General features: G+C 55.9%; 27 protein-coding genes. 20 read left to right on the plus strand and 7 right to left on the minus strand.

The genetic code is table 11. From position 1 onward, the window contains the following. Positions 1-63: 63 nt before the first annotated feature. Together GHO41_RS15485 and GHO41_RS15490 are read right to left on the minus strand one after the other, a co-directional pair. Positions 64-2,784 carry a neuraminidase-like domain-containing protein gene (locus GHO41_RS15485; RefSeq protein ID WP_153434056.1) on the minus strand — a complete coding sequence of 907 codons (2,721 nt, stop codon included), beginning with the start codon at positions 2,782-2,784 and terminating at the stop codon, positions 64-66. Positions 2,785-2,816: 32 nt separating this feature from the next. Beyond that, a complete protein-coding gene (locus tag GHO41_RS15490) occupies positions 2,817-5,717 on the minus strand; it encodes a Tc toxin subunit A (protein WP_153434057.1) in 2,901 nt (966 codons plus the stop codon). A 307-nt stretch (positions 5,718-6,024) separates the two neighbouring features. Here GHO41_RS15490 and GHO41_RS15495 point away from each other — a divergent pair, with 307 nt between their 5' ends. Together GHO41_RS15495 and mtlD are read left to right on the plus strand one after the other, a co-directional pair. Further along, a complete protein-coding gene (locus GHO41_RS15495) occupies positions 6,025-7,023 on the plus strand; it encodes an alpha/beta fold hydrolase (RefSeq protein WP_256678783.1) in 999 nt (332 codons plus the stop codon). Between the two features lie 566 nt (positions 7,024-7,589). After that, entirely contained in the window at positions 7,590-9,716 is a 2,127-nt protein-coding gene (mtlD, locus tag GHO41_RS15500; RefSeq protein ID WP_153434059.1) for a bifunctional mannitol-1-phosphate dehydrogenase/phosphatase, read from the plus strand. A gap of 132 nt (positions 9,717-9,848) precedes the next feature. Here mtlD and GHO41_RS15505 read toward each other — a convergent pair whose 3' ends face one another. Together GHO41_RS15505 and GHO41_RS15510 are read right to left on the minus strand one after the other, a co-directional pair. Further along, positions 9,849-11,237 (minus strand): ATP-binding protein, encoded by a 1,389-nt coding sequence (locus GHO41_RS15505; RefSeq protein WP_153434060.1) that lies wholly within the window; start codon positions 11,235-11,237, stop codon positions 9,849-9,851. Continuing rightward, entirely contained in the window at positions 11,234-11,944 is a 711-nt protein-coding gene (locus tag GHO41_RS15510; protein ID WP_123749294.1) for a response regulator, read from the minus strand. The genes GHO41_RS15505 and GHO41_RS15510 overlap by 4 nt, the downstream gene beginning before the upstream one ends. 189 nt (positions 11,945-12,133) lie before the next feature. Here GHO41_RS15510 and GHO41_RS15515 point away from each other — a divergent pair, with 189 nt between their 5' ends. The 5 genes from GHO41_RS15515 to GHO41_RS15535 all read left to right on the plus strand — a co-directional run bounded on the left by GHO41_RS15515 (position 12,134) and on the right by GHO41_RS15535 (position 18,184). Beyond that, a complete protein-coding gene (locus GHO41_RS15515; RefSeq protein ID WP_153434061.1) occupies positions 12,134-14,512 on the plus strand; it encodes a TonB-dependent siderophore receptor in 2,379 nt (792 codons plus the stop codon). 24 nt (positions 14,513-14,536) lie between these two features. Continuing rightward, on the plus strand, positions 14,537-15,217 hold the full coding sequence (locus GHO41_RS15520; RefSeq protein ID WP_153434062.1) for a Fe2+-dependent dioxygenase: 681 nt from the start codon (positions 14,537-14,539) through the stop codon (positions 15,215-15,217). Between the two features lie 89 nt (positions 15,218-15,306). Further along, positions 15,307-16,359, plus strand: a complete 1,053-nt coding sequence (locus GHO41_RS15525) for an ABC transporter substrate-binding protein (protein ID WP_228393559.1) — start codon at positions 15,307-15,309, stop codon at positions 16,357-16,359. Next, a complete protein-coding gene (locus tag GHO41_RS15530) occupies positions 16,356-17,417 on the plus strand; it encodes an iron ABC transporter permease (RefSeq protein ID WP_153428053.1) in 1,062 nt (353 codons plus the stop codon). The genes GHO41_RS15525 and GHO41_RS15530 overlap by 4 nt, the downstream gene beginning before the upstream one ends. Next, positions 17,414-18,184 (plus strand): ABC transporter ATP-binding protein, encoded by a 771-nt coding sequence (locus GHO41_RS15535; RefSeq protein WP_153389686.1) that lies wholly within the window; start codon positions 17,414-17,416, stop codon positions 18,182-18,184. The genes GHO41_RS15530 and GHO41_RS15535 overlap by 4 nt, the downstream gene beginning before the upstream one ends. Before the next feature lie 108 nt (positions 18,185-18,292). On the opposite strand, the gene GHO41_RS15540 is transcribed toward GHO41_RS15535, so the two are convergent. Both GHO41_RS15540 and GHO41_RS15545 read right to left on the minus strand, forming a co-directional pair. Further along, a complete protein-coding gene (locus GHO41_RS15540; protein ID WP_153389685.1) occupies positions 18,293-19,450 on the minus strand; it encodes an MFS transporter in 1,158 nt (385 codons plus the stop codon). After that, a complete protein-coding gene (locus GHO41_RS15545; protein WP_153428052.1) occupies positions 19,447-20,010 on the minus strand; it encodes a serine hydrolase domain-containing protein in 564 nt (187 codons plus the stop codon). Before GHO41_RS15545 ends, GHO41_RS15540 begins: the two co-directional genes overlap by 4 nt. A gap of 121 nt (positions 20,011-20,131) precedes the next feature. On the opposite strand from GHO41_RS15545, the gene GHO41_RS15550 reads away from it, so the two are divergent. Continuing rightward, positions 20,132-21,013, plus strand: coding sequence for a LysR family transcriptional regulator (locus tag GHO41_RS15550; protein WP_153389683.1), 882 nt, complete (start codon positions 20,132-20,134; stop codon positions 21,011-21,013). A gap of 248 nt (positions 21,014-21,261) precedes the next feature. Here GHO41_RS15550 and GHO41_RS15555 read toward each other — a convergent pair whose 3' ends face one another. Beyond that, positions 21,262-22,038 (minus strand): DeoR/GlpR family DNA-binding transcription regulator, encoded by a 777-nt coding sequence (locus GHO41_RS15555; RefSeq protein ID WP_241486421.1) that lies wholly within the window; start codon positions 22,036-22,038, stop codon positions 21,262-21,264. Positions 22,039-22,157: 119 nt separating this feature from the next. On the opposite strand from GHO41_RS15555, the gene GHO41_RS15560 reads away from it, so the two are divergent. From GHO41_RS15560 to GHO41_RS15615, 12 genes are all read left to right on the plus strand, one after another. Further along, positions 22,158-23,177, plus strand: a complete 1,020-nt coding sequence (locus GHO41_RS15560) for a glycoside hydrolase family 3 N-terminal domain-containing protein (RefSeq protein WP_153434063.1) — start codon at positions 22,158-22,160, stop codon at positions 23,175-23,177. 139 nt (positions 23,178-23,316) lie between these two features. Continuing rightward, a complete protein-coding gene (locus tag GHO41_RS15565; protein ID WP_153434064.1) occupies positions 23,317-28,683 on the plus strand; it encodes a dermonecrotic toxin domain-containing protein in 5,367 nt (1,788 codons plus the stop codon). A gap of 283 nt (positions 28,684-28,966) precedes the next feature. After that, the gene (locus GHO41_RS15570) at positions 28,967-29,476 is read left to right on the plus strand and encodes a sigma-70 family RNA polymerase sigma factor (protein WP_123749284.1); all 510 of its coding nucleotides are present in this window, start codon (positions 28,967-28,969) and stop codon (positions 29,474-29,476) included. 1 nt (position 29,477) lies between these two features. After that, positions 29,478-30,437 (plus strand): FecR domain-containing protein, encoded by a 960-nt coding sequence (locus tag GHO41_RS15575; RefSeq protein ID WP_153389680.1) that lies wholly within the window; start codon positions 29,478-29,480, stop codon positions 30,435-30,437. A 114-nt stretch (positions 30,438-30,551) separates the two neighbouring features. Continuing rightward, a complete protein-coding gene (locus GHO41_RS15580; protein WP_153389679.1) occupies positions 30,552-33,194 on the plus strand; it encodes a TonB-dependent receptor in 2,643 nt (880 codons plus the stop codon). Positions 33,195-33,512: 318 nt separating this feature from the next. Further along, a complete protein-coding gene (locus GHO41_RS15585) occupies positions 33,513-34,811 on the plus strand; it encodes an NAD(P)/FAD-dependent oxidoreductase (RefSeq protein WP_371928945.1) in 1,299 nt (432 codons plus the stop codon). A gap of 137 nt (positions 34,812-34,948) precedes the next feature. Then, positions 34,949-35,980: an ABC transporter substrate-binding protein gene (locus tag GHO41_RS15590; RefSeq protein WP_123749281.1), complete on the plus strand. Its 1,032-nt coding sequence runs from the start codon at positions 34,949-34,951 to the stop codon at positions 35,978-35,980. Positions 35,981-35,993: 13 nt separating this feature from the next. Further along, positions 35,994-37,028, plus strand: a complete 1,035-nt coding sequence (locus tag GHO41_RS15595) for a polyamine ABC transporter substrate-binding protein (RefSeq protein WP_256678784.1) — start codon at positions 35,994-35,996, stop codon at positions 37,026-37,028. Between the two features lie 76 nt (positions 37,029-37,104). Continuing rightward, positions 37,105-38,187: an ABC transporter ATP-binding protein gene (locus GHO41_RS15600; protein WP_178126521.1), complete on the plus strand. Its 1,083-nt coding sequence runs from the start codon at positions 37,105-37,107 to the stop codon at positions 38,185-38,187. After that, positions 38,184-39,065, plus strand: a complete 882-nt coding sequence (locus GHO41_RS15605) for an ABC transporter permease (RefSeq protein ID WP_048371981.1) — start codon at positions 38,184-38,186, stop codon at positions 39,063-39,065. The genes GHO41_RS15600 and GHO41_RS15605 overlap by 4 nt, the downstream gene beginning before the upstream one ends. Before the next feature lie 4 nt (positions 39,066-39,069). After that, positions 39,070-39,885, plus strand: coding sequence for an ABC transporter permease (locus tag GHO41_RS15610; RefSeq protein ID WP_153434066.1), 816 nt, complete (start codon positions 39,070-39,072; stop codon positions 39,883-39,885). Further along, the coding region (locus GHO41_RS15615; RefSeq protein WP_178126522.1) for a (2Fe-2S)-binding protein at positions 39,882-40,381 on the plus strand (500 nt) is incomplete at its 3' end. The genes GHO41_RS15610 and GHO41_RS15615, both read left to right, overlap by 4 nt.

Raw genomic sequence — 40,381 nt, forward strand, 5'->3', positions numbered from 1 at the left:
GTGAGAGCCTGGATTCTACCGGTGGCTGGCTCTCTGCCTCTCGTTTCAAGCGTTGCGCTTATTCTATGAATTCAGGCTGGATTTTTTATCCTTAGGGTCAGTTTTGCTACCCGGGTTAAAAAGATAATGCAGCCATTCTTGAGCCTCGGCATAGCGTTGTTCCATATTCAAGCGATACGCAACTAGCCAAGGCAGGTACAAAAAAAGCTCCCAGTAGTACTTGCCATAAGCACCATGAAAGTTCAGTAACATGTCATTGTCATATACTGTCAGCGGCGCTTCGCGCCATGCGTGGGAGGGGAGTGAAAAGAGAGTTTCTAGGCTGATGCTGGCCGCTTCTGTAAGCGTTTTGGCAAAACCTGTGTTCATTCGAATAGGCTGGCGGTGTACGCCTCTGTGTGGAGGATCACTGTATTTAATGTTTGAGCCGCTAAAGTCTATGAATTCGGTAGGGCTATTGTTGTTTGACGTAATGCGAGTGAGTCTCGGAGCCAGCGGGATAATGAGTTTAGTTTCTTTATTTGGCGTTGTTGTCAGCGCCTTTAGTGCATAACCCAGTATATAAGGTTCGGAGTCTCTGAGTTTGACCTCAAGGATAATGACACCATGCAGAAGGGTAAATCCGTTCTGCTCGGGCTGTGTCAATATTTGTTCGTCGTTCTCATTGTTGGGGCGTGGTGATGGAGCGTTGGGTTGCACTTGAGCGCTAATCGAGTGTCCAGACTTTAGCTCCAGTGAAGTGCCTTTCAGGTAGTGGCGTGAATGACGATGGTTTTCACCCAAAATTAGCGTAGTTTCACGAGTTATTTTTGGTGGAGTAGGCACCTCTGTGTCCAATAGCCTCATGATGATGTGTTTGTAGGTACGATAGAATGAATTGAGTTTTCCGCTTTCCAAGTTAAAATGTTTTGTGGTTTTTTCTTCGTTCTGGAATTGAACCTCAATACTGATCGAATACGAATCGTTAATGGAAATAAATAATTGTTTGAATATGTCTTGGTCTATCGTCCAGTTGCTCAAATCCAGTGTGATATCTCTACTCTCAATCTTAAACTCTTGCGATTTAGAGGGGGGGGTGATGAAGCCAGAAAATGTCTGGCGGGTCCTCGTGTTGGTAATTGCAATATTAAGTAAATGCTGGCCGGCTAATTCTTGCTGAGTGGATGTAATTGAGGAGCCTGAGTGTAAGGTTTTTTCTTGTTGATCTGTTGAGCTAAAAATTGTGATCAGCTCAAGCCGTATTTCATCTTGATCATTACTGAAATCAAATAAGAGTTTTTGATGTTGAGGGAAATCTTTAGTGAGTGTAGAAGTGATTTCAAGTGAGTTGGTAGTAATGTTGAGCTGCAGCTCGCTGTCCTCTGAAAAGTCTTTAATGTGATCTTGTTTGTCTTCATAGTTCCATGAGGCTGACTTGGGGTTAGGGGTGCTGTTTTTGAAATGTTCGACTTTAATAATTTTGCTGAGTGGTCCGTGAAAATTGAAGTTGAATTTGTTATGAATTGCAAAGATTGCTGCGTACCGTTCGGATGGATTGCCGTATTTTGAAAAAGCACTAAAGTCATGTGATGCTCCAGCAGAATAAAGGTGTCGAATGCCAAATTGCAGATCGAGCCTGATGGCCTGATAAAATCCTTGCGTCAGATCTGAAGTGGCTTCACTTTTTGTATTCCCACCACCTTCAATGTGTATTCCCAGAAACAGAGAATGAGGGGTGGTTGACCTGTCTACTGTGGCGATGGTGGTAGTGGCGCTATTGATATTCTCGGTGCTTGGTGTTGTGTGATTGTATTCATCAATGCAGACTTTCGGTGTGCTCCAGCTACCGTCGGGTTTTCGATGTATGAAGTTAAGACTGACTTTTGAATAACGCATTCTTAGATTAGATTCGGATCGGACTTTGAACTGTTCCGAGGTCTGGATATCTGTGGTTTCAGAAAGCTGAGATGGCCCGCCAAATGATGAGGTGGGTTTTGTTATTTGAGCCCAAATAATGAATAGTCGATTGTTGAAATAAACGGGTCGTACACTTCGGTCCGGAATGTTTTCTGACGTGGGTAAGGGGATTTTCTCCCAGTCCGTCCAAGCAGAGGGCTCGGGTGTATCCAGTTTTGAAGTGCTGCTGCTATCGCTGAACGGGGCTGTGGCTCGTTTGGCCATGTCCAATGAACGCCAATAGTAGGTATTTTCTGATCTTGATTTTCCCACGAAGTAGTACGTGCTATTGGCCATATTGTCGATGTGGCCGTTAATGTAACCATTAAGCGTTGTCAGGTTGGCAATGTCTTCGAATCGCCCCAGAAAACTTTGTACCGCAGAAAAAACAGTGCTGGATTGAATTCTATTTTGATTGATGTCGTTTTCAGTTTTCTGGAAATTGTCGGTCTTGTTATTGCGCAATTCCGGGTTTAGGAAAGTAGAAGGAAAATATCGTAGTTGCTGGTTGGCATGCCAGATTGAGTAGTTTTGCAGTGTATTCTGCCAGGTTGCAAGTTGGTCTGACGACATGCCCTCGACGTCATAGCCGGGCTCCAGTCCCAGTGAAATACCATTGACGTATTGCTGTAGGCTGGCAATGGCGCAAGCGACCCGGCTGGTGGGGACAGCCTGACTGACAAGCACATCCAGTAACCAATGGGTGTAAAGGTCTTCAGCTGTCTTGAGTGTTTGTGCCAATCCAAGTCGTTTGACAACTGTGTCTTGGGACACTGCATGAGTTAAATAAAGCGCAAGTTGTGCTGTTCGCAGTTTTTCATTGAGTTGCTGATCGAGAGTGTGAGGCATGGCCGTTCCTTGAGTTATTCGGAAAGAAAACGTTATTGTTTTTGCGCCGCGAAGACGGCTTTGCCGACCAGTTGCCAATCAGGGTGGGATATGTGCGCGTTTAAATCGGTGGCTGTCAGCAGCAATTTGCTGGAAAGCCCGGTGATAGTGGCGATGTCATGCCCGCGCATCAGCCACTCCAGTTCCTGCATCGAACGCACACGCTTTGCTGGCAAGCGATTGACCAAACCTTCAATTTCCTTGGGGTCCCAATTGAGAATCGCCCCCAGCAATGTATTGCAGTTTTCGGCCAGCACGGCCGCATCACTTTTCTCGGGTTCGGGGTTTGAGACCGCGAAGTAACTAAACAGGACGTCTTGCGTCACTGCGTAGGTGGTGATGCAGTGATTGAATTGCTGAAACAGATACAGGGTATTAAGGGTCAATTTAAGCATTGAATGAGGACCGTTATGGTTGTCCAGCCAATGCGGCTTCAGTAAAAATATGTTCAAGGCCTCTCGCGTCAGAGGCAACTGCAAGGCGCTTTCTGCATCGGGGATCATTAACAGCAGGTTTTTGAGTTCGTAGTCTGATCGTGGCTTTGCGAGTGCGTTTACGAATTGGCGAGCAACATGTTTAAGCCGAAGCTTGAGTAAATCGCTCGAGTCAGGCAGGTGTGAAGAGTCCTTGAACACCCTCATAATGTGTTCGGTAACTGGTTGAATGCGCTTATAGGCTGACGACAGAAGGGGCTTAAGTGTTTTGATAGTTATATCTTTTTGTTGTTGGGCGGTGTGGGTATCAGTAGTGAGCTCTATATGACTAGAGATAACATGCAATACGCCTTGCTCAAGAGCCTTCAGGTCGGAGTGTTGCAGTAACTGTTGGGCAATCAAACTGCGCCAGGTTTGCGATGCGGACGGTAACTTGGGGTTGGCCGTAGCCTTGGCCTTGCTCTTAAGCTTGGGCAAGGTTAGTGCTTCAATCTCTTCTAGGTTGAATATGTTTTTCTTGAAGTTATCAATTAATTGATTGAGCTGTTCTAACTGTTGGGTGATAGCAGAGTTCTGCGGTTTCTCACTCAGAAATAGTTGATGGCGCAATTGCTGTACTGTGCTGCCATTACTCTTCAGCCAATTGACTGCCCAGTCCATTTGCATAAGTACATCGAGAAAGTCCGCTGGCAAATTCGAACCTGAAAAGCGTAAGCTGGGTTTGACCCAGTGTTCAGAAGAGTTTGCAGTACCCAGCATTTCAGCGAGATAAGCGCACTCCATAACTGAAAGCCCGAACAGGCTGGCAATCCGCGCTTGTCGGTAAAAAGCAGAAAGCGTTGTTAAGTCTTTTTTAAGATGGCCGCTAATCTGTTGGGTACGTTTGGCCACAAAACCTAGCGACTCATTCGTATTACTAAGGCCAAGTGCTGCACAAATCTGATATAGGGTGGTTTGTGTGGCGATGTCGGTTGCGTTCAGGTTCAGAGTGCTGTCATCGAGTTGCAGAGACTGTTCGTTTAATGCCCCTCTGTTGAAAACTCGATCGAACAGTGAATCACTGTTTCCCACCGCATGGACAGGCAGGTGGTAGAGCAATGCTGAGAACTCTTCAGCCTGCAGGCCGTATCGACGATTCAAGTAGCGGTAGACGCCTAGTACACGCAGGGTGTTGTCATTAATAGCAAAGGTTGGGAGCGGGCTGTCTTCACAACGCCTAGCGCTGAGAATCAGGGTATCCAGTTGTATGTAAGGTACTTCTAACCAGCGCTTCAAGCGGATCATGCGTTGCAAACGATCAAATTTCTCGGCAGTGGTGTTCAGCAGCTCAACCTGACCGTTATCATTGGTTTTAAGATCTAACCGTGTGCTTGAATCGTTTTCTGTGCCATTGACGAAGTAAGCGCCATAAAGACTGGCCATCTGTGCAGGCAGTATATTTTTAGAGGGCCGGGGCCGGTACTTGCCTCGCGCGAGCAGTTCATCCATCTGTGCCGATGTCAGCCCGGTTTGCTGCATGAAATGAGCAAGTTTGTTCAGGGCTGCTTCATCACTGTCATAGTGGGCCTTGAAATCGGATTTACTCACCGACCAAAACGGCTCGGTTAACAAGGTCTGTTGTTCTGGACTTAACCCTGAAAGGAGTCGCTGGGCCTCGTAGGCCTCTTGGTAGACCTTTCCATAAGCGTTTGATTGCAATTGACCGAGCGGCAAACTCAAGCTCAATCGATAATTTAGTTCTCCCAGCCCGGGCTTGTTACCGCTCAAGCCCAGCAGGCATTGTTGGTGCGCAAGGTCAAAGGGCAGATCAAAGGGGTAGCGCGTACCTGCCAACACCTCATTCACCGATTTGCTCTTGTATATACCGGAGTTCTGGGTCAGGTGGATTTGCAAGTGTTCGGTCAAGGTTTCATTGACGATGGTCAGCAGAGGCAGTTGCCTGTAGACGCTAGAGTTGTCTATTACCATGTCTTTTAGTGTAGGGCGTCGTATCGCAAGGGTAATGCGCTCGCGGGTGCCTTTACCGGTTTTCTCGACCTGTTCAGCAAACAGGTGTAAGGCTCGCAAGTAGGCCGCAGGCGAATCGAGCGCAGCGATTGATGATGCCTCGCAAAATGCACTCCAGTTCTCTTTAAACAAGGCCGCATAGGTAGGGTCTGCATCGGTTTCACTGTCCGGGCTGCGTTTGTGCCGGGTCTCGTCATCACCGAGCGACGCTTGCTCCCGGTGCAGGAACTCCAACTGCGCGGCGTACCCGCAGGCGTTGTCATAGGCCTGGCCGGCATCGTCATCGCAGTGTCGGGCCACTTGCTCGATAAATTCGGTTCTGGATAAGCGAATGATGTCGAAGACGGAGTGCAGATTGAGCACTGTCATGGTCTGTTTGAAGTCAAGCCTGCCATCGGCGGGTGGCGCTGAAGAATCGATTAACGAATGCAGCAGAGGGAGAGAATCGGGCATAGCAAGGCTACTCCTTAGGGCCAAATGGACGATCCTTTGGCCACCTCGAAGCTATCAAGGCACTCAGGTGCAGGCAGCCAGACCGGGCCCTTTGCAGGCTAGGAGATATCGCTTCTTGTTACAGATAAAGGCGTTTTGCTTGCCTGACATAATGGCGCGAACAAAAAGCCAAGCGAGGCATTAACCCTGGGTTAATCGTCTGGTGTGACGCTCCAGGACCGTTGAAAAAGACAGTGTGCTTTTTCCAGTACTGCGTCTGGCCCCAGCCTTTTGAGGAACAGCTATGTCATTTATCAAGCGCTCATCCATGTGTCTGTTGGTCGCCTGCGCTTTACCGTTAATGGCCAATGCGGCGTCCGAACCCTCGACGCCAAGCTACGGTGAGGAGTTGCAAGGTTTTCAATACCCGTACCCGCTGCATCACTTTGCCTTCCACTCTCAGGGCCAAGCGCTACAGATGGGCTATATGGATGTAGCGCCGACCGGCACCGCCAATGGCCACACGGCCGTGTTGCTGCATGGCAAAAACTTCTGCGCGGCGACCTGGGGTGACAGCATCAAAGCCTTGAGCGATGCGGGTTATCGGGTGGTGGCGCCGGACCAGATTGGTTTTTGCAGCTCAACTAAACCGGCAGACTACCAGTACAGTTTTCAACAGTTGTCAGCCAACACCCATGCTTTACTGACCAGCCTTGGCATCGACAAAGCCGATGTGATCGGCCACTCCACCGGCGGTATGCTCGCCACGCGTTACGCGCTGATGTACGCGCCGCAGACCGAGAAGCTGGTGCTGGTCAACCCCATCGGTCTGGAAGACTGGAAGGCCCTGGGCGTGCCATGGCGCAGCGTTGACCAATGGTACGAGCGCGAATTGAAGCTGGATGCCAAAGGGATTCGTACCTACGAACAGAACACCTACTATGCAGGGCAGTGGAAGCCTGAGTACGACCGCTGGGTCGATATGCTGGCCGGCTTGAACAAAGGGCCGGGGCACAAGCGGGTAGCGTGGAACTCGGCGTTGATCTACGACATGATCTTTACCCAGCCGGTGTTCTATGAATTGCCCAACCTGAAAGTGCCGACGTTGTTGCTGATCGGTGATGCCGACACCACAGCCATCGGCAGTGATATTGCACCGCCCGAGGTCAAGGCCAGAATCGGGCATTACAAGGTCTTGGGCAAGCAAGCGGCCAAGCTGATCCCTGGCGCGCAACTCGTCGAGTTCCCCGGCATGGGCCATGCACCACAAATGGAAGATCCGGCGGGGTTCAATCGGGTGCTGATAGAGCGATTAAGCAGTTTGTAGTCGCTGCCGCAGGCTGCGATATTGCGGGCAAAAATCAAAAGATCGCAGCCTGCGGCAGCGACTACGGCGGGTTTATCTGCGTATCAAACCTTGATTTAGAGCGCTTACCTGCGTTATAGCTAAAAAGGTATTCAATAGTTTTACAGGAAATGACAAACACTTATGGACGGAAGCACACGTATCCATCGCCAGTTCGGCTCACATTTCGCCACCCTGATTGCGCAATGTGGGCCTCATCTAAAAGGCTGCGTTCGCGCAACCGCAGGGTGTATCTCCCGCCTCCTGGCAAACCTCGCTTTACCCCACCTCAAACCCTGCTTTTCAGGTAGCAGCGCCAACTGGCGCCACTGTTACATCCCTCCGCCTGATTTTTTCTGATCGTTCGCCCAACCGGCGCGTTTACCGCACGTTTTTAACGGCGAGTACGGCTGCCCGGCTTTTTATCTGAACCTTTCATTGTTGACCTGCTGCGTCTACTGGACAGTGGTTTCAGGTCTCCATCAGCGCTTTGCTGGCCATCCAGAAACAGGCGGCCAAGCGCTCGCAGTACAAGGAACGACACCCCCATGATCTATTTCCAGGGCAAGAGAATCTTGAGCGCCATCTTTGATATGGATGGCACCATGTTTGACACCGAACGCCTGCGTTTCAAAACCCTCAAGCAAGCTGCCGTTGAGCTTCACGGCACGCCGCTGAGTGAAGAAACTCTTATTGGGTCATTAGGCTTGAGCGCGAAAAAGGCCGAAGCGCTGGCCAAGGCCAATCATGGCGAAGACTTCCCCTATGCCCAAGTGCGCAAGCGCGCGGATGAGCTGGAACTGGCCTATGTGCGTGACCATGGCGTACCGATCAAGGATGGCTTGCTCGAAGTTCTGGAACGCCTGCGCAAATACGGCCTGACCATGGCCGTTGCCACCTCCAGTCGGCGTGCGATTGCCGAGGAATACCTGATCAACGCTAATGTCCTGAAGTATTTCGATGTCACGGTGTGCGGTGACGAAGTGACCCAAGGCAAGCCACATCCAGAGATTTTCCTGACCGCAGCCAGTGCGCTGAATTGCCTGGCGCCGCATTGCCTGATGCTCGAAGACTCCGAAAATGGTTTGCTTTCGGCGATCCGCGCCGAAGGCCAGCCGATTCTCATCGAAGACATCAAAGCCCCCGCGCCCGAGGTCAAGGCCGGCGCTTTGAAGGCTTATCAGAACATGCACGAGTTTTTGGCTGACTTGAACGACTGCATGCCCGACCTGGGCACGCCGGAGCTGACCGAGAGCTTCCCGCAGGCGTTCAACCAGTTCAGCGTCGGGATTCATGGTTTTGGCGCCATGGGCGGCGGCTACCTGACGCAGATTTTCTCTCACTGGGATGGCTATACCCGGCCGTGTGAAATCATTGCCGCGACCCGCTCGCGGATGTTGCGCGACACCATCCAGGCATTTGGCCGCTACAGCGTGCGCTATGGCGCGACGTCATTCGACCAGACCATCGATAACCTGACCATGATCGACCTGGACGACGCCGAAGCTGTGATCCGCATGTACGACGTGGCGGAAATCATCGGGCTGAGCCTGCCCGAAACGGCCATTCGCAATCAGGCGCACGTGATTGCCAAGGGATTGATCCGCCGCTACGAGCGACGCGGGCGTGAACTGACGATTTTGACGGTATTGAATAAAGTGGGCGGGGCCGATTTTGTAAGGCGTCACGTGAAAACCCAGCTGGCTCAGCTAGTGTCGCCGGAGATTGCGCAAAAAATTCTTGATAACACCCATTTTGCAGAAACGGTGGTCAGTCGCATCGTCTCGAAGATTTCCAACGACGCACTGGTGCGGCAGTTGCGCATCAAGTCGAAGATTTTCCAGAACAGCCTGGATGAGCAGCCATTGCCCCGTAAAACTTCGCCTAAAGTGCCTGCGCCAGAGTACGAGCGTTTGATCGCACGTTTTCGGCCCTTTGCCCAGTCGAGCAACGCCCTCAGCCAGTTGCACCTGATTTTGTTTAACAGCGAGTCGGACATGCCGCTGTACGCAGAGCGCAGCAGTAATCTGCTGGAGCGTTTGCGTCAGGTCAAAACCGTGGAAGACATCAGCCAGACCCAGGTCATGAAAAACCTGCTGTGGAACGGCCCGCACGCGATCATTGCCTGGTACGCCAGTGTGCTGGGTTACAACGTGTTGGGGCAGGGCATGGGCGATGCGCGGGTCAGCGCTCTGGCTGAGCGTTTGATTCACCAAGAGGTTGGCCCGGCACTGGTGGCTGAATACCCGCAGATGGCCGAGGCGGTGGCAGATTTTTCGAAAACCTTTTTGGAGCGCTGCAACACCTCGTTCAAAGACCCGTGTGCCCGCGTCGGGCGTGATCCGTTACGTAAACTGCAGCGCAACGAACGTATTTTTCGCAGCATTGATCTGGCCAGAAAGCACGGCATTGACAGCAGCGCCCTGGAGTTTGGCAGCGCACTGGCGTTGCATTACGCAGTGTATTGCGCCGACAGCAAAGACCCGGAAAGCCAGTTGATCCGCAGCGTGTATGAAGCGTCGGGGAACATTGAAGACGTACTGACCTACAGCGGCCCCTACAACGGCAAAGCTTATCCTGGGCTGGACCCGGTGGCAGATGCTGCGTTGGTGAAATCCATTAGCAAGCAGTTTGCTCGATTACACGAACAACTGCCTGCCGTCTGTGGCTTGTAGTCGCTGAGGAACGAAGCGAGGCTGCGATCGGTTGCGCAGCAGCCGTAAAATCCCATGACAGGGTATGCCTGAGACACCGCATTGCCCGCATTTACGACGACTGCGTCCTCGATCGCAGCCTCGCTCCGCTCGTCAGCGACTACAGATCTTTAACGTCAATACGGCATCCAGCCCGCCTTCGGGGCGGTTACGCAGCACCAACGTGCCGCCATGGGCCGTTGCTACGGTCTGGGCAATGCTCAAACCCAGGCCGTAGCCGCCGGTGCTGCTGTTGCGCGAAGTGTCGAGGCGATAAAAGGGCTCCAGCACTTGAGTCAGTTGCTCGGGCGCAATACCTGGGCCGCTGTCGCGCACGGTAATGACTAATTGCTCAGGTTGCTCATCGACGATCACCTGCACGTCACGGGCGTAGCGCACGGCATTTTCCAGCAGGTTTTGCACACACCGCTTGAGGCTGCGGGCATAACCCGACACCGGGTGTTTGGCGCGGCCTGTCAGGGTGATGTGCTCGCCAATGTCTTGCAGGTCAGCCTGCAAGCTCTGCAACAAGGCGTTGATGTCGATGTTCTGCCGGGCTTCGTTGATTTCACCACTGCTGACAAACTCCAGCGTGGTCGACACCAACCCCTCCATGTCGGTCAGGTCTTTGCGAAAACGCTGCTTTTGTTGCTCGTCATCAAGCATTTCGGTGCGCAGGCGCAGGCGGGTGATTGGCGAGCGCAGGTCATGGGACACCGCCGCCAAAAAACGTGTGCGTTCGGCCAGGCTGTGCAGCAGACGCTGTTGCATAAGATTGAAAGCCTCGGCGGCGCGGCGGACTTCCACCGGCCCTTCGACTTCCAGTGGCTTGCGGCGGATATCGTTGCCCAGCGCCTGGGCGGCCTGAGCCAGTTGGTTTAAAGGCCGAATGGCCAGGCGCACGGCAAACAGGGCGATGATCACCAGCACGATGATGCGCACCAGGTAGATACGCCAAAAGTAGTCGAGCATCACATCGGCAGGGGACAGGCTAGTCCAGCCTTGGTCTTCTTTGGCCTGCACCTGCAGCCAGCGCCCGTCGGGCAGTTGCAACTCAAGGGCGTATTGGCCCGCGACCGGGCTAGAGCCGAACAAGCTGTTGATCCCGGCTTTTTGGCCCTGTTGATCGATCAGGGTCAAGTTGAGTAAGCGCAGCGGTGTGCGGGTGCCGGTTTTTTCATTGATCAGATTTTTCAGCAGGTCTTCAGTTGCTTGATCTTGAGTCGACAGCCGCGAGCTGGCGGGGAGAGGAGCATCGCGCTCGGTCAACTGAAAATCCGGTGTATTCAATGTACTCAGCAACAGGGCGGTGTTCTCGGGGCTGGACGCTGACACCCGCACGATATCGGCCAGGCGGCTGGCAATCAGCCGCGTCGGGATTTCCAGCACCTGGCTGTGACGCACGTCATACCAGATGCTGCTGGTGGCCACCTGGGCGCCGAGCATACCGGCCACCAGAATGATCACCAGTCGCCCATAGAGGGTGCGTGGTATCAGCTTCATGATTCGTGGGTCACCTTGCTTGAGGTCAGCATGTAGCCTTCGTTGCGCACGGTTTTGATCAGCTCGGGTGTCAGTTGCTGACGCAGGCGGCTGACGCACACATCAATCGAGCGGTCGAAAGGCGTGCTGTCTTTCTCAAACACATGATTAAGCAAAAAATCCCGGCTCAGCGGGCGGTTAGGGTGCTGTAACAATAAGCGCAGCACGCGGTAGTCAGAATTGCCGAGGCTGATCACCAGCCCTTCGGGGGACAGCACTTGCCGCGCGCGGGTGTCGAGGCGCCAGCCGTCGAAGTTCACATAGGGCGCTTCGTCGACCCGTGCCCGCTCCGGAAAACTCTGCGCCCGGCGCAAGACCACCTTGATTCGCACCAGCAATTCTCGCGGATCGAACGGTTTGGGCAGGTAATCATCCGCGCCAATCTCCAGGCCGACGATCCGGTCGATCAGGCTGCCGCGTGCGGTGAGCATGATCACCGGAATATTGGAGGTCACCCGTAACGTGCGGCACAGGCTGAGGCCGTCTTCGCCGGGCAGCATCAGGTCGAGCACGATCAGGTCAATGACGTTCATCTCCAGGCGGCGATGCATCTCCTTGCCGTCACAAGCCGTTGACGTCTGATAGCCGGCATCGCGCAGGTACTCGGCCAGCAGTTGGCGGATTTCGGGGTCGTCATCGACGATTAATACGTGATCTAGCTTGGACATGTGAACTCGTCTGGGCCTTGGGAAAGATGTGCAATAGCGGATTTTGCGATGGCGAGGCCAGCGAAATGTAATGAAATGTTGTGGCGGCGATTTTCATGCGCCGCCAATACAAAGTCGAACAATTGCCGGCAATGACCCTCTTTAGAATGGCGAATCTAAATGCGAGTCATTGTAATTAAGGAAGGTCCGATGCCATCGTCACCCGATGCGGCTGTTGTTCGCAATACCCCTTATGCCTTGAACGGGACGCTGGCGCCCTTTATCGGAGTGATGGCGCTCGGAGTCTTCAGCGTGCCAACCCGTGCTGCCGAGCAAGCTGACGCTGCCCTGACCTTGCCTGCCTTGAGCGTTCAGGGTAGCTACGATTCACCGTTCAAGGTGGACGAAGTGTCCTCGCGCAAAGTCATGACACCGCTGCTGGACGCCCCGCAAAGTATCACCATCGTGCCCCAACAAGTGCTCAAGGAGCAGAATGCGCAGAGCCTGCAAGACATTCTGCGCAACGTACCGGGCATCACCTTTATGTCAGGGGAGGGCAACCTGGGCTGGGGCGACCTGTTTTCTATACGCGGGTTTTCGTCCGAGCAAAGCCTGACAGTCGATGGCGTGCGCGATGCGGGCATGTCGAGTCGCAATGACACCTTTAACCTGCAACAGGCTGAAGTCTTCAAAGGTACCGGCGCGATTGAGTCAGGCATTTCGGCGGTGGGCGGCAGCGTCAACCTGGTGAGCAAGGAAGCCCATTTGGGCGATGCCAACCGTATCTCTGCCGGTGTCGGCACCGACGGTTACCGTCGGGTGACCGCCGACATCAACCAGGAACTGACCGACACCAGCGCCGTGCGCATCAACCTGATGAAGCATGAAAGCCAGGTGGCCGACCGTGATGACGTCGATTACGACCGCTGGGGCATCGCGACCTCTCTGGCCTTGGGCTTGTCGACACCGACCCGTGCTTACCTCGATTTTTTCTATCAAAAGGACGACAACACCCCTGACGGCGGCTTGCCGATTTTGCGCGGCACCGATGGCAAACGCATGCCTGGCGTGAAGCGCAACAATTGGTACGGCGACTCCAGTTTGTACACCCAGCAGACCGAGACCACCTCGCTGACCGGGAAGCTGGAACATGACTTTGACAACGGCGCCTTGCTGACCAACCAGGTGCGCTGGCAGCAGACTGACAACTTTGCGGTCTTGTCCCCGGCACGGTTTTTCTCCGCTAACCCGGATGGTTCCAAGACCTGCACCGGCACGCGTTGCGCCACCCTGGGTTATGTCGGCGTGGGCCCTGTGTCGACGGTCAACGGGGTCAAGGTGTACACCGATTACACCAACAACGGCAGCACCGCCAACGGTGTGTTGCGCGGCAGCGATTTCGGCCTGTCCAAGCGCTACACCATCCTCGACAACCAGACCGACCTCAGCTTTGCCTTCGACACCGGCTCCATCAGCCATAAGGCTGTGACCGGCCTGGATCTCTACCACGAAACCTACGGCGGCCTCCACCGCAACGCCAAGGTCCCGGCGGCGAACATGACGTTCGACATGGGCGACCCGCAACACAGCTTTGATACGGTTTACACCACTAAAGGCTTTAACGAACCGCGCTCCAGTATCGACAACGCCGGGTTGTACGCGGCCGACACCCTGACCCTCAATCAGTGGTGGCAAGTGATGGGCTCACTGCGCTACGACCACTGGACCGCTGAAACCACCCAGAGCGGCCAGGCGAATATCAAAGACACCTCGGGCGCCTGGAGCGGCCGTGCCGGTGTGGTGTTCAAACCCCGGCCAAACGGCACTATTTACGCGTCATACAGCCAATCGGCGCAGCCTTCGGCGGTGGGGGCCTCGACCAACAACCAGATCTATGGCGCGGCGAGCACCAGCAGCTACAAGCCCGCCCAATCGAAAACCTATGAACTCGGCACCAAGTGGGACTTGCTGGATAAAGGCATCAGCGTGACGGCGGCGATTTTCCGTACCGAGCTGGAAAACTCCTGGGAATACACCGAAGGCGATGCTTCGCCGGTGCGCGCACTGCCGGCCAAACGGGTCGACGGCGTCGAGTTGGGCCTGCAAGGCAACATTACCGAGCGCTGGACGGCTTACAGCGGTTTCTCGGCGCTTAAAAGCGATCAGACCAAGGGCGTCAACAAAGGTGAAGAGGCCAAGAACGTTCCCGACCTGACCGCCAATCTCTGGACCACCTATGCCTTCACCGATGATCTGAGCTTCAGCTACGGTGCCAACTATGTCGGGCGTCGCCGTTACACCGACAACAAATACGTGGGCGGGCTGAACAATAACAGCAGCAACGCTGACGGCCCGTCCGGGGTGCTGCCGATCTATACCCGCGACAAAGAAAAGGCGCCAGGCTACTGGGTGCACTACGTAGCGGCGCAGTACAAGGTCAACCGCCAGACCACGGTCAACCTCAACGTCGACAACCTGTTCAACACCTTTTATTTCAGCCGTATCGGCGCCTCCCTGGATGGTTTCCAGTTGTATGGCGTACCGGGTGCCGGGCGCACGCTGACCGCCAGCATCGACTATGACTTTTAAGCCTGCCGGGCGCGGGAGTCGCGCATGTTGATCGAGATTTCCGACGTCTTTACCGCCGACGAAGTGGACGAGATGCGCACGCGGCTGCTCGCTGAACCGTGGGTCGATGGCAAAGTCACGGCCGGGCAGCGCTCGGCCCGTGACAAGTTCAACCGCCAATTGAACGAGGAATCTGCGTTGGGTGTGTTGTTTGGCCAGCGCATCCTCGCGCGGTTGTCCGAGAACGCGCTGTTTATGTCGGCGGCGCTGCCCAAGCGGATCTATCCGCCCTTGTTCAATCGTTACAGCGGCGGTGAGGCGTTCGGCTTTCATATCGACAACGCCATTCGCGGTATCAAAGGTGTGCGCGAACGAGTACGCACCGACCTGTCCGCCACCTTGTTTTTGACCGACCCGCAGACCTACGACGGCGGCGAACTGGTCATCCGCGACACCTTTGGCGAGCGCAGCGTCAAGTTACCGGCCGGGCATCTGGTGCTGTACCCCGGCACCAGCGTGCACAAGGTCAATCCCGTCACCCGCGGCGAGCGGGTGGCCGCATTTTTCTGGATCGAAAGCCTGGTCCGCGAAGACAGCCAGCGAAGCCTGTTGCTCGACATGGATGTAGCCATTCAGCGCCTGAACGCACAACAGGCCGATGACGAGTCGCTGCTGCAACTCAGCGGCGTGTACCACAACCTCTTGCGTCGCTGGAGCGACGTGTGAGCCCTTCATTTAGTGGGAGATTAATCGTGTCCAAATCGTTTACACGCGTGTGGTCATTGCTGGTGGTGTTAATCGTTGGCGGGTTCGGCATGGTGTCGTCGGCCTGGGCTAAAGACGTCACCGACGTGCTGGGTCGGGTGGTCGACGTGCCGGAACATGTGCAGCGGGTGGTGCTGGGCGAGGGTCGATTGATTTCGACGCTGGCCATTCTTGACCGCGATCAGCCTTTTAAGCGTGTCGTGGGCTGGCAGAACGACCTGCGCAAACTTGACCCCAATACCTACGCCGCTTACGTGGCGAAGTTTCCAGAGGTCAAAGACATTCCGCTGATTGGCCAGGCCTCGGAGCAGAGCGTCAGCGCCGAGGAAATCCTCTCGCTGAAGCCGGACCTGGCGGTGTTCAGCATCTCCGGGCATGGCCCGACCGAGCACAGCCCGGTAGCCGATATCCTCGAAAAAGCTGGCATCCCGGTGTTGTTTGTCGACTTTCGGGTCAACCCGGTTCAGGGCACCCATGACAGCATGACCGCACTGGGTAAGGCGTTGGGACGTGAAACTGAAGCTAATGCCTTCCTGGATTTCTACCAGCAGCACATTGACCACATCACCGAAACCTTGGGCGCAATCGACGACAGCAAACGCCCAAGCGTGTTTCTCGAACTGCTGGCCGGGGTCTGGGCCAACCCCGGGCATACCACGGGCAAAGGCGGCATGGGCGAACTGATCAACCTGGTGGGCGGGCGCAATATTGCCGCTGGCGTCGTGCCCGGTGCACTGGGCGATATCAGTGTTGAATATGCGCTCAAGGCTGATCCGGACATTTACATCCTCACCGGCAATCAAAAGCCGGGCGTGATGATGGGCGCAGGCATTGACCAGGCCACGGCCCAGGCGTCGCTCAAGCAGGTGTTGAGCCGCCCTGAGTTCGCCCAACTACGAGCGATTCGCGAAGGCAATGTGCATGGCTTGTGGCATGACTTTTACAACTCGCCGTACAACATCCTGGCGATCGAGGCCATGGCCAAGTGGATTCACCCCGAGAAATTCGCCTCCCTTGACCCGCAGCACACGCTGGAGCAAATCAACCAGCAGTTCCTCGGCATGCCACTGGCAGGCCAATACTGGATCAGTGAGCAGAAATGACCGCGCACCTGAACCCCGCCGTGGCCGCTGCCAGCCACGGCTACCGGCGTCTGCTGGCGCGACGGGTCGGCTTGTTGGCGGGTATCGGCATTGCGTTGGTCGCGGCGGTGTTGCTCGATCTGTCGACCGGCTCCTCGGGGATGACCCTTGGGGCTTTGGTCGACGGCCTGTTGCACCCACAAAACTTGGCCGTGACTGACCGGGTGATCATCTGGAATGTGCGCTTGCCCTACGCGCTGATGGCGGTGCTGGTAGGCGCCGCGCTGTCACTGGCCGGTGCAGAAATGCAGGCCATCCTGAATAACCCGCTGGCCAGCCCCTTTACCCTCGGTGTGTCGTCGGCGGCTGCGCTGGGTGCTTCGCTGATCATTGTTTTTCCGGTCAGCAGCGCTTTATTGAGCCGCGATTCTATCGTCGCGTTGTCCGCATTCGTGTTTGCCTGTGGCTCGATGTTTTTGCTGCATGGCATGTCGCGATTAAGGGGGGCAGGGGTCGAAACCCTGGTGCTGTTCGGCATTGCCCTGGTGTTCAGCTGTAACGCGCTGGTGGCGCTGTTGCAGTTGCTGGCCACTGAAGATGTGCTGCAACAATTGGTGTTCTGGAGCCTGGGCAGCGTCGCGCGGGCCAATTGGGACAAACTGAGCATTCTCGCTGTGGTGCTGGCGCTGATCTTGCCGTTTTCGCTGCACGCGTCTTCGCGCATGACCTTGTTGCGCATGGGCGAAGACCGCGCGCAAAGCTTTGGTGTTGACGTGCGTCGGCTGCGGTTTTTCTCGCTGCTGCGCATCAGCTTGCTGTCGGCGACGGCGGTGGCCTTTGTTGGGACCATTGGCTTTATCGGCCTGGTAGGCCCGCACATTGCGCGCATTTTGATTGGTGAAGACCAGCGCTTTCTATTCCCGGCCAGCGCGCTGGTGGGGGCACTCTTGCTGTCACTGTCCTCGGTGGTCAGCAAAATCATCATGCCGGGGGTGATCGTGCCGGTCGGCATTGTCACCGCTTTGGTGGGCGTGCCGATTTTTGTGGCGCTGGTGTTCAAGCGGGGTCGGCAGCTATGAGTGCTCAAGGCTTAGTGATCAGCCATGCTCAGGTGACTTATGGCCGTCGCGTGGTGATTGCAGATGCGTCATTGCCCGAGCTGCAACCCGGCACTCTCACCGCGTTGATCGGGCCCAATGGTGCCGGCAAATCCACGTTGCTACGCGGCCTGGCGGGGCTTGAACGCTTGCAGGGCACGGTCAGCTTGCAAGACCGGCAACTGACGACGATGTCGGTGTCGGAGCGAGCGCGACTCATCACTTACATGCCGCAACACCTGCCGCCGGGGCTGGGGCTCAGTGTGATCGAAAGCGTCATGGCGGCCTTGCGTGTCGGTGGCAGCGGCGGTGATTACCTGGAACAGGCCTATGCCGCCTTGCAGCGCATTGGCATTGAACACCTGGCGGATCGCATGCTCAATGCGCTCTCGGGCGGGCAGCGGCAACTGGTCAGCCTGGGGCAACTGATTGCGCGTCGTCCGAGCGTCATGCTGCTGGATGAGCCCACCAGCGCGCTGGACCTGAGCTACCAGCTGCGGGTGATGGAATGCGTGCGCGACATGGTTCGCCAGCATCAATTGATCGCGGTGATCGTGATGCACGACATCAGCCTTGCGGCGCGTTATGCCGACACCATTGCGGTGTTGCGTGACGGGCGAATCATGGGCTTTGGCGCCGCAGAGGATGTACTGACCCCGCAATTGTTTGCCGATGTATACGGCGTCAAGGCACGGGTCGAGCGCTGCTCGCAACAGACCCTGCAAGTATTGGTGGATTGCCCTGTCTAATAAGTAACTTATTGATTGTAAAGGCCCTGTAGGAGCGAGCTTGCCTCGCGATCTTTTGATCTTTTAAAAGATCGCGAGACAAGCTCGCTCCTACAGTTTTCAGGGTAGTTATCTGCTCTTCAACACCACCCAAAAGCTCGCCACCAATAGCACCAGCACCACCGGGGCGAAGGCGCTGACACCCAGTTGCTCCAGCAATACGCCGCCGAGAATCCCACCGCCTGCAATGGCGGTATTCCAGGCGGTTACCAGCATTGATTGGGCGACGTCTGTCGCGGGGGCAGCCGCCTTGGCCATGGCGGTTTGAAACAGGGTGGCGGCGCCACCGAAGGCCAAACCCCAAGCGCCCACCGCCAGGTAAACAATGCCCGGCACCTTGCCTGCAAGGCCCAATGCCAGGGCTGCAAGGGCAAAAACGGCAACGCTGGTGAGTGTCAGCATGCGCAGATGACGATCGATCAAGACACCGATAAGCCAAATGCCCAGCAGGGACGTCAAGCCAAACACCAACAGCACCAAGCCCGTACGCCCGGCCATGCCTGCCGCGCCCAAGTACGGCGCGATGTAGGTATAGAGAATGTTGTGCGCCAGGACAAAAGCCAGCACCACCAACAGCACCGAGCGTACGCCGGGTAACTGGAATACCTGACGCAACGGCAGGCGCTTTTCTGATGTATGCCCGGCAAAATCCGGCACTTGCAAGCGCACCCAGAACATCAGCAGTACGGCCAGCCCGCTCATGATCGCGAAGCAGATACGCCAACCCACCAACGCCCCCAGGAACGTGCCCGCCGGAACACCCAGCGACAGGGCCAGCGGGGTGCCGACCATTGCTACTGCAATCGCCCGACCTTGTTGATGGGGCGGCACCATGCGTGCGGCATAACCCGCCAGCAATGCCCACAATAACCCCGCCGACATGCCTGCAAGAAAGCGCGCCAGCATTGTCAGCGCATAACTGGTAGACAGCGTCGTCACGGTGTTAGCCACCACAAAACCGGCAATCGCGATCAACAGCAATGGGCGCCGGCGCATGCCCTGCGTGGCGGCAGTCAACGGAATGGCTGCCAACAGCGAGCCGATGGCGTAGATCGTCACGGTCTGGCCCACCCACGCCTCGGAAACAGCCAGGCCTTCGGCCATTTGTGGTAGCAGCCCGGCGGGCAAGGCTTCGGTGAGGATGATGATAAAAGCGGTCATGGCCAGTGCCAGCAGCGGGGCCAATGGCAGGCGCTCAGTATCAGCCTGGCTTGCGCTGCGGCTCATGGACGCACCGCCAGACCACCGTAGACCGCATCGCGCAGATCGCTGACGAAGCGCCCGGACATGCCAGCGCCTGCTGAAGGGAAAGCGCCCGCATCGAAGATGAGCTCAGGGCTGTAATCAATGCCTGCGGTGCCTTCAACCACTGGCACACATTCACCCTCGCCAAGTCGATGCGGTGGTTGGCCATTGACGTAGGCGGCGGCTACTCGCTGTGGGGCATGTGCGGTAAAACCGGTTTCGAGCATGCCCAATGGCCCTGTCACCAATTGCTTGATAGCGTCGTCCAGCGGCACCCCTTGAATGCGCGCAACCAAGGCACCGAGGACATCGGTGGGCAGCGAATAGCGCCATTGAGTACCTGGCTCAAACAGCAATGGCACGCTGGCAATGCGGCGCAAGTTTTCTTCCAGGCTGATGCTCGAAGCGCCCATGCCGTAGGAGACGCCCGCCCGGGCATACAGCCGTTGGTCATCCAGCGCCTCCTGGACAACGGCCTGGATACGTTCAGATTGCTGCGCCGAAGTAACGCCTTGGGGCAGGGGATAGGTGAAAGCGGTCATGGTCACTCCTGGGCTAATAAGTCGTGGCCTGACAATAGAAAGGTCGAGATTAAAGAAAAAGCTGGATACAGTTCCTTGATGTGCGGACTTTAGTGTCCGCAATCAAACGACGAGGGATGCAATGGACAGCCTGAATGGCTTCGTGGTCTTTGTTCAGGTCGCTGAAACCCGCAGCTTCGTGGCGGCGGGGCGACTGTTGGGGGTGTCAGCCTCGGCAGTCGGTAAAAGCGTGGCGCGGCTCGAAGAAAAGCTCGGTGTGCGGCTTTTTCATCGCAGCACCCGCAGCGTGACGTTGACCGCGGAAGGTGCGTTGTTTCTGGAGCGCAGCCGACGCATCCTCGCTGAGATCGAAGCCGCCCAGCAGGAACTGTCGCAAGCTTCTGCTGCACCGCGCGGGCGCCTGCGGGTGAGCCTGCCGATGGTCAGCTCGCTGGTGTTGCCGGTGCTCGGCGAATTTATGCGCGCCTACCCCGAGATTGAGCTGGACCTGGATTTTACTGACCGCAGGGTTGACGTGATCGAAGAAGGTTTTGATGCCGTGGTGCGCATTGGCAATCCCGTCGATTCAAGATTGTCGGCCCGTCGCCTGGGCTCGTTTGCTATGCAGGTGGTGGCGTCGCCCGATTATTTGGCACTGCGGGGTACGCCACAGGTCCCGGCTGATCTGTTGCAGCACACCTGCATGCACTATCGCTGGCCCAATAGCGGCAAGCTCGAAACATGGGCGTTGCGCCAAGCCCCTGGCGAGCCCGAATTGCAACTGCCCACCTCGATGATCTGCAACAACGTCGAAACCCGCGTGTGTTTTGCGCTGCAAGGATTGGGCGTTACTTATCTGCCGGAATTCGCCATCCGCGAGCCCTTGGCCGATGGCCGCCTGCAACTGATTCTGGAAAATTATGTGGAGCACCGCGGGGTGTTTTATGTGCTCTGGCCCGCGAGCAAACACCCGTCGCCCAAGGTGCGGGCGCTGGTGGATTTTCTCTGTGCGCGGATAGATTGATAAAGGTCGCAGGCTGCGGCCCCTCTTATCAAAAAACAGAATAAGTTATTGATTCTAAAGGCCCTGAAGGAGCGAGCTTGTCTCGCGATCTTTTGATCTTGATCTGACTTGTGATCTTGATCTAAGAGGCCCCGTTAAACCACGCTGGCCGATCGCAGCCTTCGTACCTCGTCAGCGACTACAGTGGCCTGTTTGCTGCGCGACAGCGCGGCGTTGAAGACGGGGCAGCTCCGCGCGATCTCTGGATCTCAGCTCGCGACCACAACTGTCGAGACCTTGGCTTGAATAGGCTCCAGCCGTTCTGCCGGGGCGTCATGTTCCACCACCAGCACACTCAACTCTTCGCAGGCGGCCACGTGGTAGTGGGCAATGCTGGACAGTTTTTCATTGGTCACGGCCACCACAATTTGCCCGCTTCGCGACACCACGGCACGCTTGAATTCTGCTTCGTCCATGTTGAACGCCGTCACGCCCTTGCTGGCATCAATGGCGCAGGCGCCTAAAAAGCACAGATCAAAATTGAAATGGGCCAATTGTTGAATCGCGCTCAGGCCGTGGATGTTGCCTGAGGTTTTGTCCAGGCGCCCACCCAGCAAGATGACTTCGGCCAACGGCAGCGTGTCCAGTTGCAGGGCAATGGCGGGCGAATTGGTGGTGACGCAAACTGCAATATTGTGATCGATTGCGCTCGTTATGCAGGCATTGGTGGTGCCGCCATCGATAAACACGTGCTGGCCCGCTTTGATCAGCGTCGCTGACGCCTGGCCCAGCGAGCTTTTACGCTCGATGTGTTGCATTTGCCTGTCCTTCACAGGTCGCTCAGGCGCCAATGAAATGGCCCCTCCGTATACCCGTTTACACAGCCCTGCTTGCGCCAGCGCCGCGAGATCTCGACGGATTGAGTGCTCGGAAACGTTAAATTCCTGAGCCAGCTCCCCAGCCACCACCCGACCGTGAGTCGCCAGCCGTTGGGCGATCAGGGTTTGCCGCTCTCCGGGGAAACTCTCATGAGTGAGCATTGACATCCCGTGAATCCTGTTTAAATTGAGCATAAACGAGCATTGATGATTGGTTTTGTGCTCGAAGGTGATCGATATCATGCGTGGCGGCTGGTCGCGCGTCAAACAGCGGTTAAGGAGTCGTAATGTCAGGTGAACTGCTGCGGGCTGCGTATTCGGTATTGTTGCCCGCCATCGGCGATTTGAATCTGGATGAGCCTGTCCGTCGCCATTTAAGCCGTGGTGGCGTCTCGGTGTTGTTGGGCGAAACACGGGATGAGTACATCGGCAGGGCCATGACCCAGGCCCGTCGCGACGCCGAGACGCAAACCAAATTGGCCAGCCTCACTCAACACGTCGCGGCATTGGCCGGTGGGCCGGTATTGATCGCGGTGGATCAAGAACTCGGTGGCATCGAGCGCCTGCACCAATTGGTTCCGGCTATTCCTTCAAGGGCGCAACTCAAAGACCTGAGTGCAGAGGTTATTGAACAGCGCTGCTATGAAATGGCCACTGTGGCACGCCGGTTAGGCGTCAATATGTTCCTCGCGCCGATTGTCGATGTGGTGACTGGCATCAATCCCTGGTTGCTTAACCGGCATTTGGGTGATGACCCGGTGCAGGTCAGTCGAATTTCCTGTGCCTTTATTCGTGGGGTTCAGCGTGCCGGGGTCATTGCCACGGCTAAACATTTTCCGGGTCACTACGCCACTGAGCATGACCCGGCCATTGCCTTGGCTGCCGTGCACGGCCCGCTGGAGTTGCTTGACGACAACCTCCAGGTGTTCCGACAAGTGATTGGAGCCGGTGTGCAAGCGGTGATGCCAGGCCCGGCGGTGTTCCCGGCCATTGACCCGGATCAGTCGGCCTCGACATCGGCCAAGGTCATTGCCTTGCTGCGTGACACGCTGGGGTTCGACGGGCTGATCATTTCAGATGACCTGGACGCAGTGTCCATCTTGCGGGGCAATACCTTGACCGATACGGCCGTGGCTTCGCTGGCGGCGGGTGCGCATTTGTTGTTGGTGTCCAGCGAGTCAGGGCTCGATGCCATTGCCGAGGCGATTGTGAGCGCAGTGGATGAAGGAACGCTGGAGCGTCAGGTGTTGCTGGCGGCCTCTTTCAAAGTGCATCAGATGGCTTTAGCGCAGGCAGTCACTAACTGATTACCTCAGCACTTTCTCCGACTGGCAGGTATAGCAATATGTAGTCATTGTCGCCCCCATGTTCCGCGTACTGTCCCCACTCATAGGGGCTTGTGCCTTGCTATTCAGCAGGGCAGGCCCTCCTGACAAGGACGGACCTATGACCGATGCGTCAAACTATTACTATTCGGAAAATGCGATCAAAGAGCGTTTTCTGGCCCAAGTGAATGAGCAGTTTTTAGCCGGAACCTTAAGCCCGGATCAACGCAGTTGGTTAAATAAAGTGCTGCTTCAAACTGAAGATAGCCGCACCGGTCAGCCTGATCCGATGCATGTGTGCGAAGTTCTTTTTTATCGTGGCGCATCCAACACTCGCAAAGGGTATTTCAGAGGGGCCTTCACGCTGTCCAAAGGGCTTAAAGACTCGGATACCTACGTGCTGTTCTCGTTGGTCAACGGGCTGGAAACCTTTTCCAGTTGGCAGTCTCTGACTGAGACCTATCGTCAACACCTGAGCAACAGTAAAGCCCAAGTCGTGCATTTTCTTCCAATGGATGCACGTCCGCATTTATTGAATGCAGGTGATTTTAATGTCGTAAAACAACCGATATCGGGCTCTGTATTCGGGACCACCAGTTCTTTATTTGAGTCTGAGCGAACAATCGACCTGCAAAATGTCTTGGGTCTATTGTCGGGTGTGCCTTCTGCTCGAACAGTGGTAATCGAAAAACTTAATGCTCAGGCCAATGGGGCCCTGGAGCCCAATGCCGCAGAAACCCAGAGCCGGGTGCACAACCCTGTAGCAGACCTGGTTTTTGAATTTTTTTTGAAGGGCAGTTTCTCCGGTCTACATGATTATGAGTTTTCTCGTTCTGCCAATAGCAGGGGCATAAAGGGGAAAAGTCGTGAAGTACTGGAGCTTGAGTTTCTACGTTCTATTGGGCAGGTGTCTAACAGTCTGGACAGTCAACTTGAAGCGGCGATTACCCAGTACTGGGATTCTCCCATCTATCCTGAGCTGAGTTTGCATGAGTGCACCAAACATGCCCTGCGAGATCGCTTTATGGATGCGCTGATGCAAGCCCGGCATGTCGGTTCAATGACCGAAAACGACTTCAACGCGGTGTATGAATGCGCGATGGGCATAGAGTCATCCAGCGTGAACTCGGCGACTCTGCACTTGGCGGGCGTAAAGGGTGATCCAATCCCTTTGGCGGGTTGGTATTGCTTTTTCATCGACAGTCACGAGCGCAGCTTACTGGTGATGGGGGATCAAGGCCTGAAGTTCTACAGAGACTGGTTCGATTTCACACGTGAGAACCTGCCTCGTTTTAAAGCCTTGCGATCTGACACGTCCTTGAAAGAGCTGCCTTTGTCTGAGGCCTCGTTAACCCGCTATATAAGTTTCAAGGACCGTGCCCGATTGGCTAAAGGCCTGCAACTGAATATTGAGTTTGGTTTACGGGCCATTGACTTGTTTGCCGTCTTGGCAAGCAGTGTACGCACACGAATGAGTGATGACATTAACGGGCTTACTTCCTTTCTGAAAAATACCGCCACTCAGATAAGTTCTTACACGTCCCAAGATTACGCCAGCTTTACACACTCTGTGCTGGACCAGGCGTCGGATATTCGTCTGCTGATAAATCCTGAACTGCTGGAGGGGGCTATTAATAATCGCTGGAGCTCACGTTTTTCCATCGGTGAAACTGCATTTGAAACCCCGACAGAAGCCATTGAACAATTAAAAGTGCCATTGTCCTTAGTCAGGGCGCGTCTTGAATCGTTACGTGATGATATAGGCTTTTTCCTTAAAGGTTTTCCAACAATTCGGACATGCGTCAAGGAACTCATGCAGGAGGATTGGGCGCTTATGGGCCGAGCGGGGCTGGTAGATGCTGAAGCCTTGAGGGTGATTGTATTTAGCGGTTCACAAGGCCTCAATCGGACGCCGCTCACCTCTCGCCCCATGATTGACGTTTTTTTGGAAAACCTGACCGGTCATACATCATTGCCCGATGATAAAACACGGGTCACCTTTGAGCGTGTCGGCCAGGTCGATGGAAAAACCATCTCTCTGGATGCGGCAGAGTGTGCAGCCCTCCACCAACTGATGGCGGAAATTACCCGCGATTTCAGCCAAAAACTGGATCTCTATCTGAACTCGTTTTTCTATAGTCGATCGCCTGAGGTCGATATTTTTACGAAGGCAGATCGATTAGCTATTTTCAAATCCACGTTGATATGGGCAGGCGGCTATTACTTTTTCAGTTATAACGACTCGTTAGGCGTGCGCGAAGCCAGTTACATTGCGGGTGTTCAGACGCAACGAAAACGCGCTGAGCGAACTACCTTCTTTTACTTTGTTCCGGATGTCTACAGTGTGGTGCTGTACTCAGCGTCGGCTGGCATTAATGTTAATGTGGAAAACTGTTTTCTCATTACTGAGCGCGGAGGCCTGGAATCCGAATGTGCAGGGCATGTTATTTTTTGGTCGCCAGGTCATAAGTTTGAAGTGTTCGATACACTTGACGCCTGTCAGTCGGCATTAAATACGCGCCTGTTTGATAAAACAGATTGCATGACCCTATTGAATAACATCGAGAAAAACGCGCTGGGAAGCGTGTTCGGTCATCTGTCAGAGCTGTCAGGTGAGCAGGGCGCCTTGTTCAGTTTTTTCCTGATTGAAGATGACTATATGGATACCTTGTCACGCAGCTTTATTGATCAGCAAATCAGAGAGGTCGGTGTGGCTCTTATGGAGGGTGTCACAGCAAGATTGTCCAGTGAGGGCCTTGAAAATACCATTCAAAGCTACGTGGAGCGATTCCGCGAGAGTTTGGATGTGTCGACAATTATCCAGCAAGTTGATACCACACTATTTAAAAAGGCATTACCAATAACATTAGGTATGGCCACGGTTGACGAGCAAATTGAATATATACGTTTACTTGAACGTTACCGTGATGTGGTCAGAGACAATCATGATTATCTGTACGATATACCCGAGATCAATGCCTACGCCCTGGAGGCTCTCAAGGTTCAACTGGCTCTCGATTTTCCAGATCTCTCACTGACGCCAGATGAAATCACTATTACTCTGACACAAGTCATCAGCCCTGGTTGGTCAGCGGAAATAGCGGCCATGGGCTCTGCGGTTTCTCATGAGACGCAAACATTGACAGCATTTGCCCTGACCGGTTTCAGTCAATTGAAGGGCCACCTGAAAGCAAGCTCAACCGGTACGACACCCCTCCCGAGTGGCATTGATGAACACTATGTAAAGTCGCTTGTGCGCAAGTTGAACATTGGTGGCAAATACAGAACATTGCTGAAACAAAAACTTCACAATTCCGGCCGGGAGCGTGTTGGGCGCTGCGCACTATTTTACAAACAGCTGCCTCCTCACGCTCTGGAAGCAGCGTTCAGGGCAAAGCTGGAGCATACGTTAAGTGACAAAGCGTATAACTTTATAAAGCATGTTCTTGATATGCCAGATGCTGTTGCCCGCGAACCTCTCAACGGGACCCTCATCAGCATACGGCAGTTGAAATTGCTCGCCTCACCCGATTCAGAACCTGATCTTGTCAAGGGTATGTATTTAATTGCCCCCGTCTCATCAAGTGATGGCCCATTTATTTTGTGGACCTTGTATGCACAAGACTTTACGTTCAAGGAATATACGAACGAAGCCAGTTTTCTGATTGACCTGCGCTCGCGCGAAACTTTGCAGCAACGTGTTCTGAAACGACTGGACCCGCAGAACCGGAAAAAATATGACAACGGTGGCTTCAATGAACCGCACATTATTTACATTGGCCTGGATTTCTTTTCGTTTGATGTGTCCAGTACACCCGCTCCAGCGAGTATTTCAAACACACCCATTCAGAACAATCTGCTGTTGCAACTGTACGACGATAATTACGACCTGTTGATCGATTTGGCAGAACAGCAAGCGCTCTCCACAGAGGAGGCTGACTGGAAAACGTTCAAGGGCTTAATGTCTTTAGGCATTGATTCAGCAATGGGGCTTGTCGCACCTTTTTTACCGGCTGTGTTGAATATTCCCTTCTTTGTGGCACAAACACTTGGCCTGTTAAAGGCCGGGGGGAGGGCCGTGAGCAAACACCAGTGGGGCGAGGCGATCGAGACGTTTGTGACGGCATTTATGTTGTTGATTCCTGGCCCGAAAAGACAGCCAGACAATCGCTTGTTGCCCTTGCCTGAGTCACCTGTTCTCGAACAGGTTGACATTGACTCGCCGCTAACCCTGCCGCTACCCGAGCCAAGCCCGAAGGTCGATGACATCGTCATCCAAAAAAACATGTTTAATGCAAAACAGTTAGTGGCATTGGACGCCTACAGTGAGAACACTGTTTCACTGGATGCCATGGAGCATGAGGTTTCAACTCATCTGTATCACAGCAAGCCAAGAGGCCTGTATTACATCGTGTTGGCCGGCAAGGTATTTCGTGTCACTGAGTCTGAAAATCGCTGGAGAATCTATTTAGGTGAAAACCGTGAAGGCCCTGCGGTCAAGTTGAATGCGTGGCAAAAATGGGAACTGGATCCCCGGGAACGTTTATTGGGCGGTGGTCCTGCTTATTCCAGGCATTCGAGTGGTCGTGATGTTCACGATTACACGATTCAGGCCCGAGGTATCAAGAGCATCCGACGGTTATCACCTGACAAAGCCTTGATGATTCAAATGGCTCATCAATTGGCCATGGAGTACCTGAGCGGAGCAAAGCAAACACTTACTGCGATGAAAGCACTGGATCCGCAAGCGCTTCAGTATCGTTTGTGGTTGGCTGATTACTTGAATATGCCGACGTTGACAGAGCGTCAGATTCTTACCGTGGATCTGGCTATCGACTTGATCTATACCCGCATGAGCAAGCCTTCCATGAACCCTGTCAATTCCGAGCGTTTCCTGCAGGTCAAGGCTAAAAGGCCGGACGATGGCGTTGTCGCGTTTATTGACCCGAATGACACACATAAATACGTGTACCTGACAGATTTTTTCTTCAATACCCCGTTCGACAACTTGAACGCGAGTGATCATGAATGGCTGGAAGCCACCTTGCCACCCTTTGACTTTAACAATCACTACCGGGCAGTCACATTGATCCATGAGTTGTCTCATCAAAAGTTCTTCACGGAAGATATTCAATACATGAACGTGGCCTATCCGTTTGTTGAGCTCTTGAAAAACAACCCCGCCTTTGGTGCTGTTTCCAAACAAAGAATAAGTGATCTTCAGCGCAATACCCTTTCCCTGACCACACCACGCGACAAATTGTTCTCCCGGGACGGCTCTGAGCCCCCGCTCGAAGCAAGCGCTGTAGAGCGTATTCTGTTCGTTACGGGCACCACGCGGTTGGACGATGCACGTGATGTGTTCTTGGCCGACCCGGTAAAACGAGCCAGCGTTATCCTTTCCAATGCCGACTCAATAACGCTCATCATCAGCCGTTTGGGCGGAAAATTAGATACCTATTTACCGGTGCAGGCTCCGACGCCTTGATTGCAATGCAAGTGGCATGGGGGGCAGAGTTCCTGCCCCCGTTTTTTTTTAAAAAAAACTGCAAGAAAAGACCCCCTCGCGTCACATACCCATAGAGCAGAGTTTTGCTTGTATTGCGGGCAGGCATTTACCCTGCCCGTGGTAGTGGCAGAGATGCCGCTGATCAATACAAAAAGTTATATAAAAATACATTTTAAGTATTATTAGCGAATAACGCCTTTTGATAGCATTTCCCCGCCGGTACACCGGACACACAGCGCATCTCACCCTGATTGGAGTCTCCATGTCCGGCGCCGACACTTCTCACAGTGAATACGTGGGCGGATTATTCCGCAGCCATTACCAATGGCTGTGCACACGCTTGCGCCGCCATCTCGATTCCAGCGCCCACGCTGAAGACATTGCCGCCGATACGTTTGTGCAGTTGCTGACTTCGCCCGGCGTAGTACCCATTCGCCAACCACGGGCGCTGCTGACCACCATTGCCCAGCGTTTGATGTACCAGCTGTGGCGCCGTCGCGATCTGGAGCGGGCTTATCTCGATGCCTTGCAACTGGATGACGTGTACGAAGCGCCTTCGCCCGAAGACCTGGCGCAGATGATTGAGGCGCTGCAATGCATTGACCAGTTGCTCGATGGCTTGCCGGCCAAGGTCAAGGCCACCTTTTTGCTGTCTCAGGTCAATGGCCTGACTTACCCTGAAATTGCCGCTGAATTGGGCATTTCCCAACGCTCGGTCAGTGACTACATGACCAAGGCAGTCAATCGCTGCCTGCGGGCTTGCCTGGAATGACATGAACATCGAAAACCAACACGACGACGTGATCGACAACGCGACTCGCTGGATTGTATTGCTGCGTTCAGGCCATGCCAGCGAGGCTGATTGGCAGGCTTACCGGCAGTGGCGCGCGCAAGACCCGCGGCATGAACAACTCTGTGCGCAACTGGAAACCCGTCTGGGGGTTTTTAAGGTACCGATTGCCCAAGGGGTCAGCGGCAAGGTGCTGCAACAGGCCCTGACTACCCCTGGCACCAGCCGCCGCAAACTATTACAAGGCGCGCTGGCCTGTACCGGTGTGGCGTTGGGTGCCAGCCTGTTGGTCAGCCAGCGCACCGCGCTGGGTGAGTTGACCGCAGACGTTTCAACCGGAACCGCTGAACGGCGTACGGTGAGCTTGCCCGATGGCAGCGAACTGTTTTTGAACGCCAAAAGCGCGGTTGATCTGGATTTCAGCGGCCCGCACCGGATCGTCCGATTGCTCGACGGGGAACTGCGGGTCAAGGTCGCCGTCAATCCGGCCACGCCTTTTCAACTGGTGACGCCGCAGGCGTTGGTCCACGTGTTGGGCAGTGATCTGACCGTACGTGAACGCGAAGGGCAGGGGCTGGTGGTGGCGCTCAAAGGCGCGCTGCAGATCGCTCGCCAGGGGCTGGAAACCCTGCAACTGCAAAGCGGGCATGAAGTCTCTTATGACCGCTACGGGTTTAGCCATGTACGCGTGATGAGCCTAGGTGCCGCCGCGTGGGTCGATGGTTTGCTCGAAGTGCGGGATGTACCGCTGGCGCAGATTATCGAGGCCTTGCGGCCTTATCGCGGCGGTGTGCTGCGTATCGACCCTGCGGTTGCCGAGTTGCGCGTCAGCGGCATGTTTCGGCTGGATAAAACCGAACAGGTGCTCGACACATTGGCGCGAACCTTGCCGATCCAGGTGCTGCGTCGCAGTGATTATTGGGTCACCGTCACCTCCGCTTAAGCGCAGTTCTAAGGACATAACCAAACGATCTGCAAGTTTTCTCGGCGCCAAACCACACCTCTCCCGTAAGCGCTGCGGGGAGCAGCGTTGTTCAGAGATTTAGGGAGAGTCACCTTGAGCGCGTCCAACACCTTTTCACATCGCCAGCTACGGGCTTTTGCCATAGGGCCTCTGGCGAGCCTGTTCCTGACCTGCGCCTATGCGGCCGAAGAAGCCCGCCAGGTCTACCACATTGCCTCCGGCCCGCTGGATGAAGTACTGCTGAACATCAGCCGTCAGAGCGGACAAGTCATTTCGTTTACCCCGCAACTGAGCCGTTATTCATCGGCGGCGATCAATGGCTCGTTGTCGGCGGAGCAGGCCGTTGGCGAGGCCCTGCGCGGCACCGGTTTGCAGCTGCAAGTCAGCCCGGACGGGGCGTTTATCATCAAAGAGGGCGCGGCCAGCGCTAACAAGGCCGGGACCCAAGCCCAGGACGCTGCGCCCACCACAGCCCTGGACCGGGTGGTCGCCATAGGCACCCGGCGCGCCAACGCCACGGCGTTGAGCAGCAGCGCCCCCGTGGATGTGATCAACAGCAAAGAGCTGGTGCAGACCGGCGCCGTGACCCTCAACCAGGCGCTGTTTCAGTTGCTGCCCTCGTTCAACTTTCCGCAAAACCAGAGCGCAACCCGTGGCCAAGACCCTAAAGGCGCTTCTTTGCGCGGCCTGTCCCCGGACGAAACACTGGTGTTGATCAACGGCAAGCGTCGGCATGCTTCGGCAGTGGTGAACTTGTCGGGCGGTGTGCCATTTATTGGTGCGCAGTCAGTCGACCTGGACATGATCCCGATCAGCGCCATCGACCACGTCGAAGTGCTGCGTGACGGCGCTTCTGCACAATACGGTTCGGATGCGATTGCCGGGGTGATTAACATCGTGCTCAAAGAGCGCGACAGCGGCGGGCAAATCAACACGCAATTGGGCAAATTTTCTCAGGGTGACGGCTTCAGCAAAACTGCTGATGGCTGGTACGGCCTGGGACTCCCTGGGGACGGCTTTCTAACCGTCAGCTTTAACGCGCTGAACAACAAACCGGACGATATCGGCGACAAGTATTTCGCTGATGGCCAAGTGCAAGACCCGCGCTGGGGTGGTGCAGGGCGTGACAAATACAACCTGGCGGCGAATGCCGAAATCGGCCTCAACGATCAATGGCGCCTCTACAGCTTCGCCACGTTCGGTCAGGACAAATCGGTCAACAACACGCCAAAGCTGCTGGCCAACAACCCGAACAACGTCACCGAGATCTACCCCAACGGGACTATCCCGAAATACCGCTACCGCTATGAAGATGGCGCACTGACGGTCGGCACCCGGTATGAAGACGACACCCTGGGCCGCTTCGACCTGAGCGCTACTTATGGCCGCGACGAACATGACGAACTGGCCTACAACACCCTCAACCCCAGTTTTGGCATCGCCAGCCCGACCAAATTCCAGATTGCGACGCTGATCAACGAACAAACCAACGTGGGTCTGGACTACGTCAAAGACTTGCCGGTGAACTGGCTGACCAACCCGCTGAACATCTCGGCCGGGATCGCCTACCGCAACGAGCGTTATCGCCTGGAGTCGGGTGATTCCGACTCCTATTCGTTTGGCGGAATCGACGGTGTGCAAGTGGGGGGCGTACAGGCCTCAGGTTTGACCCCGGACGATGCCGGAACCTACTCGCGGGATGTTGCCGGGGTGTATTTCGGTCTGGAAAACCAGTTAACAGAGAAGCTGCAACTGGGCCTGGCGGCGCGGACCGAGCATTATTCGGACTTCGGTTCGGCCACCACGGGCAAACTGTCGGCGCGGTATGACTTCACGCCCAAGGTCGGGTTACGTGCCACCGTCAACAACGCTTATCGCGCGCCAACCCTGGGCCAGATCGGCACCTCCTGGACCACCACCACCAACGTCGATGCCAATGGCAACCCGGTACTGACACGCATTTTGCCGTCCGACAACCCGGCGGCCCGCGCCTTGGGCGCTGAACAACTCAAGCCTGAGAAGTCGACCAACTACTCGCTGGGTCTGGTGCTGCGTCCTGTTGACCAAGCCTCTGTGACCATCGATGCGTACCAGATCTCCATCCGTGATCGGCTGCTGTTCAGCGGCGGTATTTCCGGGCCTGACGCCGAGCGCATTCTCACAGAGGCAGGCTACGGCCAGTACACCTGGGCGCAGTTTATGACCAACGCGGTCGACACCCGTACCCGCGGCGTCGACATCGTCGGCAAGTACAACTTTGACCTGCAACAGTACGGTTCGCTGGCACTGAGCGCGGGTTACACCCGTGCTAAAACCACCATTGAGAAGGTCCACGAGAACGCCAACGGTTTTGAAACCGTGACCCGTGAAAGCCGTGGTTACCTGGAGTATGGCTACCCTAAAGACAAGTTCGTGTTGGGTGCGATTCACCGCTACGGCCCATGGACCGTGGCCTTGAACGAAACCCGTTATGGCGAATACCGCAAGTTCGCCGCACAGGCCAGCGACTCGCAATACGATCAAACCTTCGGCGCTCAATGGACCACAGACCTGGACGTCAACTACGCCTTCACCAAGCAACTGCGCGTGTCGGTGGGCGCCAACAACCTGTTCAACAGCAAACCGGATGACTTTGACAGCCACCTGCGTCAAACCCCAAGCCAGAAGTACAGCTACCTGTCACCGGCGGCACCCGAAGGGACGTTTTACTACACCCGCTTGAGCTACGAGTTCTGATACGCGGTGGCGGGGCAACCCGCCACCACTTCAACCTTCGGTTTTCCCCGTCCTTCCTCCCTCTGCGTAACGTTCCGCTCATCGGCGGGGTTATGCGTCTTTAAATTCAAAAATAAACATATCTTTCAAATAGATAGCGGTTTTTAGCGCTCCTTTTCGCTGTCTTCACGATTATTTAATGGTTTTAAAATCAATTAATGCAATTGACAGTTGTATTTATTTGATCGAGCATTGCAATTAAATGATTTATAGATATCGCACAGCGATACTGAGATTAAATTGTACGATCCACTGGTCAATGCTCACCCAGGTGTCGGAGTGCCTCATTCGTCTTCTTACTGGGTGGATACGGCGGGTACAGCGCCGCCAGATGACGGCCCGCTCAAGGGAGACATTGAGGTCGACGTTGCGATTATTGGCGCCGGTTACACAGGCCTGAGTTGTGCGTTGCACCTGGCCCGCGAGCACGGCATTCGCGCCGTGGTCCTGGAAGCCAATCAAGTGGCCTGGGGGTGCAGTGGGCGTAATGGCAGCTTTGCCCGTATTTCCGGCGGGCGAGTGCCGCTGGCGCAGTTGATCAGTCGCTACGGCGAGCACACCGCGAAACAGTATTTTGCCGAGATGACTGCCGGGCTTAACACCGTGCGTGGGCTGATCCATGAAGGCCAGATTGATTGCGACGCGCAGCCGGACGGCGTGTACAAGGTCGCCAGCAACGCCAGGCATGTTGAATCGCTCAAGCGCGAAGTGGGGCTGTATCACGATGTACTGGGTTATGGCGCCCAACTGGTCAGCGCCGACCAGGTGCAAGCGGTGCATCGCGGCGCTGAGTCATTTGGCGCGCTGTACATGCCCGATGGCTTTTCCATGCACCCGTTGAAGCTGGCCTGGGGCGTTCATCGCCTGGCCCGTGAGGCGGGGGCCACCGTGCATGTGGGTTCGCCGGTGGTCGACTGGACCAGCGCCAATGGCAGTCACCGGCTGGTGACGCCGGGCGGCGTGGTGACAGCGCGCAAGGTGGTGGTCGCCACCAATGGCTACACCTCCACGGCGCTTAATCGTGCAACGGCGGGGCGTGTGTTACCGGTTCACTCGCAAATTATCGTGACGCGCCCGCTCAGCGCTGAAGAAAAGCGCCAGACGCTGCCCGGCAGCGAGTGCATGTTCGATACCCGCCATCTGCTGTCTTACTATCGCCGTTTGCCTGACGACCGCATTTTGTTTGGCGGGCGCAGCGCCATTACCGGGCGCGAAGCCGAAAGCCCGAAGCACCGGCAAAACCTGCAGGACGCTTTGTCTCGCAAGTTCCCGATGCTCGAAAGTATCCAGGTCGATTACAACTGGGGTGGCTGGGTGGCCGTCAGTGAAAGCTCGCTGCCATTTGTCTGCAAAGTGCCTGATTTGGACAACGTGTTCGCCGGCGGCGGCTATGCCGGCAGCGGTGTTTCATTTTCATTGCAGGTGGGCAAGCGTCTTGCACAGATGGTCACCGGCGATCCGCATCCGACCGAGGTGGACTTTCTTCATCAATGCCCCAAGCGTTTCCCGTTCCAACCGTTTTTGCGCATGGGCCAGCGTATGGCCTATGCCTGGTATCGATTCAAAGACGCTTCATAACGACCAAGGTTCCAGCGAAAAAGAAGCAACCCGTGCAGGTGTGACATTGCCTGCGCTCATTATAAAAAGAGTGATTCGGGCCAACACGGCCGGCGTTTTATTCAACTGTCTAATTACAACAAACTCAGGAGTTGAAAATGCGATTAATCAACACACCCATGGCCAGTCTTGCGCTGGCCATTACCTTCGGTGCAAGCGTGCACGCACAGGCGGCCGATACCGTCACCTTTGCGGGTTGGGGAGGGGCGCTACAGGATGCCGAGCGTACGGCGTATCTGAAGCCCGCGGAAAAAGCACTGGGCATCACCATCAAAGAAGACAACATGGACGGCCTTGCGGCGGTGCGCGCCCAAGTGATGTCGGGCAAGCCCAAGTGGGATGTTGTCGAGCTGGCGTCCAATGATTGCGTGCTGGCCCAAGAGCAGGGGCTGACCGAGCCACTGGACTATTCGGTGATCAGCACCGATGGCGTGGCCTCGAACTTCTACGGCAAAAACTGGATCGCCAGTAACGCCTATTCCACCGTATTGGCCTGGGCAAAAGATGCGACCGGCCCGACCCCGAAGAACTGGCAAGAGTTCTTTGACCCGTCAATCAAGGCCTCGCGCTCCCTCTACCGCCAGCCTTACACCACGCTGGAACTGGCGTTGATCGCCGATGGTGTTTCACCCAAACAACTCTACCCGCTGGATATAGACCGGGCGTTCAAAGTGCTGGAGCGCATCAAGCCACAAGTGGTCAATTGGTGGCGCAGCGGCACCGACTCTGCACAACTGTTGCGCAGCCGCGAAGTGGACGCGCTGTCCATCTGGGCGTCACGGGTTGATGAGTTGAAAAAGTCCGGTGAGAACGTGGACTACACCTATGACCATGCGTTGCTGGATTACGACTGCGTCGTGGTGCCAAAAGGTGCACCGAACAAAGCCCTGGCGATGAAACTGATCGCCGAAATAATGAAGCCCGAAAGCCAGGCAACCCTGGTGACCGTGATCCCGAACCCGCCGATCAACGTCAAGGCCTACGACACCGGCATTATTCCTGCAGACATGGCGGCCACGTTGCCGACGGCTCCGGCCAATATCGACAAGGTGGTGTTCTTCGATCCGGTCTGGTGGCAAGCCCACCAAGCTGAGGTTCAACGTCGCTACGACCTGTTCATCCAGAATTGAGAAGGCCGTGACCATGATCAGTTTCAAGAAAAGCCTGTTGTGCGGGGCGGTCATCGCTTCTTTGGGCTGGGGCGCCAGCTTTGCCGTCCTCGCTGACACCCTGACCTTTGCTGGTTGGGGCGGAGCCTTGCAGGACGCCGAGCGCAAAGCCTACCTCGAACCCGCCGCCAAGGCCTTGGGCGTGACTATCCGCGAAGACAACATGGATGGCCTCGCGGCGGTGCGTGCCCAGGTGATGTCAGGCAAGCCCAAATGGGACGTGGTGGAACTGGGCAGCACCGAGTGCGCCCAGGCGCAACTGGAGGGGCTGGCCGAGCCGCTGGATTACAGCGTGATTGATGCCACCCATGTCGATAAATCTGTAGTCAGCAGCCACTGGATTGCCAGCCATGCCTACGCCACCGTGGTGGCTTGGGCCGAAGACACCGGCGCGCCGGTAGCAAAAAACTGGCAACAGTTCTTCGACCCGCAGTTCAAGGGTGCCCGCGCCTTGTACCGCCAGCCGTGGCTGACCATGGAAGCGGCGCTGTTGGGCGACGGGGTTGCGCCTAAAGACTTGTACCCGCTGGACGTGGAACGGGCGATCAAGGTGCTCAACCGGATCAAGCCGCAGGTGGTCAACTGGTGGAGCGCGGGCGCAGATTCGGCGCAGTTGTTGCGCAGCCGTGAAGTCGATTTTCTGGCGATCTGGAATGGCCGGGTCAACGAGGTCAAGGCCAGCGGTGAGAAGGTCAACTACAGCTTCGATGGCGCGCTGTTGAGCCATGACTGCCTGATCATCCCCAAAGGCGCGGCGAACAAGGCGCAGGCCATGAAACTCATCGCCCACATCATGCAACCGGAGAGCCAGGCCACGCTGGCCACGTTGATTCCGTACTCTCCGGTCAACAGCAAGGCGTATGACTTGCCGATCATTACTGACGAACTGGCCGCGCGGTTGCCGACCTCGCCTCAGAACATCGACAAAGTGGTCACCGTGTCACCCGAATGGTGGGTCAAGAACCAGGCAGAGGTTCGCCAGCGGTTCGCCCTGTTCCTCGCCAACTAAGCAGTGGGGTGGGACGCCGCTGGCGTCCCGTCTACGAAACAAGGGCGCCTGACGTCCGTATGTGCCGAGTGTGAATATGTCCGAAGAACACAAACTTTCGATGTCGATCGATATCGAAAAGCTGACCAAGACCTATGACAGTTTTGCCGCGCTGGATGATGTTTCGCTATCGATCAAAAGCGGTGAGTTCCTGTCGTTGCTGGGCTCCTCCGGCTCTGGCAAGACCACGCTGCTGATGGCCTTGGCCGGGTTCGTTCGCCCGGATGCAGGCAGTATCCGTTTTGGCGGGCGCGAGATGATCTTCGAGCCACCGCACAAGCGCGATGTGGGCATGATGTTCCAGAGCTACGCGTTGTTCCCGCACATGAACGTGTTTCAAAACGTCGCCTACCCGCTGAAGTTGCGCGGTTACAAACGTGCCGAAATCCGTCAGCGGGTCGAGCAGGCGTTGGCCACTGTGGAGCTGGATCACCTGATCGAGCGCGGCATTACCGAAATGTCGGGCGGCCAGCGCCAACGCATCGCGCTGGCCCGGGCGATTGTTTTCGAGCCAAAAATCCTGCTGATGGACGAGCCGCTGTCAGCCCTGGACAAACGCCTGCGCGAAACCATGCAACTGGAGCTGCGCCGTCTGCACGAGCGCCTGGGCATGACCGTGGTGTACGTCACCCATGACCAGCGTGAAGCGCTGACCATGTCTGACCGGATCGCGGTCATGAGCAAAGGACGGATCCGCCAGATCGACACTCCGGTCAATCTCTATGAGCGCCCGGCCAACCGCTTCATTGCGGAGTTTGTCGGGGAGTCGTCGTGTTTACCGATCACCTTGCAGGGCGGTCAGGCGCTGTTTCAGGGCCGGGCCTTGCGCGGTGCCAACGTTATCGGTGGTTTAAAGAACCCGAGCCTGGTGGTGCGCCCGGAAAAACTGCAGTTCGTCCCGGCCGAGGCCAGCGATTACAACTTGTTGCGCGGGCATGTGGCCGACGTGATTTTCCAGGGTGAAAGCCAGTTGGTGCAGATTGATCTGGGGGAGGGCATGTCGGTGGCGATTCGTCGGCCCACCAACAGTTCCGAAGGCAACCGCCTGCCAGCCCGCGGCGATGCCGTGGTGCTGGGCCTGCACGTACAGGACACGCTGCTGGTTGGAGATGATCAATGAGCAGCGACCTTTTCGATGCGCTCAACGCGCGTGACCTGCGCAAGGCGCAAAGGCGTGAGCGCTGGTACTTGTTCGGCTCCGGGCTGCCGGCCTTGCTTCTGGTGCTGCTGACGTTTGTGCTGCCGATTGGCTGGCTGTTCTGGCTGTCACTGTTCAATGCCGACGGGCAATTATCCATAGAGAACTACACCCGGCTGCTGGAACCGATCTATGTGCTGACGTTTGTGCAGACCTTTAAGACCGGGATCATTGTGACCATCGCCTGCGTGCTGATCGGTTACCCCTACGCATACTTCATGATCAAGGGGCCGCGCTGGCTGGCCAATGTGGCCATGGCGCTGTTGCTGGTGTCGCTGTGGACGTCGTTGCTGGTGCGCACCTATGCCTGGCTGATCATTTTGCAGCGGCGCGGCATCGCCAATGACTTATTGATGAGCCTGGGCATTACCGATGCGCCGCTGCCGCTGGTGTACAACCTGACCGGCACGGTGATTGGCATGGTCCACATCATGTTGCCGTTCATGATTCTGCCGCTGTATGCCGCCATGAAGAGCATTGACCCGATCTACAGCCAGGCCGCCGCCGCGTTTGGCGCGTCACCGTCGCGGGCCTTCCGTGATGTGTTTCTGCCGCTGTCGGGGCCGGGGCTGGCCGCCGGTGCCACTTTGGTGTTTGTGATCACCCTGGGGTTCTACGTCACACCGGCGCTGTTGGGTGGCGGCAAGGTGCAGATGATCTCGATGCGGATCGAAAGTGACGTCTCCATGTACGCCAACTGGGGTGCGGCGTCGTCCCTGGGTGTGGTGCTGCTGTTGGCCACGTTGCTGATCTTGTTCATTGTCAAAAAGAGCGCGGGCCTCGGCCGGCGCAGCGAGTGAAATCATGGTCCGACTAAAACAAAACCTGATGGCAGCGGTGCGCGGCTCCTGGCTCTATGTACTGGTGTTGGCGACCATGATTTTCTTGGTGCTGCCCACCTTGATCGTGATCCCGATGTCGTTCTCGGATGCGCGCTACCTGAGCTTTACGCCCAAGTCGTTCAGCATTGAGCCGTTCTTCAAGTATTTCGCTTCGCTGGAATGGCGCAGCGCAACCCAGGTCTCACTGATTACGGCATCACTGGTGATGGTGCTGGCGACCACCTTGGGCACCGCGGCGGCTTATTCACTGCACGTGACCCAGTCGAAAGTCTCGGGGATGCTGCGCGGCTTGTTGATGGCGCCGATGATTGTGCCGACCATTTTCATCGCCATTGGCCTGTTCTTTGTCTATGCCAAGTTTGACCTGAACAACACCATTCCCGGCCTGGTACTGGGGCATACGTTGCTGGCGCTGCCTTACGTGGTGATCAACGTCAGCGCCGGGTTGCGCAGCTATGACATGACCCAGGAACAGGCTGCCTGCATTCACGGCGCCAGTCGTTTACGGGCGTTCTTTGACGTGACGTTGCCGCAGATCCGTTTTTCCGTGATTGCGGCTGCGATGTTCGCCTTCGCCATTTCCCTGGACGAAGCGGTGATCTCGCTGTTTATCAGTGGCGGCGACACGTCGACCCTGACCAAGCGGATGTTCAGTTCGCTGCGTTCAGAGATCGATCCCTTGATCGCGGTGGTGGCGACCTTGATGACATTCCTGTCGATCATCATGCTGTGCATCAGCATCATGGCCAAGCGCAAGGCCGGGAGGGCCGTTGAATGAGTGAGGTCAACCTGCGCCTGCGGCATGCCAGCAGCGAGTGTGTCGAATTCTTCTGGAATGGCCGTTCCCTGCAAGGGCGCAAGGGCGAGAGCCTGGCAGTTGCGCTGCTGGCCAACGGTGTTCAGACACTTGCCTGGACGCGTAAATCCCATCGGCCGCTAGGTTACTCGGGCAGCTACGTGGCCGGGGTGCTGGCCAGGGTCGACGGGGTGCCCAATGTGCGACTGGATCTGCTGGCGGTCACGGCCGGGGTACAGGTTGAAATGCAAAATTGCTGGCCGGGCCCGGCGTTCGACGTGCTGCGCCTGTCACGGCTGATTCCGGACCGTTGGCTTCAGGGCGGCTTTGAGCACACCAATCTGGTGCCCAGCGGTTCGCCGCTGTTTCAGCGCTGGGAAGCCTTCTTGGCGTTCCTCGCCGGCGTCGCCAAACCGGCCGAGCGAACGGCTGAAGTGGCGGTGCCGCAAGGCCAGTATGTGAGCAGTGACGTCTTGGT

The organism is Pseudomonas sp. FSL R10-0399 (assembly GCF_009600165.1).
Classification (GTDB): Bacteria; Pseudomonadota; Gammaproteobacteria; order Pseudomonadales; family Pseudomonadaceae; genus Aquipseudomonas; species Aquipseudomonas helleri.

Excerpts from the sequence above, each read along its gene's own strand:
- GHO41_RS15485 (WP_153434056.1), bottom strand. The coding sequence starts at position 2,784 with ATGCCTCACACTCTCGATCAGCAACTCAATGAAAAACTGCGAACAGCA.
- GHO41_RS15490 (WP_153434057.1), bottom strand. The coding sequence starts at position 5,717 with ATGCCCGATTCTCTCCCTCTGCTGCATTCGTTAATCGATTCTTCAGCG.
- GHO41_RS15495 (WP_256678783.1), top strand. The coding sequence starts at position 6,025 with ATGTGTCTGTTGGTCGCCTGCGCTTTACCGTTAATGGCCAATGCGGCG.
- mtlD (WP_153434059.1), top strand. The coding sequence starts at position 7,590 with ATGATCTATTTCCAGGGCAAGAGAATCTTGAGCGCCATCTTTGATATG.
- GHO41_RS15505 (WP_153434060.1), bottom strand. The coding sequence starts at position 11,237 with ATGAAGCTGATACCACGCACCCTCTATGGGCGACTGGTGATCATTCTG.
- GHO41_RS15510 (WP_123749294.1), bottom strand. The coding sequence starts at position 11,944 with ATGTCCAAGCTAGATCACGTATTAATCGTCGATGACGACCCCGAAATC.
- GHO41_RS15515 (WP_153434061.1), top strand. The coding sequence starts at position 12,134 with ATGCCATCGTCACCCGATGCGGCTGTTGTTCGCAATACCCCTTATGCC.
- GHO41_RS15520 (WP_153434062.1), top strand. The coding sequence starts at position 14,537 with ATGTTGATCGAGATTTCCGACGTCTTTACCGCCGACGAAGTGGACGAG.
- GHO41_RS15525 (WP_228393559.1), top strand. The coding sequence starts at position 15,307 with ATGGTGTCGTCGGCCTGGGCTAAAGACGTCACCGACGTGCTGGGTCGG.
- GHO41_RS15530 (WP_153428053.1), top strand. The coding sequence starts at position 16,356 with ATGACCGCGCACCTGAACCCCGCCGTGGCCGCTGCCAGCCACGGCTAC.
- GHO41_RS15535 (WP_153389686.1), top strand. The coding sequence starts at position 17,414 with ATGAGTGCTCAAGGCTTAGTGATCAGCCATGCTCAGGTGACTTATGGC.
- GHO41_RS15540 (WP_153389685.1), bottom strand. The coding sequence starts at position 19,450 with ATGAGCCGCAGCGCAAGCCAGGCTGATACTGAGCGCCTGCCATTGGCC.
- GHO41_RS15545 (WP_153428052.1), bottom strand. The coding sequence starts at position 20,010 with ATGACCGCTTTCACCTATCCCCTGCCCCAAGGCGTTACTTCGGCGCAG.
- GHO41_RS15550 (WP_153389683.1), top strand. The coding sequence starts at position 20,132 with ATGGACAGCCTGAATGGCTTCGTGGTCTTTGTTCAGGTCGCTGAAACC.
- GHO41_RS15555 (WP_241486421.1), bottom strand. The coding sequence starts at position 22,038 with ATGTCAATGCTCACTCATGAGAGTTTCCCCGGAGAGCGGCAAACCCTG.
- GHO41_RS15560 (WP_153434063.1), top strand. The coding sequence starts at position 22,158 with ATGTCAGGTGAACTGCTGCGGGCTGCGTATTCGGTATTGTTGCCCGCC.
- GHO41_RS15565 (WP_153434064.1), top strand. The coding sequence starts at position 23,317 with ATGACCGATGCGTCAAACTATTACTATTCGGAAAATGCGATCAAAGAG.
- GHO41_RS15570 (WP_123749284.1), top strand. The coding sequence starts at position 28,967 with ATGTCCGGCGCCGACACTTCTCACAGTGAATACGTGGGCGGATTATTC.
- GHO41_RS15575 (WP_153389680.1), top strand. The coding sequence starts at position 29,478 with ATGAACATCGAAAACCAACACGACGACGTGATCGACAACGCGACTCGC.
- GHO41_RS15590 (WP_123749281.1), top strand. The coding sequence starts at position 34,949 with ATGCGATTAATCAACACACCCATGGCCAGTCTTGCGCTGGCCATTACC.
- GHO41_RS15595 (WP_256678784.1), top strand. The coding sequence starts at position 35,994 with ATGATCAGTTTCAAGAAAAGCCTGTTGTGCGGGGCGGTCATCGCTTCT.
- GHO41_RS15600 (WP_178126521.1), top strand. The coding sequence starts at position 37,105 with ATGTCCGAAGAACACAAACTTTCGATGTCGATCGATATCGAAAAGCTG.
- GHO41_RS15605 (WP_048371981.1), top strand. The coding sequence starts at position 38,184 with ATGAGCAGCGACCTTTTCGATGCGCTCAACGCGCGTGACCTGCGCAAG.
- GHO41_RS15610 (WP_153434066.1), top strand. The coding sequence starts at position 39,070 with ATGGTCCGACTAAAACAAAACCTGATGGCAGCGGTGCGCGGCTCCTGG.